This is a genomic window from Bradyrhizobium sp. SZCCHNGR1005, assembly GCF_032489995.1.
In the GTDB taxonomy this organism is placed as follows: domain Bacteria; phylum Pseudomonadota; class Alphaproteobacteria; order Rhizobiales; family Xanthobacteraceae; genus Bradyrhizobium.
Genome location: NZ_JAUEZC010000008.1, coordinates 225,184 through 282,052 on the forward strand (window position 1 = coordinate 225,184; position 56,869 = coordinate 282,052).

Sequence of the window (56,869 nt, forward strand, 5' to 3'; positions counted from 1 at the left end):
CCCGGCAGGCATGAAGACGTCCCGGCGTCAAGGGTTGCGAAAATGCGGCAACTCTGCATAGTTAAGCGCATGCGCAAGAGTCTTCCCCTGCTTCTGTTCGTCCTGGCCGCCGGCGCCGCCGCATGGTGGCTCTCGGGCGTTGCCCATGATGATCTCGGCCTGTCGGGGCAAGCCGTGCGGATCGACGCGCTGCTGTCGGCCGCGGGCCTCGGCGGCGTTCTCGTGCTGGCCCAGTATTCGGACCGATTCGGCAAGAAGCCGTAGGCGATTGCCCGCGGGGTCCGTTGCGGATGGATCGGACGGGCGGCACTTTTCCGGCTGCCCGGATCCGTCCATGTAGCGCGACCGCCGGCCAGTGACACATGGAGACGACGGCGAGCCGGATGCGTCGAAGCCGGACATGATCCGCGTGGGCGCGTCCTGATTCACATTTCAAACAGCTGATGCGACGCACGGCCACGGTCGCGCGACACGCGTCGTGTCCGAGTTTCGCCGGTAGCGTCACCCTCGTGACAGACGAGGGCGCAGGGAAGGCCGGGTGCGGGCCGCACCCATGGCCCCCGTGCGAACAAGAATGCACGGGGCAGGAACCACAGGTTTGGCCGAGGCATCCCGGCCTTCCCTGCACGATGGTTTTAACGCCTATATGCAGTCTCCCTGGTGCACCGGGCTTTTTGGCCACCATGTCGCGCATGACGCTGATGCGTCAGCTCGAGGACACCAGCGTCGGGGTGTCAGGACCCTGCAACTTCACGTCCGCGACTTGCCGTTCGTCCGCGTGCGACACGCACGCTGCGGCTCATCGCGGCCACCGCTGCCCGCCTCGCGTCTCGTGACGATCGCGCGTACGCCCCTCGCATCAAGGCGGGATGTCCGCAAGATGACGCTGATTTGGGGTCTTTGCCCAGCGGATTATTTTCGGCTGATCATCTGGACAGGCCAAATCAGCTTGAGATCGTTCGCGAATTTTCTGTTTCCGCGCGAGCGATAGGGGGGACCCAAAAGCGGCGTGGCGGTCGGAGCTGATCGCGCAGACAAATCATGGCAATGGATCGAGACAATCGCGCTGTCGCACAAATTACCGTGTCGCATTCGACGGGTGCAGTCCAGCACCGCAATCACCGCGCTGCCCACAGGAAGCCTGTCTCTTTCTCCGCAACCGTCCGGAGATGGAAAATCGCCTGCGATTAAGCCGCTATACTGAAGATCGAGGGCGCGCTACGGAATCTATTTTCGGGCAAGTGGCATGGACTACAAGGTTTTGGTTGGGATTGCCGTGGTGATCGGCGTGATCATCGTCGAATGGCTACGGGCGAAGGCCTACCAGTACGGGCGCCTCGCCGGCGCCAGCCAAGCCGTTCACGACCTTTCGCGGGCGTGCAGCTACCACTATGAGGAGAAGGATCAGCCGCTGCCGAAGAATGTCGACGAGGCGCTCGACTACATGGCCGATACGCTGAAGCGTGGAACGGCACCACCGGCAAGATCGATCTCCACCTGATGGGCGCGGCGATGCTCGGAAGTGCCATGGGCGAGGCGGCGTACCAGAAAGGCTTCGATGCTGGACGCCGGTGGTCGGACCCGTCCGACGGCGAGCGCCGCATCGACCTGCCGCTGGAGCAATGGCGCTGGATCAGATACCTCGCGCACATCGGTTTCCTGAACCAGATGCCGAACTACGCCCCTGCGCGCCATGACCAGCTCGCTCCCGCCTTCGCCATTGCGTACGATCGGCGCCAGGTAGTCGGGAAAGATGCCCGGCAGAACGGGTAGGTTGCCTGTGCGGTCATGCTCCGGCGCGACGCCGAACAATCGGCGGATCGCGTCCACGTTCCTTGTCATGGAGTAGAGATTGCACATGCTCAAATCTGCAAGAGCCTTCATCCTCCAAGGCCGGCACTGCAACCAATAGCCTGATCCGGCTGACCGCGCCGACGGCGGTCACAAACCCGACGAGTTGGACAGCGGCATAACAGATATTCCCGTTGGGCAGCCGCGGAGGAGTCTCGCGTATTTCTACGGGGGGCCACCTGCTAAACTATTTTAAACCTCCCGCACGGCACACTTCGTTGGAATCTACCAAGGAAACCAACGGCACCCGCTGGCTGGATGCCCTCTTGCAGGAAACTGACATGGTCCTCACCATACCACGCCGCTTTGCGGTCCTGGTCGCGCTATCCATTGGCGTCTGCATCGCTGCCGTGGTCAGCCAACTTCTCGCTACCCGAACGGCCCTGGTCGAAGAGCGCAAGGCCGCAGTCGTCGGACAGGTGCAATCCGCTGTGTCGATCGTGAAGGGCTTTGCCGATGCGGTGGCCAAGGGTGCCCTGACCGAGGACGAGGCGCAGAGTCGCGCCAAGACGGTGCTACGCGGCATCCGCTTCGGTAAGAACGACTATATCTTCGTCTACCAGCCGGACGGTGTGAACCTCGTGCTCGGCCCGAAACCGGATTGGGAGGGCAAGAGCGTCATCAACGAGAAGGACGCCAACGGCCTGCCTCTGATACGCGAGCTGATCGCGGCTGCGGCCCAGCCTGGTGGCGGCTTCGTCAGCTATATGTTCGCGCGCGCCGGCAGCACCGTCCCAGTGGCGAAGCTCGGCTACACCATGAAGGCCGATCCGTGGAACTGGGTGGTCGGCACCGGCGTCTATGTCGACGATCTCGACGAGGCGTTCTACGCCTCGGCGAAGGTTTCGTTGATGTGGGCCGTAGGGCTGATCGGTCTGCTCTGTGTCGCGACTCTGATCATCGCCCGCGGCCTGGTCCGACCACTGCAGGCGATCACCAGCACGATGACCGAGCTTGCGAACGGGAATCTTGCCGTGCAGATCCCGAACTCGGAGCGGCGCGACGAGGTCGGCGAAATGGCCCGTGCCGTCGAGGTCTTCAAGGTCAATGCGGCCGCCCGTCAGCGGCTCGAAGCTGAGCATCAGGAGCAAGAGGCGCGTCAGGCCCAGCAGCGCAAGGTCGACACGAGGCGGCTTGCGAATGACTTCGAAACCGCGGTCGGCCAGATCATCGAGGCCGTCTCGTCGGCAGCGACCGACCTTGAGTCATCCGCCCAGTCGCTCAGCGCAACTGCCGAGCGCTCGAAGGGTCTTGCCACCGCCGTGGCCGGCGCCTCCGGCGACGCCTCCAACAACGTCCAGTCGGTCGCCGCCGCCACCGAGGAAATGTTCTCCTCCGTGAACGAGATCAGCCGACAAGTGCAGCAATCCTCAGCGATCGCCAGCGAAGCGGTGGAGCAGGCCCGCAAGACCAATGAACGCGTCGGCGAATTGTCGCAAGCGGCGGCTCGTATCGGCGATGTGGTCGAGCTCATCAACACCATCGCGGGCCAAACCAACCTGCTGGCCTTGAACGCCACCATCGAGGCGGCGCGGGCCGGTGAAGCCGGCCGCGGCTTCGCCGTGGTCGCCTCCGAGGTCAAGGCGCTCGCCGAGCAGACTGCCAAGGCGACTGGCGAGATCAGCCAGCAGATCGGCGCCATCCAGACCGCGACCCAGCATTCGGTCACTGCCATCAAGGAGATCGGCGACACGATCGGCCGGATGTCGGAAATCGCCGCGACCATCGCAGCCGCAGTAGAGGAACAGGGGACCGCCACCCAGGAGATCTCGCGCAACATCCAGCAGGCTGCCAACGGCACGAAGCAGGTTTCAGCCAATGTTGCCGACGTGCAGCACGAAGCGACCCAGACGGGGGCGGCATCGTCGCAGGTGCTCAGCGCGGTGCAGTCACTGTCGCAGGACAGCAGCCGACTGAAGGCCGAGGTCCACAAGTTCCTCGACACCGTGCGAGCCGCGTAAAGAGCAGGCCGTCGGCGAGTGCCGAAGGCTGCGTCCTTGGCGCGGCGTTCCCTTTATTGCCGGTCGTGCGCGCATCTGTCAGGCGGAGACGGCACGCCTATCGGCCTTGGGGCCCCGTCGGCGCGTGAGAGCAGGCATGCCCTAAGGGTTCCAGTCCCGCGCACGTAAGGGAAGCCGCTAGGTCTTTGGGGGAGGGCGCGTCGACGAACCATAAGCGTGAGCGCGCCGCTGCTCCGGCGATGAGGCGAGACGACAGTCTCAAAGGCACCTCATCGGGAAGCCTGGATTCAGGCGTGGATGTCCCTTGCCGGCCTCGGTCAGCTTCACATAGGTGCCGCCCTCGTGCAGCCACAGCCAGCCGCGGGCGATCGCCAGGTCGAGGCCTGGCACATATTACGGTGGCGCTTATGTCAAGCTGGCTGGGGAACCTGGATTCGAACCAAGACAAACAGAGTCAGAGTCTGTTGTGCTACCGTTACACCATTCCCCAACGGAATTGCCGAGCAGTCTCAAGAGCTTGTGGAGCTGTCCGGCAGTGGTGCGCAAAGCGCCGCGTGAACCAAATCAGCGGCGGGCACGGCGCTCTTCTACCCGCATGTGACAGGGCTTGGCAAGCGCGTAAGGGGATGGAATTGGGGGGAAATTCGCGCGGCGGGGCTTGGTGGGTCTCGGCTGACCGGAGCGGGGCTCGACGCCGGTCCGGGCGCTGATGCCCCAACGGCGCTGCCCCCAACGTGTGTACGTATCTGGCAGCAGGCCAGGTGCCGCCCCCTCCTGCTTGCGGGGTGAGATGAACGAAGCTCGCTCTGAGAGTCGCAAGGTACCGGAAGATGACGCGGGTGGGGAGCTTGACTCCACGCGAGCCATCCTGCCCACCGTGCCCCCACCCCAACCCTCCCCCGCGTGCGGGGGAGGGAGAACACCGCCTGTGCGGTGGACTCGCGCGCCGCTACTCCGCCGCTTCCTTCACCGGCCCGTGCTCGTCGGCCTCGCCTTCGACGTCCAGCTTGGAGCGGCCCCAGCGCGAGAAGGCGTTGTTGAGCTTGTCGAGATAGAGATAGACCACGGGCGTCGTAAACAGCGTCAGCAGCTGGCTGACGATCAGGCCGCCGACCATGGAATAGCCGAGCGGCTGGCGGATCTCGGCGCCGGTGCCGGTGCCGAGCATCAAGGGCACGCCGCCGAGCAATGCGGCCATCGTGGTCATCATGATCGGACGGAAGCGGAGCAGCGCGGCCTGGCGGATCGACTGCTCGGGCGTCAGGTGATGGTCGCGCTCCGCGGCGATGGCGAAGTCCACCATCATGATGCCGTTCTTCTTCACGATGCCGATCAGCAGAATGACACCAATCAAGGCAATCAGGCTGAAATCGTAGCCGAACGCCATCAGGATCGCGAGCGCGCCGACGCCGGCCGAGGGCAGGGTCGAGAGAATCGTGATCGGGTGGATGTAGCTCTCGTAGAGGATGCCGAGGATCAGATAGACCACGACCAATGCCGCGAGGATCAGCAGCGGCACGGTGGAGAGCGACTGCTGGAACGCTTGCGCCGTGCCCTGGAAGCTCGAGTTCAAGGTCGCGGGTGCACCGAGCTCGACCATCGCCCGCTGCACGGCCTGGGTGGCCTGGCCGAGCGCCACGCCCTGCGCGAGGTTGAAGCTGATCGTGATCGCCGGGAACTGGCCCTGGTGGCTGATCGACAGCGGCCGCACCGGCACGGTGGTCCATTTGGCGAAGGTCGACAGCGGCACCTGGTCGCCTGTCGTCGGCGACTTCAGGTAGATCTTGTCCAGCGTGTCGACGTTGGCCTGCAGCTCCGGCAGGATCTCCAGGATCACGTGATAGGAGTTGAGCTGGGTGAAATACTGCGCCACCTGGCGCTGGCCGAAGGCGTCATACAGCGTGTCGTCGATCAGCTGCGGGGTGATGCCGTAGCGCGAGGCGGTGTCGCGGTTGATGGTGAGCTGGACGGTGGTGCCGTCGGTCTGCTGGTCGGTGGCGACGTCGCGCAGCTCCTGCAGCGTCTTCATCTTGTCCAGGATCTTCGGCGCCCACTCGTTGAGCTCGCCGAGATTGGCATCCTGCAAGGTGAACTCGAACTGGGTGCGGGTCGGGCGGCCGCCGAGGCGGATGTCCTGCGCCGCCTGCATATAGAGGCGGGCGCCTTCGACCTTCTCCAGCTTCGGCCGCAGGCGGCCGATGATCTGCTGCGCCGAGGCGTCACGCTCCTCGAGCGGCTTCAGTGTGATGAACATGTTGCCGTTGTTGCCGGCGCGGCCCGAGCCGCCGATCGCCATCGCGACGCTGGCGACCCCCGGATCTTGCATCACGATCTTCGCCAGCGCCTCCTGGCGCGACTGCATCGCCCGGAAGGAGATGTCCTGCGAGGCTTCCGACGTCGCGGTGATCAGGCCGACATCCTGCTGCGGGAAGAAGCCCTTCGGGATCAGGATGAACAGATAGACCGACAGGCCGAGCGTGGCGAAGAACACCAGCAGCGTCACGAAGCGCCAGCGCAAGGCGACGTCGAGGCCTTTCTCATAGGCGTTAAGCAGAGCCTCGAAGCCGCGTTCGCTCCATTGATAGAAGCGGCCATGGGTCTGATGTCCGCCGCGCAGGAAGCGCGAGGCCATCATCGGGGTCAGCGTCAGCGACACCACCATGGACACGAAGATGGTCATGGTCAGCGTCACCGCGAACTCGCGGAACAGGCGGCCGATGATGCCGCCCATGAGCAGCAGCGGGATCAGCACGGCGACCAGCGAGATTGAGATCGAGACGATGGTGAAGCCGATCTCGCGCGCGCCCTTGAAGGCGGCGGCCATCGGCGATTCGCCTTCCTCGACATAGCGCGAGATGTTCTCGAGCATCACGATGGCGTCGTCGACCACGAAACCCACGGCGATGGTGAGCGCCATCAAGGAGAGATTGTCCAGCGTATAGCCGAACACCCACATCAGCGCGCAGGCGCCGAGCAGCGCCAGCGGCACCGTGACGGTCGGGATGACGGTCGCCCAGAAGCTGCGCAGGAAGATGAAGATGACCATCACCACCAGGAAGATGGTCAGGAGCAGGGTGAACTGGACGTCCTCGACCGCGGCGCGGATGGTGGTGGTGCGATCGGAGATCACCTCGATCTTGATCGCCGGCGGGATCGCGGCGACCAGCCGCGGCAGCATCGCCTTGATCTTGTCGACGGTCTCGATGACGTTGGCGCCGGGCTGCTTGAAGATCACCAGGAACACGCCGCGCTTGCCGTTCGCCCAGGCCGCCTGCTTGGCGTCCTCAGGTCCGGTCACCGCCCGGCCGATGTCGCGGATCCGCAATGGAGCGCCATTGCGATAGGCGACGATGACGTCGTTCCAATCCTTGGACTCGGTGAGCTGGTCGTTGGCGTAGATCGTGTAGGCGCGCCGCTCGCCGTCGACGTTACCCTTCGGGCTGTCGACCGTGGTGATCGCGATCTGGCTGCGCACGTCCTCCAGCGACAGGCCCTTGGTGACGAGCTTGGCCGGATCGACCTGGACGCGGATCGACGGCTTCTGCTGGCCGCCGATGATGACCTGGGCGACGCCGGTGATCTGGCTGATCTGCTGCGCAAGCTGGGCGTCGACGGCGTCCGAGACGGTGGTGAGCGGCAAGGTGTCCGAGGTGGCCGACAACAGCAGGATCGGCGAATCCGCGGGGTTGACCTTGCGGTAGGTCGGCGGCGAGGGCAGCGTCTTCGGCAATTGGCCGCTGGCCGCGTTGATCGCGCCCTGCACGTCGTTGGCGGCGCCGTCGATGTTGCGGCTGAGATCGAACTGGATGGTGACGGAAGCGGTCCCCAGATAGCTCGTCGATGTCATCTGGGCGATGCCGGGGATCTGCGCGAACTGGCGTTCCAGCGGCTGGGCGACCGAGGTCGCCATCGTCTCCGGGCTCGCGCCGGGCAATGTCGCGGTGATCTGGATGGTCGGGAAGTCGACCTGCGGCAGCGGCGCCACCGGCAGCAGCGGATAGGCCACGAGGCCCACGAACAGGATACCTGCCATCAGCAGCGAGGTGCCGATGGGGTAGCGGATGAAAGGTGCCGAAATGCCGCCGCCGTTCATTCCTGCCGGACCTTCGCTTGCGCCGGGTCCGAACTCGCCACCGCGGTGGTGACCAGCGAGCCTGGCTGAACCTTGAACTGACCGCCCGTGATCACCTGCTGGCCAGGCGTCAGGCCGGCCTCGATCACCGTGCGGCCGTCGATCGACACGCCGACCTTCACCTTATGCAGCTCGGCCTTGTTGTCCTGGCTCACCGTGTAGGCATAGAGCCCGTTGGTGGAGTGCTGGACGGCGTCATCGGGAACCACGGTTGCGTCCTTCAACGTCTTCACCAGGAGCCGCGTCGAGACCGACTGGCCGGGCCACAGCGCGTGATCCTTGTTGTCGAACACCGCCTTCAGCCGAATCGTCCCGCTGGTCGCGTCGACCTGATTGTTGATCACCGCGAGCTTGCCCTGGGCCAGCGTCTTCTTTCCATCGGTGGTCATCGCCAGCACCGTCAGCGGCGCCACCTTCTGGCCTTCGTTGATATAGGGGAGCTGCTCCTCGGGAGCAGTGAAGATCACCGCGATCGGCTCGATCTGAGCGATCGTGACGATGCCGGTCTGCGTCGCCGCATTGACGATGTTGCCGATGTCGACCTGGCGCAGGCCGGCGATGCCGGTAATCGGTGCCTTGACCTGGGTGTAGTCGAGCTGGGTCTGCGCGTTGGCGATCGCGGCATCATCGGCTGCAATCTGCGCGGTCAGTTGCGCCACCGTGGAACGCTGGGTGTCGGTCTGCTGGCGGGTGGCGAACTCGCCGAGCTTGGTGAAGCGCTGCAGATCGAGATTGGCGTTGGCGAGGTTGGCCTCATCCTGCGCCTTTTTCGCCTTGGCCTGATCCAGGCTCGCCTGGAACGGCCGCGGATCGATCTCGACCAGGAGATCGCCCTGTTTGACGAGCTGGCCCTCGGTGAAGGCGATCTTGTCGATCTGGCCGTCGATCCGGGTCCGGACTTGTACGGTGTTGAAGCCCTGAACGTTGCCGAGGCCAGTCAGGTAGACCGGGAAGTCGGTCTTATCGACCGGAGCTGTCGAGACACGAACGGCAGGCGGCCCCGCTGCCTTCTGCGCCTCGGCGCGTTTGGCGGCTTCCGCGCCCTGATAACGCTGCCAGCCGTAATAGCCGCCCCCGCCAAGGACTGCCAGCAGCAGGACCCAACCGATAGCCTGTGACGTCTTCATGTCGGCTCTTTCGTCGGCTCTTCGATTTCGGCTTTTCGAAGCTGAAGCGAAGAGAATAACCGGTCTTTAAAACCGTTCCCAGCGCGCACAGATATAGTGTGCGTGCACTTTATGTGTAAACACACCGCTGCTTGAAGAAAACTAAACAATTTGACAGCTTCGAGGACCCGAGGACATGTCGTTGGACCTGAGGCGGCAGCTGGTCGCCCAGCTTGTCGAAAGCTCGCGCATTCTGCGCAACTATATTGATCATCGTGCCAAAGCGCGCGGCACCACGCGTGCGCAATGGATCGTGCTGTTTCGGTTGCGCGCGCAGGAAGGACTATCGCAAGTCGATCTCGCCGAAGTGCTGGAGCTGCAGCCGATCTCGCTGGTGCGGCTGTTGGACCGGCTGGTCGAGCAGGGGTTGCTCGAGCGCCGGCACGATCCCAAAGATCGCCGCGCCAACCGGCTGTATCTGACGGTTGCCGGACACAAGCTCGTCGATGATCTCGACGATCTCAGGGATGCGATCGCCGCCGACGTTCTGCACTGCATCCCTGACGACGTGGTCGCGACCAGCCTGACCACGCTGCGCGAGATCAAGGACCGCATCAAGGCGCTGTCGGATTCCGGCGATCATGCCGCTGCGAAGTAGGGCGATCTTGTCGTTACTACTTGAGCGTGTCGATGCTCGCGAACTTATGACTCCAGTGCCGCCGTTGATCTGAGCTCTCAATAGATTTGCCGCGCGTGAGTCGGGCGCTTCGGATCGGTCGCACCAGTTTAGAACGACTTCAAACCTGCCGCGCTCCGGTTGTCATCACGCAGCGGCCCGGTCCATATCAGGCCGAGCAGCGGGAGCGCGGAATGGACGAACTGAACGGGAAGATGATCGCCTGCCAGATCCTGGTGACGGGCCTGATCGCCAGGGTCGCCAATGAGCAGCGCGACCCCTTGCGCTTCCTCACCGATTTCCGCGACGAGATCAGAGCCGTCGTGAAGGGCGTGCGTATCGCCGGCATCGACAATTCGGATCGCGTGCGCCAGATCGCGCAGCAGACGGTCGATGAGTTGTTCTCGCTGATGAAGCCACCGAGCAGCGACTAGCATCCGAAACTCGCAGCGAAGCGATAGCCCGCGGACGCGCCGTTGTGAGGTCGACCCTACGAACTCTCACAATCGCAGCTTAGAGTCGTTTTAAGTTTGTTTGCTGGATTTAGAATCGTTTTGATCTGGAACTATTCAAGCTGAACTTGGACCTCCTCAAATTGACCCGCTGAAACACGCTCGATACCACCATCGTGATGTTCGCTTGCGAATGATCCGCACAAGCGACGTAGGAATACGGGGGCGTGTAAGAGGATATGGGACAGGTCATTACACCGCGATCGCTGCGTGCGATCGCAGCGATCAATTTCAATGCAAAGCTCGATGGCGCTACCGGCACCAAGGTGTCGGCGGTTGCGGGACTGATTGCCGTGGCCACGGTGTCGGGGGCCGAGGCGCAGCCGTCCTCCGACCTTCCGACCGTCAACGTCGATGCTCCGGTTGCGCGTCCGAGGCCTGCTGCCTCCAAGCCGACACCTGACCAGGTGCGCGCCCGCAATGCCCTGCGGCGCGCGGCGGAGCGGCAGCAGGCGGCGCAATCGCAGGCCGTTCCGTTCCCCAATGCGGGCGGGCTCGCCCCCCCGGATGCCAATCCCTATGCGGACGCGGCGGCGCCCTACAAGGTCGATCGCGTGCAGTCCTCAGGCAAATTCCCAGAGCCGATCCTCAATACGCCGAAGACGATCACGGTGCTCAGCAAGGAAGTGCTCGAGGACAAGAACGCCACCAACCTGAAGCAGGCCGTGCTCAGCACGGCGGGCGTTACGCTCGGTTCGGGCGAGGGGGGCAATGCCTTCGGCGATCGCTTCTTCATCCGCGGCTTCGATGCGCGCAACGACATCTTCATCGATGGCGTGCGCGACGCCGGCGTCAGCGTGCGCGAGAATTTCTTCACCGAGCAGGTCGAGATCCTGCGCGGCCCGGGCTCGTCGTTCGCGGGCCGCGGCACCACCGGCGGCGCGATCAATATCGTGACCAAGCAGGCGACGACCGCCGGCAATTTCTACAACATGGATACGACGTTCGGCACCGACCACACCAAGCGTGTGGTGCTCGACGTCAACCAGGTCATCAATCCGACGCTTGCCGTGCGGGCAGGCGGCTTGTTCCAGGACGCCAACGTTGCCGGCCGCGACGCCATCAAGGACAATCGCAACGGCGCTTTCGTCGCCACGACGTGGACGCCGATCGATCCGGTGAAAATCACCGCCAATTACGTCCATACCGAACTGACCGGGATTCCCGATTTTGGCGTGCCGTACTACCGACCGAGCACGGCGAGCACCGCCGGCGGCCCGTTCCCTGATTTCGGAGTCAACCGGAACAACTTCTATGGCCTGCTCAATCGGGACTTTTATCGAACGGGGCAGGACTTCGCGACCATCAACACCGAGGTCAAGATCACGCCCGACCTCACATTCAGCGACAAGCTAAGGCTGTCGCGATCGACCCAGAACTACATCGGCACGCTGCCGGAACAGCCGGTGGTCACCAATCCGAATCCGCTGCTTTGGACCTTGAGCGCCAATCCGCAGAGCCGTTTCCAGCAAACCGATGTGGTCGCCAACCAGAGCGAGTTCACCTACAAGTTCGACGACGGGCTTGGTTTCAGGCACACGGCGCTCGGCGGCGTGGAGATCTCGCGGGAAGTCTCCAGCATCGATCGCTATACGGGATTGAGTTCGGAAACCGTCGGCGTGCCCTTCAGCGGTAGCGGCTCGATCTCGGGCGTGAACGTGTTTGCGCCCCAATATATGGAGACGCCGTTCACGACATCGCCATCCCTGTCCGGCCGGCCGACGAAGATCGCGGTCGATACGACCAGCGGTTATGTCATGGATAGCGCCAACTACCGTGATCTTGTGATCCTCAACGGCGGCGTCCGCTACGACGACTACAACATCAAGAGCAGCGGCTTCGGCACCGTGAACGGCGTTTCCAATGTATGGGGCGCCCAGGCCGCCGATTTCGGCCTGCCGAACTTCAATCTCGGTCTGACGCTGAAGCCGGCGCCGAACGGCAGCGTGTATGTCGCCTATGCGACCTCGTCGAATCCGGTCGGTGCCGAATTCGATGGCACCAGTACTGCCTATGGCGGATTGTCGCCGGTGCTCAACGGCGGCTCGAACCAGATCTTCGGGCCTGAGAAGAACAAGGCCATCGAGGTCGGGACGAAGTGGGAGTTGTTCGATCGTCATCTGCTGGTAACGGCCGCGCTGTTCCAGACGGAAAAGGAGAACGCGCGAGAATCGCAGAACATCACGGCGGCGACGGCAACCGCAACCTGTCCTTATCCAGCCGGTACGACGGGCACGGTATCCTGCATCACGGCCGGCGCTGCTTACCGCATCCGCGGCATCGATCTCGGTATCGGCGGCAAGATCACGGACAAATGGAGCGTGTTCGGCGGGCTCGTGCTGATGCAGTCGGAGGTGACGAAGTCGCTTGCGCCGCCGGCAAATACGACGCTGTACAAGTCGAATGTCGGCTTGCAGCTTGCCAACGTCGCACATCAGTCCTTCAGCATGTTGACGAAGTATCAGCTGAACGACACGTGGGAGATCGGCGGCCAGGCTGTGTACCGTTCCAAGATCTATGGCGGTACGCTGCTTGCGGCCAACCAGGGCACGTCAATTCCGAGCTACTGGCGGTTCGATGCGTTCGCAGAAGCCAAGATCGACAAGCATTGGACTGCCAAGCTGTTCGTCAACAACATCTTCGACAAGCGCTACTACGACGCGCTCTATCAGAGTGCAGCACCGTTCGTGCTGGAGGCGCCGGGCCGCGCGGCCTATCTGGTGCTCTCGGCGCGGTACTAAGGCGCTGCTGAAGGAAACATCATGCTGGTCTGCATTCCGGAAGTCCTCAGCAAGTCTGATGTCGCCGAATTCCGCCGCATCATGGATGCGGCGGAATGGGAGGACGGTCGCTCAACGGCCGGAGCGCAGTCCGCGATGGTCAAGCGCAACGAGCAATTGCCTGCCGACGGCGAGGTGGCGCGGGCGCTGGGGCAGCGGATCGTCTCCGCGCTGACGAAAAATCCGCGCTTTCTCTCGGCAGCAATTCCACTGCAGATCTTTCCACCGTTGTTCAACCGCTATGCAGCCTCCGGCGGCCACCATTTCGGCATTCATGTCGACAACGCCGTGCGCGGCGATCCGCTGACGGGGCTGCGCATCCGCACCGACCTGTCGATAACCTTGTTCCTGGCGGAGCCCGAGGAATACGACGGTGGCGAACTTGTGATCGAGGACACCTACGGATCGCACGAGGTCAAATTGCCCGCAGGCGATGCCGTATTGTATCCGTCATCGAGCCTTCATATGGTGACGCCGGTGACCCGCGGCGCCCGGGTCGCCTCTTTTTTCTGGATGCAGAGCATGATACGGGATGCGCACGTCCGCAGTATGATCTTTGATCTCGATAATGTGATCCAGGGTCTCGCGGGGCGGCTGGGGCGCGACGATCCCGAAACCGTCAGATTGACCGGCATCTATCACAACCTGATCCGCTACTGGGCCGAAGTATGAAGACATCGTTCCGCTTTTGCGCCGCGCTCGTTCTGACAGTCATGCTTGTGGCGCCTTTGGCCTACGCGCAGCAGGTGACGACGCAGGCTCAGCAGACGCCGGCAGGGCAAGCTCCGGCGGCCCAGGCGTTCTCAGCGGCTTTGTCGGGGCAGACGCCCGCGGCTCCAGCGCCCGTTAGTCCGGCGCCTGCTGAGAACAAGTCGCAAGTCAGTCAGGCCGTGACCGGGACAAATCCTTTGGCGATCACGCCGAACGATGCCGCCCCGGCAGCTCAGCCGAATGTGGATGGTGCTGCCCGGCCGGCCAAATCGATCGCCGTTGGTCTCGATGAATTGTCGCCCTGGAGCATGTTCCTGAAGGCCGACATCGTGGTCAAGGCGGTGATGATCGCGCTCGCACTCGCCTCGGTCGCGAGCTGGACCATCCTGATCGCCAAGAGCATCGAGTTCGCGGTGCTGAAGCGCAAGCTCGGCGGCGCGTTGCGCAAGGTCGCCAGTGCGAAGTCGCTGGCTGAAGCGCAAATCGCGATGGGCAGCTCGACGAGCGTGCTGTCGTCGCTCTTGCATGCGGCAATTGCGGAGTTGCGGGTATCGAGCGATCTGCCGAGCGATGCCGGCATCAAGGAGCGGGCCGCTTCGAGCTTTGCCGAAATCGCCCGCGCGGAAGGACGCCGGGTTCGCGTCGGTATGGGTCTGCTCGCCACGGTCGGCGCCATCTCGCCCTTCGTCGGCCTGTTCGGCACCGTCTGGGGCATCATGAACAGCTTCATCGGCATTTCGAAGTCGCAGACCACCAATCTCGCCGTGGTGGCGCCCGGTATCGCCGAGGCGCTGTTGGCAACGGCGATCGGCCTTGCCGCGGCGATTCCTGCCGTCATCATCTACAATCACTTCTCGCGCGTGACCAAAGCCTATCTGGAGCAGGTCGGCCGCGCGTCCGGCGCGGTCGGGCGGTTGTTGTCGCGCGATCTCGACCGCAGTCATGTTGCGATCCATTCGCGGGCGGCGGAGTAGGCGATGGCCGTTTCGCTCTCGGATGGCGATCTCGACGACGAATTCGACGAGACCCACGACATCAATGTGACGCCGTTCATCGACGTCATGCTGGTGCTGCTGATCATCTTCATGGTGGCTGCGCCGCTCTCGACCGTCGATCTGCCGATCGACCTGCCGACCTCGACCGCCGCGCCGCAGAAGAAGCCCGACAAGCCGATCTACGTCTCGATCAAGCCGGACCTTTCGCTTGCCATCGGCGAGAACGGGGTGAAGCGAATCGATCTGGTGCGCTCGCTCGATACGACGCCCGAAGCGAGCAGGGACCGTCCGATCTTCCTGCGCGCCGACAAGGTCGTGCCTTATGGTGAGCTGATGCAGGTCCTGGAGCTGCTGCGCGCCGGCGGCTACACCAAGGTCAAGCTGGTCGCGCTGGAGCGCGCGCCCGCCGCGCCCGGCCAGGTGCCGGCGGCTCAGCCGGCGCAGCCCTGAGCGAGGCGAGGCCAGCGATGAGCCATCTCGACACCGGCAACAGGACGTCGCGGAGATTGTGGTTCTTGGCCGCGGTCGGCGCGCTGATGCTCCATGTCGGCGGCGCGGCGCTGGCGCTGACGCATCTGAAGGACGATGAGGATATCGGCGGCCTCGGTGCGAACGGAGCCGAGATCATCGACATCGACATGGCTTCGCCCAAGGTCGAGAACGACGAGGTTCCAGTCGGTCAGGATTCGGTGGCCCAGACCGCTTCGCCCCAGCTGCAGGAGCAGAAGGCCGAGGTCGAGCAGACCGACCTGCCGAAGGATATGCCGACCACCACGGACGAGGCGGACCAGCAGGTGACGACCTCCGATGTGAAGAAGCCGACGGAAGAACAGAAGGTCGCGGCGGTCCAGACCAACGCTTCAGATGCTCTGGAGGCCTCGGAGGACAGTGCCAGGAAATCGCTCGATGACAAGGCGCCCGAGGCTGAGAAGACCAAGGCGCCCAATGTCGGCATCGGCAAGGACAAGGAAAAGCTCACGGCGAATTGGGGCCGCAAGATCAGCGCCTATTTCGAACTGCACAAGAAATTTCCACCCGGGAAAAAGGCCAAGGTCCAGGTCAAGCTGGCCTTGGTGCTGAACCGGCTCGGCCATGTCGTATCGGTGGACGTGAAGGAATCCTCCGGCGACCAGGCTTATGATGATGCGGCAGTGGCCATGGTTCGCCGCTCGGATCCGGTGCCGAAGCCGCCGGCCGGTCTCACCGACGATGAGTTTCCGTTCACGTTGCCGGTGAACTTCAATCCGCCCAAATGAGGCGAGCCGGCTGGCGTCAGCCGAGCCTCAGCGAAAATAATACCTGATCCCGACGTAGACCACCACAAGGCAGGCAAAGATCAGCGCCACCGGCAGTTTCGGCCTAGTGGTGGCGCCGTTCTGCGCCGTCTTGGCTTTCGGCGGCAGCCGCCGGAACGCGGTCACGTTATCGGTCACCGGTTGCTGGGCTGGCGCTGCCGCCTTCACCTCGGGCGGTGCGCCACCTCCCCCCATTTCGGCATAATAGGCTTCGTACATTTCACGAATGGTCGCCTCGGTGGCGTCGTGCTCCGACATTTCGGTGAGCCGGGTCTTGTAGCTCGCCAGGAACTCCTGTGCCTGCGGGGGAAGGTCCGACGCGCCGTTCAGCTTGGCGATCATCTTCCAAGTCGCAAAATCCGCACGCGCCCGCGTGTCGGCCCGGCGAGCGATCATCATGTCAGCAGCTTTGGCCAATGGTTGCCTCGGGTCTCGTTCCCCATCCCGCCTGTGGCTAGTGCTTCAAATTCGCCGCACTAGGTGTTGCCGGTCAATAGCAGAAGGAGCTGGAAGATTGAATCGGTTGTGACGCGGAGCAGCCTTGACACAAAATCAAGATTTAGACCGAGCTGCGCGCCCGCCAAGGGCAGCAGGATCAAAATCGCCAGCAGAATCAGCATCCCGAAGGGTTCCAAACGCGCCAGCGCCGCGGCTAAAGGGCGCGGCAGCAAGCCGACGGCAACCCGGCCGCCATCGAGAGGCGGGATGGGCAGCATGTTGAACACCGCCAGCATGATGTTGATCGTCAGCGCGTTGTAGAGATTACGGGCCACCCAGCGTGCAGCCTCCGGCGGGACCAGGGGCATCAGGTGGAACGCGAGCGCGGCCACCAGCGCCAGCAGGATGTTGGTGGCGGGACCGGCCAGCGCCACCATCACCATGCCGGTGCGCAGCGGCTTCAGATTGCGAAAATTGACCGGCACCGGCTTGGCATAGCCGAACAGGAACGGCGAGCCCGAGAACAACAGCAGGGCGGGCAGCAGCAGCGTGCCGAACGGGTCGATATGCCTGAGCGGATTGGCGCTCACGCGCCCCAGTCGCAACGCGGTGTCGTCGCCGAACCGCCAGGCCACGAAGCCATGCGCGGCCTCATGGAAGGTGATCGCGACAACCAACGGCAGCACCCAGGTGGAGATGGCGTAAAGGGAGATGTTCAACAGCTTGGTTCCGGACGGCTCATTCCTCTAGATAGCCTCCGTCGCTCTCAGCCGCTACGGCATTTCGCTCCGGCCCTGCAATGACCGCAGAATGTCGTGGCGGGGTGCGCTCGGTCAGTGCATCTTGCAGATGGTCCGCGAGGCGCTCGGCGGCTTTCGACAGCCGTGGGGCGCGATGCAGCCGGATTTCGGCAGCGGGAAGCGGCGGCATGCCGTCTCGTCCCGACAACGGACGAAGCCGCGACGGGAAGGTGCCGGCCTTCACCACGGTGACGGCGAAACCTTGCGCGGCAATCGACTCGACCGCGGCGCTGCGGCTGACGAAGGCGAGACGCCAGCGGCGTCTGGCGTCATCGAGCGCGGTCATCGCCCAGTCGCGGAACAGGCAGCCTCGTGGATAGAGCGCGACGGGCAGCGGGTCACGGGTCTCGATGGGGGCAGGGCCCACGGCCCAGACCGCCTGCTCGCGCCGCAGGAATTCGCCGTCGCCGCAGCCCTCCGGATGCATCGCGACGACGAGGTCGTAAGCCTCGCCGAGCCGGGCCGGCATTGTCGCCGTGAGGCCGGTCTCCATCTCGACATGGATTCCCGGATGGCTGGCCATGAAGCGCGCGAGCAGCGGAGGCATGACGCTGGTGCCGTAATCGTCCATGACGCCGAGCCGGATGACGCTCGTGATCTTGCTCTCGCCGAGTTGCGCGACCGCCTCGTCGTTGAGCGCGAGAATCTGCCGGGCGTAGCCGAGCAGATGCTCGCCCGCCGGGCTGAGATCGACGCGGGCCTTGCTGCGACGGAAGAGCGCCACGCCGAGCCGGTCCTCCAGCCGCCTGATCTGCATGCTCACGGCGGATTGGGTGCGGTTGAGCATATTGGCGGCGCGGGTGAACGAGCGATGGTCGACCACGGCGACGAAGGCTTTGAGCAGGTCCGGGTCGAGAGGCGGCTGGTTCATCACGCACCGTGATCAGGCGTATCAATAAAATTCCATTTGTTGATTGGTAGCTCGTTCTTACTCTGGTCGGCAAGGTGCTGCGAAAAACGATACGAATTTCGGAATCTGCGCAACAGGAGGACTCGACTTGGGTGGAGAAGGCTGGGGTGTTCTGGCAGCAGTGCTATCGAGTGGGCTCGGCGGCACCTCGATCGGCGCCACCCGCTACCTGGCACCGGTCATCGATCCGCTCGCCATCGGGTCTTTTCGCTTCGGTATCGGCGTTCTGCTGCTGCTGCCGCTGGGTTATCTGAGAGGCGACCGCTGGCCTTCGGCGGGCGATTGGCTGGGCGTTGTGCTCTTGGGACTGTTGTACTTCGGGCTGTTTCCAGTCCTATTCAATGCGTCCCTTATCTTCACGACCGCGGCGCGCGGCGCACTCGCGCTCTCGACCTTGCCGCTCCTGACTATGGTGATCGGCGCGCTGCTCGGCAGCGAGCGCCTCACTTGGCGCAAGTCCGCCGGCGTGGTGCTGGCGACGGTCGGCGTCGCGCTGGCGTTGCTGACGGGGTTGTCGTCCGCCCCCGCCGGCGCTTGGCGCGGCGATCTGCTGATGGTCGGCGCCGCGTTGTGCATGGCGCTTTACAGCATCTGGTCGAAGCCGTTCATCCGCCGCGCCAGCCCGATCGGCTTCACCGCGCTCTCGATGGGGATCGGCGCGGTCGCCCTCATCCTTCTTTCCCGCTGGCGCGGCAGCTTCGCGCCGGTCGCCACCTTCGGAGCGCCACAATGGATTGCCGCGGTCTATCTCGGCGCGCTCGGCGCAGCGCTGACGTTCTATCTCTGGGCGTTCGCGCTGGTGCGGACGACGCCAACCCGGGTCGCGATCTCCGTAACCGTCAATCCGGTGACCGCGTCGCTGGTCGGAGCGTTTCTTCTCGACGAGCCGCTGCGCTGGAACCTCGTCGCCGGCATTGTGGCCGTGTTCGCCGGCATTTGGATCGCGACGACCGAGAGTCCGGCGGCCAAATCGAAGCCTGCTGCGTGAGGCTGGCGGCGTCAGTACGTCGCGCGGCCGCCGGAAATGTCGAACACGGCGCCGGTGGAGAAGGCGCAGTCCTCCGAGGCGAGCCAGGCGACCATCGCCGCCAACTCCTCGACGAGCACGAAGCGGCCCTTGGGTATCTTCGAGAGCATGAAGTCGATGTGAGTCTGCGTCATCTGGTCGAAGATCGCGGTTTTCGCCGCTGCCGGCGTGACGGCATTGACCGTGATGTCGTGCTGCGCCAGCTCCTTGCCGAGCGATTTCGTCAGCGCGATCAGGCCGGCCTTCGAGGCGGAGTAATGCGCGGCGTTCGGGTTGCCTTCCTTGCCGGCAATCGAGGCGATGTTGACGATGCGGCCATATTTCTGCTCGAGCATCACGGGCACGATCGCTTTGCAGCAGATGAAGGGGCCGTCGAGATTGATGCGCAGTACCTTGCGCCATTCTTCGAGGTCGGTCTCCCACACCGTCCTGTTGACGCCGGCAATGCCGGCGTTGTTGACGAGGATGTCGATGCGGCCGAACGCCTTGATCGTTTCGTCGCGTGCCGTCTCTACCGCTGCGGTGTTGGTGACATCGACCTTGAGCGCGATCACCGCGGGACCGATCTCCCTGGCGGTCTTCTCGGCGAGCGCCAGATCGTGATCCCAGATCGCGACCCTGGCGCCGGAGGCCACGAAGCGCTCGGCGATGGCGCGGCCGAACCCTTGCGCGCCGCCGGTGACGACGGCGCAGCGGTTATTGAGGTCGATCTGGTTCATGGTGTCCTTCCCCCAAACTATTCGTGACCGTCATTCCGGGGCGCGCGAAGCGCGAACCCGGAATCCCGAGATTGGCTTGCGTGCTCCTCAGATCGAGATTCCAGGTTCAGCCCTCCGCGCAAAATGGCCTTGCCATTTTGTCGCGCGGGCTGCCCCGGAATGACGGAGATTGTTTTACAGTGTCCAGCCGCCGTCGATGCAGTGTGCCACGCCGGTCGTGAACGCGCTCTCGTCGCTGGCGAGATAGACCGCAAGATGCGCGATCTCCTCGGCGGTACCGAGCCGGCCCATCGGTTGGCGCGAGATGAACGTCTCCAGCCCGTTCGGACCTGCCGCGGCGGCGCGGCCGAGCATCGACGGCGTTTCCACCGTGCCGGGGCAGATGCAGTTGCAGCGGATGCGTTTGCCGACGAAATCGGCGGCGACCGAGCGGGTCAGCGCGCCGACTGCGGCCTTCGTCGCCGCATAGACGTAGCGATTGGGCGCGGCCTTGAACACGCCCGCGGCGGAGGCGATGTTGACGATGGCGCCACCGCCACCCTCCAGCATCTTCGGCAGGAAGGCGCGGATCGTGCGATGCATCGACTTGACGTTCAGGTCGAAGGAGAAATCGAAATCCTCGTCCGAGCAGTCGAGGATGGTGCCGTGATGCACGAAGCCGGCAGCATTGAGCAGGATCTCGACCTTGCCGACGCGGTCGGCCAGCGCGTTGACGGCCGCGGTGTCGCGGACGTTGAGAACGGCGGTCTCACTGATGCCTTCGCTCTTCAGCGTGGCGAGACCCTTCTCGTCGATGTCGGTGGCGAACACGGTGGCGCCTTCGCGGGCAAAGGCGATGGCGCAGGCCCGGCCGATCCCGGCGGCGGCTGCGGTGACAAAGGCGCGCTTGCCCTTGAGGCGGTCGGACATGGTATCTCCCTGGGTGTCTCGTCTGTTTGTTGGTCATTCCGGGACATCGCGAAGCGATGGGCCCGGAATCCATAACCACGATCGGGAGTATGGATTCCGGGCTCGCGCTATGCGCGCCCCGGAATGACAGCGTCAGTGGTTGTGGCGCGCGACGCCGACCTTGCCGGCGATGTCGTGATATCGCGTGGCGAATTCCATGCAGGCGCCGGTGGCGTGCTGGCCAACTGTCTTGCGATAGAGCTCCTGCCAGGGTGTCTGGTTGGCCGGATACGGGAAGCCACCCTTCGCCTTCAGGCCGGCGTGGCGTTCGGCGACCTCTTCGTCGGAAATGAGGATGTTGGCGCTGCCCTTGTTGAGATCGATCCGCACCCGGTCGCCGGTCCTGAGGATGGCGAGACCGCCGTCGGCGGCGGCTTCCGGCGAGGCGTTGAGGATCGACGGCGAGCCGGAGGTGCCGGACTGCCGTCCGTCGCCGATGCAGGGCAGCGAGTGGATGCCGCGTTTGATCAGCGCCGCGGGCGGTTGCATGTTCACCACCTCGGCGCCGCCGGGATAGCCGATCGGACCGGCGCCCCGGATGAACAGCACGCAGTGCTCGTCGATCTCGAGCGCGGGATCCTCGATCCGGTGGTGATAATCCTCCGGGCCGTCGAACACGATGGCGCGGCCCTCGAACGCGTTCGGGTCCTTCGGATTGCTCAAGTAGCGGTCGCGGAATTCCTTGGAGATCACGCTGGTCTTCATGATCGCGGAATCGAACAAATTGCCGCGTAGCACCAGGAAGCCGGCATCCTTCACCAGAGGCTTGTCGTAGCTCCAGATCACGTCGCCGTCGGGCTTGGGCGCCTGACGGCAATTGTCGCCCATCGGGCGGCCGTTCACCGTGATCGCGTCCTCGTGGATGCGCTTCTGCCGCATCAACTCGCCGATCACGGCCGGCACGCCACCGGCGCGATGGAATTCCTCGCCGAGATAGAAGCCGGCCGGCTGCATGTTGACCAGCAACGGCACGTCGTGGCCGACTTTCTGCCAATCGTCGATGTTGAGTTCGACGCCGATATGGCGGGCCAGCGCGTTGATGTGGATCGGCGCATTGGTCGAGCCGCCGATCGCGGAATTCACCACGATGCAGTTCTCGAACGCCTTCCGCGTGAGGATGTCGGACGGTTTCAGATCCTCCCACACCATGTCGACGATGCGGGTGCCGGTCTCGTAGGCGATCTGGCCGCGCTCGCGATAGGGGGCGGGGATTGCGGCGCAGCCCGGCAGCGACATGCCGAGGGCTTCGGCCAGCGCGTTCATGGTCGACGCCGTGCCCATGGTGTTGCAATGGCCGATCGAGGGCGCGGACGACGCCACGATCTCCATGAACTGCTCATAGTCGATCTCGCCGGCGGCAAGCCGCTCGCGCGATCTCCAGACCACGGTGCCCGAGCCGGTGCGCTCGCCCTCGTGCCAGCCGTTCAGCATCGGCCCGCCCGACAGCACGATCGCGGGAATGTTGACGGTCGCGGCCGCCATCAGGCAGGCCGGCGTGGTCTTGTCGCAGCCGGTCGTCAGCACCACGCCATCGAGCGGATAGCCGAACAGGATTTCCACAAGGCCGAGATAGGCCAGGTTGCGGTCAAGTGCCGCAGTCGGCCGCTTGCCGGTCTCCTGAATCGGATGGGTAGGAAACTCCATCGCGATGCCGCCGGCGGCGCGGATACCTTCGCGGACGCGGTGTGCCAATTCGAGGTGGTGGCGATTGCACGGTGACAGGTCGTTGCCGGTTTGTGCAATGCCGATGATCGGCTTGCCCGACTGCAGTTCGGCGCGGGTCAGGCCGTAATTCAGATAGCGCTCGAGATAGAGCGCAGTCATGCCGGGGTTCGTGGGATCGTTGAACCATGCCTGCGAGCGCAGCTTGCGGCTCTTGTCCGCGCCATTGCCGGCGTGGCCGTTGGTTTTTGTCATTCATTCCTCCCGCACTGCGAAGTGGCAAGGCCGGTTGGTAACCACCGGCGTCTCGATTTGGCTTCCCGAGGCGCGACCTTGCGCCGCAAGGATGCAGCATTGGTTCGTCCTTGAACATGGACGACGTGTTTCGTTCAAGTCTGTTCTAAGCCCGGGTATTTGATTGCGCTACCATTTTGTTCCGTCGCGCCGGCCTGCGCAGGACTGCAGATCGTTGGCCGCACGTGCAAGGTCGAACTCTGTCGCTGCATGACCTCGAAGCCGAGATCGACGACGCGCGGGTCCGGCGCGCGTCCTTCGATGGCATCAACGATCATGGTGGCCGCGCGGTTGCCCATCTCGTAGCGATTGGTGCGGACGCTGCTCAGCGTCGGGACGGCAGCCGCCATGAACTCCATGTCGTTGAAGCCGACGATCGCCATCTGATCGGGGATCGCGATGTGCCGGCGCTGGCATTCGAACATCACGCCCATGGCGAGGTCGTCATTGGCGCAGAACACGGCATCGATCTCCGGCGCCCTGGCGATCAGGTCTGAGAACAGGCTGCCGCCGAGCGTCACCGATGTCGGCGCGGTCGTGGTGACGATCAGGCGCGGATCGAGCAGGGCGGCATCTTTCATCGCCTTCTGATACCCCTGCAGCCGCCGCTGCACCCTGGGGTCCATGCGTGCGCCGACGAAGCCGATGCGGCGACAGCCCTGGTCGAGAAGGTGCGAAATTGCCCCATAGCAGGCGTCGACGTGGGAAAAACCGATCATCATGTCGATCGGCTCGGAGCCGAGCTCCATGATCTGGACCACGGGACAGTCGGCCGCCTCGATGATCGACCGGCTGTCCGCAGTCTGGTCGATGCCGGTCACGATCAGCCCGGCGGGCTTCTGCATCAGGAACAGCCGCAGCAGGCGCTCTTCCTGCAGCACGCTGTAGCGGGTGTTGGCGAGCTGGATGCTGTAACGGCTGCCCTCGAACGCGTCATAGATGCCGCGCAGGACGTCCGAGAACACGTTGTTGGTGAGGGAGGGGATCAGCGCGCCGATCACCTCGGTGCGCTGCGAGGCCAGGGCCCGCGCGGCAAGGTTCGGCACGTAGCCGAGTTCCTTGGCGGCGCTTTCGATGCGGACGCGCCGGCGCGGCGATACCGTCTGCGGATTGCGGAAGAAACGTGACACGGTAATCGGGCTGACGCCCGCGAGCTCCGCGACTTCGGTCAGGCGCACTTTGCCGTGCTTGATCCGTTTCCGTCCCATGGATCGCTCATAAGCATCGGCGGTCCGGCTGACAAGCGGATATTGACAGCGCTATCACGCGGTTGCTAATCGAACCATTGCTAAAGCCGGATAAACTGCCGACAATACCCGCCGAATTCGGGTGCAGTCCGGACGCGGCGAGCACGACAAAACGAATAACAAGAACAAAAACAACAAGAACAACAAAAGCGACCGAGAACAAGAACGGCAGGAACGCCGGCGGCACGCAGCAAAAAGCTGCCGGTCATCGAGGAGGAAATTGATGTCGTCTGTGAATATTCGCGACGTGCGGAAATCGTTCGGCGGGTTCGAGGTCCTGCACGGCGTGACCATCCCGATCGAGGACGGCGAGTTCGTCGTGCTGGTCGGTCCTTCCGGCTGCGGCAAGTCGACGCTGCTGCGCATGCTCGCCGGCCTCGAGAACATCACCTCCGGCACCATTTCGATCGGCGAGCGCGTCGTCAACAACGTCCAGCCCAAAGAGCGGGACATCGCGATGGTGTTCCAGAACTACGCGCTCTATCCGCACATGACGGTCGCCGACAATATGGGCTTCTCGCTGAAGCTGCGCGGCGCCAAGCCCGAAGACATCAAGCGTGGCGTTGCGCGTGCGGCCGAGATTTTGGCTCTCACTCCGCTGCTCGACCGCTATCCGCGCCAGCTCTCCGGCGGCCAGCGCCAGCGCGTCGCCATGGGGCGCGCCATCGTCCGCGATCCGCAGGTGTTTCTGTTCGACGAGCCGCTCTCCAACCTCGATGCCAAGCTGCGCGTCGCCATGCGCACCGAGATCAAGGAGCTGCACCAGCGGCTGAAGACCACGACCGTCTACGTGACCCACGACCAGATCGAGGCCATGACCATGGCCGACAAAATCGTAGTGATGCATGACGGCATCGTCGAGCAGATGGGATCGCCGCTCGATCTCTACGACAAGCCGGATAACCAGTTCGTCGCCGGCTTCATCGGCTCGCCGGCGATGAACTTCCTCAACGGACATCTGAAGTCCAACGGATCGGCCTATGTCGAGACCGACAATGGCGCCAAGCTGCCGCTGATGACCGCGCCCACGGCCTCGGATGGGCGTCCGGTGGTCTATGGCGTCCGGCCGGAGCATCTCGAACTCGCCAGCGACGGGATCGAAGCCGAGGTGGTCGTTGTCGAGCCGACGGGGTCGGAGACCCAGATCGTCGCCCGTATCGGCACCCAGGACATCATCGCGGTATTTCGCGATCGCCACGAGGTCAATCCCGGCGAGAAGATCCATCTGCGTCCGCGCGCGTCGGCGGCGCATCTGTTCGACAAGGATAACGGCCGGAGGATTTAGCCGCCGGCCGTTCGACGCGAACGACAACAACAAACAATCAAAATATTGAAATGGGAGAAAACTTCAGATGGCAGATTTCCTGACCGACCGGCGCTCGCTGCTCAAGGGCGGAGCGACCATGCTGGCCGCCGCTGCGACCATGTCCAGCGAACAGCTGCTCGGCTATGCCAAGGCCTGGGCGCAGAGCTCGCCGTGGAAGCCGGAAGCGGGCGCCAAGATCAACCTGCTGCGCTGGAAGCGCTTCGTCGAGGCCGAGGACGTGGCCTTCATGAAGATCGTCGACGCCTTCCAGAAGGCCAACAACGTCACGATCAACGTCTCCAACGAATCCTATGACGACATCCAGCCCAAGGCCTCGGTCGCGGCCAATACGGGGCAGGGGCTCGACATGGTCTGGGGCCTCTACTCGTTGCCGTTCCTGTTCCCGAGCAAATGCACCGACATGAGCGACGTCGCCGACCATCTCGGCAAGGTCGCCGGCGGCTGGACCGACTCCGGCAAGGCCTATGGCATGCTCGACGGCAAATGGATCGGCATTCCGGTGGCCGCCACCGGCGGGCTCGTCAACTATCGCATCTCGGCGATGGAAAAGGCCGGTCACAAGGAATTCCCGAAGGACCTCGCGGGCTTTGCCGATCTCATCAAGGGCATGAACAAGAACGGCACGCCGGCCGGCATGGCGCTGGGCCACGCCTCGGGTGATGCCAACGGCTGGCTGCACTGGGCGCTGTGGGCCCATGGCGGCAATCTGATCGACAAGAACAACAAGGTCGTCATCAACTCGCCGGAGACGGCCAAGGCGCTGGAATACGTCAAGGGCCTGTACGACAATTTCGTCCCCGGCACCGCGTCCTGGAACGACTCGTCCAACAACAAGGCCTTTGTCGCCGGCCAGCTCTATCTGACGGTCAACGGCATCTCGATCTATGTCGCGGCGAAGAAGGACAATCCGCAGGTCGCCGAGGACATGAACCACGCGCATCTGCCGGCCGGTCTCGACGGCAAGACGCGCGAGCTGCATCTTGGCTTCCCGATCCTGGTCTACAACTTCACCAAATATCCGCAGACTTGCAAGGCGTTCACCGCGTTCCTGCTGGAGCCGGCGCAGTTCAACCCCTGGATCGAGGCGGCGCAGGGCTATCTGTCGCACTTCCTCAAGGCCTACGACGCCAACCCGATCTGGACTGCGGATCCGAAGAATACGCCATACCGCGACGTCGCGGCGACGGCGGTGACACCGGCCGGCGTTGGCAAGATGGGCGAGGGGCCGGCAGCGGCCATCGCCGACTTCGTCGTGGTCGACATGTTCGCGAACTACTGTACGGGACGCGAGGATGTGAAGACGGCGATGACCACGGCGGAGCGTTCGGCCAAACGTATCTTCCGCTGAGAACGTGACCTGGACGCTGGGTGGGCGTGACTCGCTTTGCCTGCCCTGCGTACGTGCTGTCATTCCGAGGGCGATGCGAGGCATCGGACCCGGGATCCCGAGGTGAGCGAGACGGCGTAGGGTGGGCAAAGGCGCGGAGCGCCATGCCCACCATCTACTCGACGGGACATATCGGTGGGCACGCTTCGCTTTGCCTACCCTACAGTTCAGATTGGAGCTGCACTGGGAATGAGTACCATTCAGACTTCACTGCCACGCGGAGCCCGCATCGGCGAGCCGTCTTGGTGGTCGCGGCTGCAGACCAACCGCAACTTCATCGCGCTGTGGTTCATGCTGCCGGCCGCCGCCTTCCTGATTCTGTTCCTGGCCTATCCGCTGGGGCTCGGCGTCTGGATGAGCTTCACCGACGAGAAGATCGGCCGCAGCGGCATCTTCATCGGGCTGGAGAACTATGAATGGCTGTGGGACGACGCGATCTTCTGGCTCGCGGTGTTCAACACGCTGCTTTACACCATCGTCGCGAGCGCGATCAAATTCGCGATCGGGCTGTATCTCGCGCTGCTTCTGAACCGGCGCATGCCGTTCAAGGCGATGATCCGCGCCATCGTGCTGATCCCCTTCATCGTGCCGACGGTGCTGTCGGCGATCGCGTTCTGGTGGATCTATGATGCGCAGTTCTCGATCATCTCCTGGTCGCTGATCAAGCTCGGCGTCATCAGCCACAACATCAACTTCCTCGGCGACGCCAACTGGGCGCGCGCCTCGGTCATCATCGCCAACATCTGGCGCGGCGTGCCGTTCGTGGCGATCACGCTGCTCGCGGGCCTGCAGACCGTGTCGCCCTCGCTCTACGAGGCGGCCACCCTCGATGGCGCCACCAATTGGCAGCGCTTCCGCTACATCACCTATCCGCTTCTTACCCCGATCATCGCGGTGGTGATGACGTTCTCGGTTCTGTTCACCTTCACCGACTTCCAGCTGATCTGGGCGCTCACTCGCGGCGGTCCGGTCAACGCGACGCATCTGATGGCGACGCTCAGCTATCAACGTGGCATCATCTCCGGGCGGTTAGGGGAGGGCGCCGCGATCGCAACCGCGATGATCCCGTTCTTGGTCGCCGCCATAGCGATCTCCTGGTTCGGCATGCAACGGCGCAAATGGCAGCAAGGAGCCGACCAATGACCGATACCACGCTGCAAACGAAGACCGCTGCTGCGGCTGCCGCTCTTGCAGCCTCCGACGACAGCGAGGGCATGAGCTATCTGGAGTCGTTGCCGCGACGGCTGGTGACGCTCTATCTGCCGCTGTTCATCATCCTGGTCGTGCTGCTGTTCCCGTTCTATTGGATGGGACTGACCTCGATCAAGCCGGACGAGCAGCTGATCGACATGAACACCTACAACCCGTTCTGGGTTGTGCATCCAACCTTCAAGCACATCTACAAGCTCCTGTTCGAGACGGAGTATCCGCGCTGGCTTTGGAACACGATGTATGTCGCTGTCGGCGCCACCACGCTGTCGATCATCGCCTCCGTGCTTGCAGCCTATGCGATCGTGCGTCTCCGTTTCAAAGGCGCCGATACGGTCGGCATCCTGATCTTCTTCGCCTACCTGGTGCCGCCGTCGATCCTGTTCATCCCGCTGGCCTCCGTGATCCAGGCCTATGGCCTGTTCGACTCGCCGCTGTCCCTGATCCTGGTCTATCCGACGCTGCTGATCCCGTTCTCTACCTGGCTGTTGATGGGCTACTTCAAGACCATCCCCTTCGAGCTCGAGGAATGCGCGCTGATCGACGGCGCCAGCCGCTGGCAGATCCTGGTCAAGATCGTGGTGCCGCTCGCAGTGCCCGGGCTGATCTCGGCCTTCATCTTCTCGTTCACGCTGTGCTGGAACGAGTTCATCTATGCGCTGACCTTCCTGCAATCGACGCCGAACAAGACGGTGCCGGTCGCGATCGTCAACGAGTTCGTCGACGGCGACGTCTACAAATGGGGCTCGCTGATGGCCGGTGCCCTGGTCGGCTCGCTGCCGCTCGTGATCCTTTACGCCTTCTTCGTCGAGCATTATGTGTCGGCGATGACCGGCGCGGTGAAGGAGTAGGGCCGCTCTCGCAGCTGCCCCAGGGTGGGCAAGGCGAAGCGTGCCCCCACCACCTTCACGTGATCCCGCGGTGGGCACGGCGCTTTGCGCTTTTGTCCATCCTACGCATTAAGGAGTGACCTCTTTGCATATCCTGGTTCTGGGCGCGGCCGGCATGGTCGGCCGCAAATTGGTCGAGCGCTTGGTGCGCGACGGCCGCCTCGGCAGCGCTGAGATCAGCCGGCTGACCTTGCAGGATGTCGTGGCGCCAACCAAACCCGAAAAAGCGACGTGTCCGGTCGACATCGTCGCCGGCGACTTCGCCGTGCCCGGCTTTGCCGAGAAGCTCGTCGCTGCGCGTCCCGACGTGATCTTCCATCTCGCCGCGATCGTCTCCGGCGAAGCCGAGCTCGATTTCGATAAGGGCTATCGCATCAATCTCGACGGCACCCGGATGCTGTTCGACGCTATCAGATTGATCGGCGACGGCTACAAGCCGCGCCTGGTCTTCACCTCCTCGATCGCGGTGTTCGGGGCGCCGTTCCCGGAGGCGATCGGCGACGAATTCTTCCATACGCCGCTGTTGAGCTATGGCACCCAGAAGGCGATCGGCGAGCTGCTGCTGGCCGATTACACCCGCCGCGGCTTCTTCGATGGCGTCGGCATCCGTCTGCCGACCATCTGCATCCGGCCGGGGCTCCCCAACAAGGCGGCGTCCGGTTTCTTCTCCAACATCCTGCGCGAGCCGCTGGCGGGCAAGGAAGCCGTGCTGCCGGTGTCCGAGGATGTCCGCCATTGGCATGCGACGCCACGTTCGGCGGTCGGCTTCCTGCTGCATGCCGCGACCATGGACACCGCCAGGATCGGCCCGCGCCGCAACCTCACCATGCCCGGGCTCTCCGCCACAGTCGGCGAGCAGATTGCCGCGCTCAAGCGTGTCGCCGGAGAAAAGGTGGCGGCGCGGATCAAGCGCGTACCGGATCCCTTCATCATCGGCATCGTCGACGGCTGGCCGCGCAATTTCGAGGCCAGGCGCGCCCGCGAGCTTGGATTCACCACGGAAGAGCATAGCTTCGATGACATCATCCGTATTCACATCGAGGACGAACTCGGTGGTAAGTTCGTGGCCTGATCGCCTCGAAGAGAATTTAGGAGCAAGATGATGACAGCCAGCATCGTGGGATGGGCGCATACGCCGTTCGGCAAATTCGACGCCGAGACGGTGGAGAGCCTGGTGGTGAAGGTCGCCAATGAGGCGATGGCAGATGCCGGCATCGCCGCCGGCGACGTCGACGAGATCGTGCTCGGCCATTTCAACGCCGGCTTCTCGCCGCAGGACTTTACCGCCTCGCTGGTGCTGCAGGCCGATCCGGCGCTGCGCTTCAAGCCTGCGACGCGGGTGGAAAACGCCTGTGCGACGGGCTCAGCCGCCGTGCAGCAGGGCCTCCGCGCGATCCAGGCGGGGGCCGCGAAGATCGTGCTGGTGGTGGGCGTCGAGCAGATGACCCGCACGCCCGGACCCGAGATCGGCAAGAACCTGTTGAAGGCCTCGTATCTGCCTGAGGATGGCGACACGGTCGGCGGCTTCGCCGGCGTGTTCGGCAAGATCGCGCAAGGCTATTTCCAGAAGTATGGCGATCAGTCCGATGCGCTGGCGATGATCGCCGCCAAGAACCACAAGAACGGCGTCGCCAATCCTTACGCGCAGATGCGCAAGGACTTCGGCTTCGAGTTCTGTCGCTCCGAGAGTGAGAAGAATCCTTATGTCGCCGGCCCCCTGAAGCGCACCGACTGCTCGCTGGTGTCGGACGGCGCGGCTGCTTTGGTGCTCGCGGACGCGGAGACGGCCAAGAGCATGCGCAAGGCCGTGAACTTCCGTGCCACCGCGCATGCGCAGGATTTCCTGCCGATGTCGAAGCGCGACATCCTCGCATTCGAGGGCTGCACCGTGGCCTGGCAGCGCGCGCTGGAGAAGGCGGGCGTGAAGCTGGAAGATCTCTCCTTCGTCGAGACCCATGACTGCTTCACCGTGGCCGAGCTGATCGAATACGAAGCGATGGGCCTGACGCCGAAGGGGCAGGGCGCGCGCGCGATCAAGGAGGGCTGGACGCAGAAGGACGGCAAGCTGCCGGTCAATCCGTCGGGCGGCCTGAAGGCCAAGGGCCATCCGATCGGCGCCACCGGCGTCTCCATGCACGTGATGACCGCGATGCAGCTCTTGGGTCAGGCGCCGGAAGGCATGCAGCTGCCGAATGCGCAGCTCGGCGGCATCTTCAACATGGGCGGCGCCGCAGTGGCCAACTACGTCTCGATCCTGGAGCCGGCGAAGGCGTAAGCGGTCATCGCATCCGATAGAGGTCCCGGTGAAAGCCGGGACCATACTCCGTTGTGCCGCTCGCATGTCGGCCGGAGAGGGCGGTTTTAGGTCAGCGGCCAGCGGCCAAGTGGTCCGCGCGGCGTACGCATGACCGCGCGGGTTGCGCGACTTGTTCTGTCCCGTCAACGTCGCGAAAGCGCGGCGTCACCGGGCGCGCGCCGCCGCAGCGGGCCGGCATTGATCAGGTCAGGAGCCTCGTGTGATCGAGCTGATCCCAATCTCGCATGTCCGCGCCGGCGATCCGTATGAAACCGATGTGCGGGAGCTTGTGAACGAGGCATTTCCGGAGGGGGCTCCCGACGAGCTCGGCCAATATTACGCGCGGCATGGCCACCCTCATGCGACTCTGCTCGTCCGATCCGATGAGCGGATCGTTGGTCATCTCGCGATCTACGAACGCCAGATCAGGTGTGGCGCCGAAGAGGTGACGGTCGGGCTCATAGGCGAGGTTGCAGTCGCAGCCTCACACCGTGGACGAGGGCACGCTCGCGCACTCGTCGACAACGCGCACGGCTATTTGCGCCAGCGGCAGATCCCGTTCTCGATCCTGTTCGCCTTTGAGCCGCGCGTCTATGCCTCCAGCGGCTACAGGTTGATTGAGAACGAGACTCGGTTTCTCGGCAAGGACGGTACCTGGCAATCCGGCGTCTATCCGGGCAGCATGGTTGCCGAACTGATGGGACGGCGCTGGCCGGATCTGCAGGTCGATCTTTGCGGGCGACCGGTTTAGGCGGCCTAGCCGATGAGCGAGACGTGATGTGATCCTGTTCACTGCGGCTCGCGAGGTTCGGCCGAGGCCATTGCTGTCATCGACGGTGTTTCCCGTGGAGCCGTCAATACGGAGCGCCGCATTTATTGGCCATGCCAAACCAACGCAAAGGTCGTATAGAGGAATGCAGTGACCCGTCGGCGGTACGACTCACGGGGGACAAGTTGGGCGCTGATGAAGCCAGTCTGGTGAACCGTCTCGAGCAGCGCCTTGGCCGCTTGCATGCGCGCCAGCGGCTCGGCATCGAGGCGGACCACGAGGCCCAGATCTTCGGCCAGGGACTGAACTTCTTCCACCTGGAAAACTGGTATTCGGTCCATGCGGTGATCCGCGGCGTCTTCAAGCTCAGCGGGCTTTATTGGCGCGGATTGCGCAATGCGGCCGACGTGCGGGTCAGGATCACGGATCTCGGCTTCGCCGCGCTGCCGCCGGCGTTCGAGGGCTTCACACTGCTCCACATCAGCGATCTGCATGTCGACATGAACGAGCGCGCCATGCAGCGGATGATCGAGTTGTTGCCGACGCTCACCTATGACGTCTGCGTTCTGACCGGCGATTTTCGCGGCGCCACCTTCGGCCGGTTCGATCGCGTGCTCGAGGGCATGCAACGGATCTGCGCGGCGCTGAAGCCGCCGGTTTACGGTGTGCTCGGCAATCACGACACGATCCGGCTGGTCCCCGGTCTGGAGGACCTCGGGGTTCGGATGCTGCTGAACGAGTGCGAGACGATCGCGCGCGGCGATGAGCGCATCTACCTCTGCGGCATCGACGATGCCCATTTCTATCGCGTCGACAATATCGAGAAGGCCGCCTCCGACATCCCGCCGGCGAGCTTCACGATCCTGCTGTCGCATACGCCGGAAATCTATCGTCAGGCGGCGCACGCCGGTTTCGACCTGCTGCTCGGCGGGCATACCCATGGCGGGCAGATCTGCTTGCCGGGCTCCGTTCCGATCACGCTGGATTCCGCGCTGCCGCGCCGGCTCGGATCGGGTGTGTGGAGATATCATGACATGACCGGTTACACTTCGGTCGGCGTCGGATCGTCGGTGGTTCCGATCCGGCTCAACTGTCCGCCCGAGATCACCTTGCATCGGCTGCATCGCAGCGTCCCGCGCGATCAATAGGGCCGGTCGCGTATCTTCAGCCAGAACAGCAGGCGCGAGAGCACGATCTCGCCAACGAGGAAGATGCCGGCCACAGCGGCGACGTCGGCAGCCGTCAGATCGAGCTCGTACCAGCACAGCAGCGTCGGCAACAGCGATTCTGGGATCTGGTCGAGGCCGGTGGCCCGGCTGCTCGACCTCAGTCCAAGCCGGCGCTTGACGAAGCTCGAGAACAGATCGCCGGCCATGGCGGCGGCGCCCACCAGAAATCCCGTGCTCACGTCGAGGCCGAGCAGCAGCGCAGCGACGCCAGTCGTCACGATGGACAGCACCAGTCCGCGCACCGTCTTCGATTCACCGAGCAGCGGCCGCCCGTCGAGGAAGCGGCAGCCGCCATCGAGCGGCCAGGACCAGCGCTCGCCCATGATGAGCTTGGCGATGACCGGTACGCCGTTCGCGACAGTGAGCAGCGTGAGCAGTTTGACGACGATCGTAATCTGCATTGGATGACTGGCCGGTTCTGCCGATGCTTTAGCATTGGCGCCTCGGCATTCAAATGACAGCGGTTGATCACGGCCGCGGACGGCGACGCCGCCCATGCCTTTCTCAGGTTCAGGCCAGGTGACGACCAGTCTCGGCGCATAGCCCCATACGCCGGCCGAGCTTGATCTCGTCGCCGCGCTGCCGTTAGCTCGCAGCAACGAACAGAGGGAGCCGACGCCGCCATGGGACCGCTTGCGGGCATCAAGGTCATCGACATGACCACCGTGTTGATGGGGCCTTATGCCACCCAGATGCTCGGCGATTACGGTGCCGATGTCATCAAGGTGGAATCGCCCGAGGGCGACGTCACCCGATTGATCGGACCGACCAGGCATCCCGGCATGGGTCCGGTCTATCTCAACACCAACCGCAGCAAGCGTTCGATCTGCCTCGACCTGAAGAAGCCCGCGGGGCATGAGGCGGTGCTGCGCCTCATCGAGAATGCCGACGTGCTGGTCTACAACGTCCGGCCGCAGGCGATGGCGCGCCTGGAACTCGGTTATGATGTCGTCTCGAAGATCAATCCGCGGCTGATCTATGCCGGCGTGTTCGGCTTCGGTCAGGACGGGCCCTATGCGGCCAAGCCTGCTTATGACGATCTGATCCAGGGCGGCGCGGGGCTGGCGCATCTGATGGCGGTCGCAGGCGACGGCACGCCGCGCTATGTGCCGAACGCGCTGGTCGATCGCATCGTCGGCCTCACTGCGGTCGGGGCGATCTGCGCGAGCCTCGTGCATCGCGATCGCACCGGCCGCGGCCAGCGGCTCGATATCCCGATGTTCGAGACCATGGCGAGCTTCGTCATGGGCGACCATATGGGCGGGCTGACCTACGAGCCGCCGCTCGACAAGGGCGGCTATGCGCGGCATCTGTCGCGCGACCGCCGGCCTTACAAAACTGCCGACGGCTATATCTGCGTGATCGTCTACAATGACAAGCAGTGGAATGCCTTCTTCGACGGCGCGGGCCGCGAGGATCTGCGCCACGATCCTCGCTTTGCGACCTTCGCCGGGCGCGCCGCCAACATCGATGTCGTCTATGCCGAACTCGCGCGCATCTTCCTGACCCGCACGACGGCCGAATGGACCGAGCTGCTCACGAAGGCGGACGTGCCGGTCATGCCGATGCACGATCTGACCAGCATTCTTGACGACCCGCATCTCGTTGCGACCGACTTCTTTCACGTCGTCGATCATCCGACCGAAGGTCCGATCCGCAGCATGCGAGTGTCGGCGAACTGGTCGGAGACCAGGGCGGAGCCAGCGCGGTTAGCGCCCCGGCTCAACGAACATGGCGAGGCGATCCTGCGCGAGGCTGGATTTTCGTCCGACGCGATTGCCGCCATGGTCCGCGACGGCGTGACGACGCCGTCACCCGCAAAGAAGGACTGACGTCATGGATTTCGCACTCTCCGCCAACCAGGACGCGATCCGCGAGGCCGTTGCCAAGATCTGTGCGCGCTTCGACGATGCCTATTGGCTGAAGCGGGACAAGGAAGGCGGCTTTCCAGCCGACTTCCATAAGGCGTTGGCAGACGCCGGCTGGCTCGGTCTCTGCATCCCTGAAGAGTATGGTGGCGCCGGCCTTGGTATCCTCGATGCGGCGATCATGATGCGCACCATCTCGGAGTCCGGCGCCGGCATGTCCGGCGCGTCCGCCATCCACATGAACGTGTTCGGGCTCAATCCGGTCGTGGTGTTCGGCACCAGGGAGCAGTGCGCACGCATGCTGCCGGGCATCGTCGATGGCCGGCAGCGCGCCTGCTTTGCGGTGACCGAGCCGAACACGGGCCTCAACACCACGCAGCTCAAGACGCGCGCCGTGCGCAAGGGCGTCCGCTATGTCGTCAATGGGCAGAAGGTGTGGATCTCCACGGCACAGGTCGCGGAAAAGATCCTGCTGCTCGCGCGCACCACGCCGCTGGATCAGGTGAAACGCCCGACCCACGGCCTCAGCCTGTTCTACACGGATTTCGATCGCAGCCGCATCGCCGTGCACGAGATCGAGAAGATGGGGCGCAAGGCCGTCGATTCCAACGAGCTGTTCTTTGAGGATTTCGAGATTCCGGTCGAGGATCGCTTGGGCGAAGAGGGGCGCGGCTTCGACTACATCCTGCACGGGATGAATCCGGAGCGCATCCTGATCGCGGCCGAGGCCGTGGGCCTTGGTCATCTCGCGCTGTCGCGCGCCTCCGCCTATGCCAAGGCGCGCAATGTCTTCAATCGCCCGATCGGCATGAATCAGGGAATCCAGCATCCGCTTGCCAAGAACTGGATGGAGCTGGAAGCGGCGTGGCTGATGACCTTGCAGGCGGGGTGGCAGTACGACCAGGGCATGGCCTGCGGACCGGCGGCCAATGCTGCAAAATATCTGGCGGCAGAGGCCGGCTTTCACGCCTGCGAGCAGGCGGTGATGACCCATGGCGGCTTCGGCTACGCCAAGGAATATCACGTCGAGCGCTATCTTCGTGAATCGCTGATTCCACGCATCGCGCCGATCAGTCCGCAACTGATCCTGAGCTTCGTCGCGGAGAAGGTGCTCGGTCTACCGAAGTCGTATTGATGGTGCTCGCGGGGCCGATCATTGAGGCAAGGTCGCGGTCAAAATCTCTCACCGACGAGAGCTTGTTTTGCGGCGAAATGACGGACCCTCATGGTGAGGAGCGCCTCGTGCGGCGCGTCTCGAACCATGAGGCCCGGTCCAATTCGGGCCATATGCCAATAGGCCCGGGGTAGCCGGGGCGGGACGATACCCCATACGCTATTCTTCGTCCCGCCCCGTATCGCAGCGTGCGCGCGCGATACCCCTTTACACTCGGTACTTCTACTCGTTACTCGGTACTTTTACTCGTTACGCAGTACGCTTACTCGTTACTTACTAATACGCACTCTTTACGCAGGACCCGAACCTACTCCCCGAATGAGCCTCGTCTGGCTCACGCCCCGTCCGACCAGCGATGGAGAACTGCTACGCAGAACCAAGAAACAGCACGTTACCGCCCGTAGAAGAGGACGCTGGCGATGACGAGCAGGGCTGTCACCGCCAGCATGTGCGCGAATGCTTCCGACGTCGCCCTCTCAGTGGCTTCCTTCATGCCGTTTCCTCCCTGGATCTGGACACGACTCACCGTTGCGCAAAAACACACGCGAAACGCTGGCTGGAATTTTTACTCGGAACACCCCGCGTCGATGACCGCTTCGCGAGTCCCCACTCGGCGTCGATCGACGGTACGGAAGATCGGTTGCTAATGCGGCGCCAATTTGGCTCGCTTATGTTGGTCCTGCGTCGGACTGTCGGTAACGTTTAGGCGAGCGAGCGCAAATGTCTGTGATACCAGCGAACTACTTGAATGCGCATTGATCTGTGAATTGCAACTATAAGTAACGGACATCGAGGGACGCTCGAATCCTGGTGCGTTGTTTCGTGCGTCGTCTCATGGGCGCAAAGCTCCAGGGGACATGCAATAATGACCACTTAATGGATCGTTCGGCCGAGACGCATATTGAGAGTTGTTATGAGCAATGGTTGGGACGAATCCGCTCAGGCGTGGATCGATTCCGTTGGAGAACGGGGCGATTGGGCTAGGGAGCACGTGCTTGATCCCATGATGCGGGCACGAATCGAGGCTGGGCAATTCCGTAACGCGCTCGACGTCGGCTGCGGCGAGGGACGCTTCTGCCGCCTGTTGAAATCGATGGGCATAGCGCCGACCGGGATCGATCCGACCGCGCATCTGCTGAAGGTCGCGCGGGAGCGCGATCCCTCCGGGGATTATCGGGCGGGCCGGGCGGAAGAGATGGAATTCGCTTCGGCGAGCTTCGATCTCGTCATCAGCTACATCACGCTGATCGATATCCCCGACTTCCGTGCGGCGATCCGCGAAATGGCGCGGGTCGTGCGGCCCGGCGGCGCGGTGCTGATCGCCAACCTGACCGGCTTCACCTCGGCCGGAGCGGCGCAAGGCTGGATCAAGGACGAGGCCGGCCGCCATTTGCATTTCCCCGTGGACCGCTATCTCGAGGAATTTCCATTCTGGCTCGAATGGTCCGGCATCCGGATCCAGAATTGGCACCGGCCGCTCGCCGCTTACATGAGCGCCTTCATCGACAGCGGGCTCGATCTGGCCTTCTTTGACGAGCCTGCGCCCGTGTCGGGCGAGCCCATCCACCAGGAGCGCTTTCGGCGCGTGCCGTGGTTCGTCGTGATGGAATGGCGGAAGCCGCTGGCTTAGCTCGGCGTCAGCAGGTTCAGCCGCGTGTTGGCCGCGACCAGGCGGCTGGCGAGCAGCTGTGCAAGGTTGCGCATGATTGCAAGTCCGGCTTTGGGATGCGCCTCGCGAAAACGATTGAAATCGGCAAGTCCGATCTCGAACGCCGTGGCGGACAGGTCGGCGAAGACGTCGGCCGAGCGCTGCGGCTCCAACACCGCGAGCTCACCGAAGGCCTGGCCTGCGGTCAAGGTTGCGAGCCTGATGCCGTCGGGCAGGGTGACGTGAACGGCGCCGGAGCGCAGGAAGAACAGACTCGTTGCGGGCTCGCCGGCCGTGATGATGCGCTCGCCCTGCTTATAGGGCCTGACGATCGCGAGCCCGGCAAGCTCGTGAAGCTCTGCCTCCGTGAGCCCGGCGAGCAGCGGCTGCTCGGACAGTTCGGTAATTTCCAGGAAATCGATGGCGCCGCCATAGCGATACACGATCTGGTCCTCGGCCCATTCGATCGCGGTATCCAAAAGGAAGAAATCGCGCACATTGTTGATGTCGCCAGTGCGCTCGACGATGTCCTGCCATTCCGCCGAGCTGCGGCGGATGCCGGAGAGAACGACGGTGACATGGAAATCGGCGAGCTCATGGAACAGCTCGGCGAGCAGGCGCAGGCCTGCGGGCGTCATCGCGGTCACGCGGCGCAGGTCGAAGATGACGAATTGCGGCCGGCGATTGGTGGCGAGCCGGCGCGAGACATAATCGACATTGGAGAACGACAGCGTCCCCACCAGTTCGAGCACGCGCACGGCATCGGGATGCTGCGCGAGGATATTGCGCTCCTGCACGCGGCGGCTGCGCCGCGACGGGTTGGCGGCGATGTCGTAGTCGGCGATGATCGAGGTTCGCGCATCGTCGCTGCGGCTCAGCATGTGCAGTCCGTAATGCGACGACAGCGCCTCGCAGACCTTGATGCCGCGCACGCTGTTGCCGTGCCGATCCAGCCGCGGCGAGTAGCTGCCGAGCCCGAGCCGTGCCGGCAGGCTCGCAAGAATGCCGCCACCGACGCCGCTCTTGGCGGGAATGCCGACGCGATAGATCCATTCGCCGGCAAAGTCATACATGCCGGACGAGGTCATCACCGAGAGTGTGCGCGATACCGCATATGCGCTCACCACCTGTTCGCCGGTGACCGGGTTGACGCCGCGATTGGCGAGCGTCGCCGCCATGATCGCGCAGTCGCGCGCGGTGACCAGCACCGCGCATTGCCGGAAGTAGACCGCGAGCACGTCGGCGACGTCTTCACGGAGGACATTGGAGGTGCGCAGCAGGTAGGCGATGGCGCGGTTGCGGTCGCCCGTCGCACTTTCGGAGGCAAATACGGCGTCGTCGACATCGAGCGACCGGCCGGCGAAGCGGCCGAGCGCCTCGCGGATCGCCTCGAATGCCCCGTCACCCCTGGCTTCGCGGATCAGCCCGCTGCAGGCGATCGCGCCGGCATTGACCATCGGGTTGAAGGGATGATTGTCGGCGTTGAGGCGAATCGAATTGAAGGGATCGCCGGACGGCTCGACGCCGATCACGCGTTCGATCTTGTCGGCACCGAGCGTATCGAGTGCGAGCGCAAACACGAACGGCTTCGACATCGACTGGATCGTGAAGGGGACGCGGCTGTCGCCGACCTCATAGACATGGCCGTCGAGCGTGGCGAGGCTGATGCCGAAATGCGAGGGATCGGCCTTGCCGAGCTCGGGGATATAGTCGGCGACCGCACCGTCATGATCGGGCCAGAAATCCGCATGGCACGCCGAGAGAAACCGCTGCAACGGCGGGATCGAAGCGGTGGCCCAGTGCTGGGGATTGCGAGGCGGTCTGGGGCGTGGGGGCATCATCGTCGAGCTCGCCGGGAATCATCTTGGCGGTTTATGTCGCAGCTCCGCACCACGAGCCAGCCCACTCTTTCCGCAGGCGAGGTCAAATCTTGCGCCTCGGCCCCGATCAGGCGGATGTCATGTCGTGATGATCGCGATGACTTGCCCCTCGGCCACCACATCATCGACCTTGACCAGCAGCGAATGCACCGTGCCCGCGGTCGGCGAGGGCACCGGGATCTCCATCTTCATCGCTTCGACCAAGACGATCTCGTCGCCGCTACTAATTCTACTACCAATTTCTGCGGCCAGCGCGCACACGCGCCCCGCGACATCAGTGATGATCTTGATCTCGGGCATCCCGCTCTCCTCCCCATGAACGTCTTGTGCCAACACGCTGGAACGCGCGTGTTTTGCGTGCGGCTTCTTGTTGTAGCTGCAAAGTGCCTGAGGTAGCTTGTTCTGCAAGCGGAATATTATTTCGCAATACGGAATTGAACGGGAAGCGCATGGGACGACGGTCGGAGCGACTGAGCAGGGTGGGGATGCTCCCCGGTGATATCGCCGGCGAGGGAGAGGTCATTCAGGTGGTATCGCGGGCCTTCGATGTGCTCCGCTGTTTCGAAGGGCACGAGTCGCGGCTCGGGAACCTGGAAATTTCCAACCGCTGTGGCCTGCCGCGTTCGACCGTCTCGCGCCTGACCCACACGCTGACGCGAATGGGGCAGCTGGTCTATCTGCCGCGCGATCAGAAATACCGCATCGGTCCGAGTGCGGTCGCGATGAGCACGTCTCTGACACGTGGCTTGCAGCTGCGGCATTTGATCCGGCAACGGCTCCAGGATGTCGCCGAGCAATTGCCCGGCACGATCGGCTTCGTGATCCCCGACCGCTTCCATCTGGTCTATCTGGAGTTCGGCCGCGCCGAGAATTCGGTCGGCCTGCAGGAGACGACCGGCAGCCGGATCTCGATGGCGAGCACGGCCGCCGGCCACGCCTATATGGCGGTTCTCGAGCCCGAAATGGGCAATGCGCTGCTGGCCGAAATGGAGCGGGAGATGCCGGAGGCGGCGAGGCTGTTGCGGCCGCGGCTGGAGCATAACCGGCAGTTTCTGAAGGAGCACGGCTATGTCGTGGCCTGCGGCCTGTGGAGCCCGCATATCAACGGGCTGGCGCTGCCGCTGTGGTCGCCGCAATACCAGACCTACGTCGTGCTGACGATCGGGCTGTTGGCCGCGATGTACGACGAGAAGCGGCTCCACGATGAGGTCGCGCCGCCGATGCTCGAACTCGGCCGGACCATCGGCGCTTTGCTGCAGGGCGCGGAAAGGGACGTGTTCAACAATCACATGGAGAGAAAGCCGCTTCCGGTGACCGCAAAGCGCAGCCACAAGAACAATAAGATCACCAGGACGGAGGATGCGGATGAATTGGCGGCCCGAGCTCGAGGAACTGGCCCGGCGCGAAGCCTTCGCGCGGGAGATGGGCGGGGCTGACAAGGTCAAGCGGCAGCGCGACCAGGGCCGGCTCACGGTTCGCGAGCGGATCGACGGGCTGATCGACTCCGGAAGTTTTCACGAGATCGGCGCGATCGCCGGTCTCGGCGAATATGATGAGCAGGGCGAGCTGAAACATGTGACGCCCGCGAACTGCGTGTTCGGTCGCGCCCGTATCGACGGCCGCACTGTGGTCGTGGTCGGCGACGATTTTACCGTCCGCGGCGGCTCCGCGGATGCGTCGATTGCCGCCAAGCCCCTGATGGCGGAAGAGATGGCGCATGATTTCCGCCTGCCGATCATCCGCATCATCGAGGGCTCGGGCGGCGGCGGTTCGGTGAGGACGATCGAAACCAAGGGCGCGGCGAATCTGCCGGGCGGCATTGGCGGCAATCGCTGGTATCGGCTCACGACGGAGAACCTGTCGCGTGTGCCGGTGGTGGCGCTCGGGCTCGGCTCGGTGGCGGGATTGGGCGCGGCGCGGTTGGCCGCGAGCCACTATTCGATCATGACCAGGTCGTCGGCCATGTTCGTCGCCGGACCGCCGGTAGTGAAGCGCCTGGGGCAGGATCTCGGCAAGCAGGAGCTCGGCGGCGCCGACATCCAGACCCGGGCCGGCGCCGTCGATCACGCCGTCGACACCGAGCAGGAGGTGTTCGCCTGCGCGCGGCGCTTCCTGTCCTATCTGCCGCAGTCTGTCTATGAGCTGCCGCCGACCATACCGTGCCATGACGATCCGCAGCGCGCCGATGAGGCGCTGCTCAACGCGGTGCCGCGCAACCGTCGTCAAGTCTACAAGATGCGGCCGATCATCGAGGCGGTGGTCGATAACGGCTCGTTTTTCGAGGTGGCGCAGAATTTCGGCAAGCCGATCATCATCGGCCTCGCGCGCCTTGAGGGGCGCGCGGTGATGGTGCTCGCGAGCGACCCGTTCCACTATGGCGGCTCGTGGACGGCGGATGCCTGCCAGAAGGTGATCCGCTGGGTCGACTTCGCCGAGACCTTCCATCTGCCGATCGTTTATCTGATGGACTGCCCGGGCTTCATGATCGGGCTGGAGGCGGAGAAAGCGGCGACCATCCGCCACGGCGTGCGCGCGATGGCGGCGGTGAACCAGTCGACGGTCCCCTGGTGCACCGTGATCATGCGCAACGCCTTCGGTGTGGCGGGCGTCGTGCACCAGCCGGCCGATCGCTTCTCGATCCGTTATGCGTGGCCGTCGGCCTATTGGGGCTCGCTGCCGCTGGAGGGCGGTATCGAGGCGGCCTATCGCGCCGAGATCGACGCTGCGCCCGATCCTGCCGCGAAGCTGAAGGAGATCGAGGAACGGCTGAACAAGCTGCGCTCGCCGTTCCGTTCGGCCGAGAAGTTCTGGGTCGAGGAGATCATCGATCCGCGCAAGACCCGCGCGCTGCTCTGCGAGTTCGCGCGCCTGGCCGAGCCGCTGCGAACGCCAGGTCCACCGGCCGCGATGTCGACGCGGCCGTAGCGGCGAATAGGAGGACATAGCGAATGGCGGACCGGATCCGCCACTCGCGATTGGCTTCGCTCAGGCGACTGCCGGCTTGACCTGTCGCGCGATCGCAAGCGCCAGCAGCGCAGCGACGATACAGAGAGCGCCGGCGATGAAGAAGGCGGGCAGGTAGCTCGCCAGCAGTGTGCGCGACAGGCCCGCACCAAACGCGGCCGCGCCGGCGCCGAGCTGATGGCCGGCAAAGACCCAGCCGAACACCAGGTTCGCCCGTTCGGCTCCGAACCGTTGTGCCGTCAGGCGGACCGTCGGCGGCACGGTCGCGATCCAGTCGAGCCCGTAGAACATGGCGAACAGCGACAGCCCGTAGAACGAGAAGTCGCTGAAGGGCAGGAACACCAGCGACAGCCCGCGCAGCCCGTAATACCAGAACAGCAGCCAGCGATTGTCGTAGCGGTCCGACAGCCAGCCCGACATGATCGTGCCGAAGAAGTCGAAGATGCCCATGGCGGCCAGGAGGCTGGCGGCCTGGACCTGCGGAATGCCGAAGTCGAGACACATCGGGATCAGATGCACCTGCACCAGCCCATTGGTCGAGGCACCGCAGACGAAAAACGTCGCAAACAGGATCCAGAATACCGTCGAGCGCGAGACGTCGCGCAGCGTGCCGAGCGCGGCCCCGAGGATCGGCGCCGTGACCGGCGCTGGGGCGACGACGGGGTCGGTGCCCTTGTCTCCGAACGGCCGCAGGCCGACATCGCTCGGCCGGTCTCGCATCAGGAGCGTTACGGCTGTCGCCGACACCGCGAGCATCATGCAGACGAGCCCCAGCGCGATCCGCCAGCCGAGATGATCGGTGAGGCTTGCGAGCAGCGGCAGAAACGCAAGCTGGCCGGTCGCGACACTTGCGGTGAGGATGCCGACAACAAGACCACGGCGTGCGACGAACCAGCGAGCGGCGATGGTGGCCCCGAGCACCAGCGCCGTCATGCCGGTGCCGATCCCGATCACGACGCCCCACAATACCACGAGGTGCCAGACTTTCGTCATCGCGAGCGAAGCGAGCAGGGCCGAGACCACGATCAATTGCGCCAGCACGGTGATTCTGCGCAGCCCATAACGATTGAGCAGCGCGGCCGCGAACGGCGCCATCAACCCGAACAGGATGAAGCGGATCGACAGTGCCGAGGAGATCTCCGCCGTGCTCCAGCCGAACTCGTGCTGCAGCGGCACGATGAAGACGCCCGGCGCGCCCACTGTGCCGGCCGAGACCAATGAGGTGAAGAAGGTGACGGCGACCATCACCCAGCCGTAATGGATGTTGCGGCGGGACAGCGCGGCCGCGAGCCAGTTCGAAATCATATCGCCTCGGAAGGTCGGTGTGACAGGTTGCGCGCTATCTTGGCGGGATGTCTGTCCGACATAAATGGCGAACTTCCCTCGTTTTTGGACATCGCCGCTAACGCGCGATGCGCTCGACTGCGATCGCGGTGGCTTCGCCGCCGCCGATGCAGAGCGCAGCAACCCCGCGCTTCAGGTTGCGGGCCTCCAGCGCATGCAGCAGGGTGACGATCAGCCGCGCGCCCGTGGCCCCGATGGGGTGGCCGAGCGCGCAGGCGCCGCCATTGACGTTCAGCCGTTCGCGCGGAATGCCGAGATCACGCTGCGCCGCCATCGCGACCACGGCAAAGGCCTCGTTGATTTCGAACAGGTCGATATCGGCGACACTCCAGCCGACCTTGTCGAGCAGCTTGCGGATGGCCGGGATCGGCGCGGTGGTGAACCATTGCGGCTCCTGGCTGTGGGTCGCGTGCCCTTTGATCTCGGCAAGTACCGGCAGGCCGTCGCGGTCGGCCCGCGAGCGCTTCGCCAGCACCAGCGCGGCCGCGCCGTCGGCATTGGCAGAGGAGGCGGCTGGCGTGATGGTGCCGCTGGAGCGGAATGCCGGCTTGAGCGCCGGAATCTTGGCCGGATCGACCTTGAGCGGGTGTTCGTCGTCGGCGATGTCGCGCGGGCCTGACTTCTCGACCACCCTGATCGGCGCGATCTCAGCTTTGAACGCGCCGCCCTCCACCGCGCGGCGGGCGCGAGTCAGCGTCTCGATCGCGTAAGCGTCCTGGTCGGCGCGAGTGAACTGATAGGCCTCCGCGGTGGCCTCGCCGAAATCGCCCATCGAACGGCCGGTCTCGTAGGCGTCTTCCAGCCCGTCCAGCATCATATGGTCGAGGATGCGATCATGGCCCGCGCGGTAGCCGCCGCGGGCCTTCGCCAGCAAATAGGGCGCGTTGGTCATGCTCTCCATGCCGCCGGAGACGACGATTTCGGCCGATCCCGCATGGATGATGTCGTGCGCGAGCATGGTCGCCTTCATGCCGGAGCCGCAGACCTTGTTGACGGTCGTCGCTCCGGTGGCATCCGGGAGACCTGCGCCGCGCGCGGCCTGCCGGGCCGGCGCCTGGCCTTGGCCGGCCGGCAGCACATTGCCCATGAAAACCTCGTCGACCTTTTCCGGTGCGAGCGTCGCGCGCTCCAAGGCCGCCTTGATCACATGCGCGCCGAGTTTGTTGGCGCTGAACGGCGACAATTCGCCCATGAAGCGGCCGAGCGGCGTGCGTGCGGCTGAGACGATGACGATGGGATCGGACGAGGCGGCCATGGCGAAGCTCCTGGATCGATTAAATTATGATCATAATATAATGCGCCGCCAAAAAGGCAATGCGACGGAGAGGCTCAACTTGACGTGAGGCGCGGCCGGTCTGCCCAGCGCGTCCATAAGGGGAAGGTGATTTCGAGCAGATCCGGGCCAGCGGGGCCGGCCTATCGCTTCCTCTCGATGAACGCGCGCATCAGCCGCTTTGGCTCGTCGGTCAGGAACGATCGCCCGAAAGCGCCGATCGAAACCTCGATCGACTCTTTCAGGGGCAGTTCCTCCCATTGTCGCAGCAAGGCCTTCTGTGCGCGCAGCGCCTCTGTTCCGCAGGCGAGCAGGGACTGCACCGTACGCTCGACCTCGGCGTCGAGACCTTCTTCCGGCGCGACGGCGTCGACCAGGCCCCAGGCGAGTGCGGTCGGCGCATCGATCAGTTCGGCGGTCAACAACAGCCGGCGCGCGCGGCCCCAGCCGATCAGCCGCGGCAGCAGCGCCGCATGAATCACCGAGGGAATGCCGACGCGCACCTCTGGCATGCCGAACTTCGCTGTATCCGCGGCGATGCGAAGATCGCAGGCGGCCGCGACCTCCAGCCCACCGCCGAGGCACCAGCCGGGTATCCGCGCGATGACGGGAGCAGGAAATGCGCGGACGGCCTCGCACAGACCGGCAAGGCGCGCGATGAATGTTTCCGCGGATGTCTGATCGAGGCCAGCCATTTCCCGGATGTCGGCACCGCCGATCAGGCTTCTTTCGCTTGCGCCGCAAAGAACGAGCACGCGGATGCCTGAATCGGCCGCGAGCGTCTCGATTCCCGCGCGTACGCCTTCGATCACGGCAGAGTTCAGGATGTTCAGGGCGCCGGCGTTGCAGATCGTGAGCCGAACGACGCCGCGGTCATCGCGGTTCACGCCACAGTGGGAATTGAACATGTCCATCGTCGTTCCCGTAATCCTATGGTCATCAACGCGACAGAAATTCCGCACCTGATCGCACAAATGTCAATGATCTTGATCCAGATCAACGTCGGCCAAAGAAATAGCTGCAGCGCTTCAGCCTCGCGGCTGTTATTATATGATCTGGAACATTCCTTAGGACGACCATGCGGTATTCTCCGGAACACAAGGCTGAGACTCACGCCCGTATCGTACGCAAGGCGTCGATGCGGCTGCGCGAGAAGGGAGCACACGGCGTCGGCGTCGCCGACCTGATGAAGGAGGCCGGGCTGACCCATGGCGGGTTCTATGCGCATTTCACCTCGCGCGAGGCGCTGGTCGTCGAAGCCTTTACCTATGCCATGGACCGCTCGATGGAGGGATGGCACAAGATGCTGGCTGATCTCGCGCCGGAGAAGCGGGTCGCGGCGATCGTGGATGGCTATCTGAATGCGCAGCACCGCGATGACGCGAGCCACGGTTGTGCAGTGCCGGCACTCGGTGCGGAGATCGCCCGTGAGGGCCCCAAGGCACGCAAGGCATTTGCGGCCAAGCTCGAGCAGATGGTCGAGCTGTTTGCCGACCAGGTGCCGGGCGTCTCGCGCAAGGCCGCGCGCAAGCGGGCCTCTGCGATGCTGGCGACGTTGATCGGGGCCTTGGTGATGGCGCGCATCGCCGGCAATAGCGAATTCTCCGACGAAGTCCTGGCTGCCGGGCGCGAGGCGGCGCTGGCCAACGCGACAGCTGGCGGCGATACCGCCAAGGCGGCGCCTGCCAAGAAGCGCACGACTGGAAAGGCGACGACCGCGCGGAAGCGCTGAAGTCGGCCGACATGGCAGCTCAGCGGGCGAACTTTCTCGGCCCCCAGCCAAGGGGCGGCATTTTCGCAGCTCCGTCCAGCGCTTAGGCCCTTCCCAAACGCCTCAAAGACTGCAAGATGCCGGCCAACTGGCACTGCTCATTTTCGGAGGAAACGCATGCGTTCGATCGGTCATTTCATTGGCGGCCGCGAGGTCAAGGGCACGTCTGGTCGGACGGCCGATGTCTTCGAGCCCATGACCGGCGACGTGCAGGCCAAGGTGGCGCTGGCCTCTCGCGCCGAGTTGCGTGCGGCAGTGGAAAACGCCAAGGCCGCGCAGCCGGCCTGGGCCGCCACCAACCCGCAGCGCCGCGCCCGCGTGATGATGAAGTTCCTGGAGCTTGCCCAGCGCGACTACGACAAGCTCGCCGAACTCTTGGCGCGCGAGCACGGCAAGACGATTCCGGACGCCAAGGGCGACATCCAGCGCGGCCTCGAGGTGGTGGAATTCGCTTGCGGCATTCCGCACCTGATGAAGGGTGAATATACCGAGGGTGCCGGTCCTGGCATCGACATCTATTCGATGCGCCAGCCGCTCGGCGTCGTTGCCGGGATCACGCCGTTCAATTTCCCGGCGATGATTCCGCTGTGGAAGTTCGCGCCCGCGATCGCCTGCGGCAATGCCTTCATCCTGAAGCCGTCGGAGCGCGATCCGGGCGTGCCGATGAAGCTCGCGGAATTGATGATCGAGGCCGGCCTGCCGCCGGGAATCCTCAACGTCGTCAACGGCGACAAGGAGGCGGTCGACGCCATCCTGGAAGACCCGGATATCATGGCGATCGGCTTCGTTGGCTCCTCGCCGATCGCGCAATACATCTATGAGCGCGCCGCGGCGCACGGCAAGCGCTGCCAGTGCTTCGGCGGCGCCAAGAACCACGCCATCGTGATGCCCGACGCCGACATGGACCAGGCGGTGGATGCGCTGATCGGCGCCGGCTACGGCTCGGCCGGCGAGCGCTGCATGGCCGTTTCGGTGGCGGTGCCCGTCGGCAAGACCACCGCCGACCGGCTGATGGAAAAGCTGATCCCGCGGGTCGAAGCATTGAAGATCGGTACCTCGGTTGATCCGTCCGCGGATTTCGGACCGCTGGTGACGCGGGAGGCCGTCGAGCGCGTCAAGAACTATGTCGAGATCGGCATCAAGGAAGGCGCGACCTTGGCGGTCGACGGCCGCGGCTTCAAGATGCAGGGCTATGAGAACGGCTTCTACATGGGTGGCTGTCTGTTCGACAACGTCACCAAGGACATGCGCATCTACAAGGAAGAGATCTTCGGCCCCGTGCTGTCGGTGGTGCGTGCCAAGGATTATGCCGAGGCGCTGGCGCTGCCCTCCGAGCACGATTACGGCAACGGCGTTGCGATCTTCACGCGCGACGGCGACGCCGCGCGCGATTTCGCCGCCAAGGTGAATGTCGGTATGGTCGGCATCAACGTGCCGATCCCGGTGCCGATCGCCTACTACACCTTCGGTGGCTGGAAGCGGTCCGGCTTCGGTGACCTCAACCAGCATGGGCCGGATTCGATCCGCTTCTACACCAAGACCAAGACCGTGACCTCGCGCTGGCCGTCCGGCGTCAAGGAGGGCGCGGAGTTCTCGATCCCGACGATGCGTTGACGACGATGGGAGCCCGTGAGGGCTCCCATTTTCGTCAAGATGCTCTGTCCGTCATTGCGAGCGAAGCGAAGCAATCCAGAGGTTTCCGCAGAGACAGCCTGGATTGTTTCGTCGCTTCGCTCCTCGCAATGACGGTGTGCGCGTCATAGACTGAGGCAAGCAACAAAGCAGGGAAACGCGGAGAACGAATGCATTTCGCTCTCGACGAGGATCAAATCGCACTGCGCGATATGGCGCGCTCCTTTGCCGCAGAGAAGATCGCGCCGCATGCCTTGCGCTGGGATGAAGAGAAGCATTTCCCGGTCGATGTGATGCGAGAGGCCGCCAGCCTCGGCATGGGCGGCATCTACATCCGCGACGATGTGGGCGGCTCGGGCCTCGGCCGGCTGGACGCGGCACTGATCTTCGAGGCGCTCGCCACGGGCTGCCCGACCGTGTCGGCATTCATCTCGATCCACAACATGGCCTCGTGGATGATCGACACGTTCGGCACCGAGGCGCAGCGGCAGCGTTATCTGCCGAAGCTCTGCACCATGGAGCTGATCGCCAGCTACTGCCTGACCGAGCCGGGCGCCGGCTCGGACGCTGCGGCTTTGCGCACGCGCGCGGTCCGCGACGGCGAGGACTATGTGCTCAACGGCCAGAAGCAGTTCATCTCCGGGGCAGGGGCAACCGACATCCTGGTCGCGATGGTGCGGACCGGCGGCGATGGGCCGGGCGGCATTTCGACGCTGGTCATCGATGCGAAGACGCCAGGCGTTTCGTTCGGCGCCAACGAGCGCAAGATGGGCTGGAATGCGCAGCCGACCCGCGCGGTGATGTTCGAGAATGCGCGCGTGCCGGTGGCGAACCGGCTGGGTGAAGAGGGCATCGGCTTCAAGATCGCGATGGCCGGCCTCGACGGCGGCCGCCTGAATATTGCGGCCTGTTCGCTCGGCGGGGCGCAGAGCGCGCTCGACAAGACGCTGGCTTATACGAGAGAACGCAAGGCGTTCGGCAAGCGGCTCGACGAATTCCAGGCCTTGCAGTTCCGCATCGCCGACATGGCCATCGAGCTCGAGGCCGCGCGGACCTTCGTCTGGCGCGCGGCGGCAGCGCTCGACCGAAAGGATCATGACGCCACCATGCTGTGCGCAATGGCCAAGCGCTTCGGCACCGACGTCGGCTTCGAGGTCGCCAACCAGGCGCTGCAACTACATGGCGGCTACGGCTATTTGAGCGAATTCGGCATCGAGAAGATCGTTCGCGACCTGCGGGTGCATCAGATATTGGAAGGGACCAACGAGATCATGCGCCTGATCGTGTCGCGCAAGCTGATCGAGGGTGCGCGGTGAGCGAGGCGGCGGAAGGCGATCTGATTGTGCGCCGCGAGGGCTCGGCCGGTATCATCCGGCTCAACCGGCCCAAGGCGATCAACGCGATGACATTGGAGATGTCGCTCGGCATCGATGCCGCGCTCGACCGCTTCGAGGCAGATCCGGACGTCGCGGTGGTGATCCTCGAAGGCGCCGGTGAGCGCGGGCTCTGCGCCGGTGGCGACATCCGCGGGCTCTATGAAAGCTCCAGGGCCGGCGGCGATCTCGGCAAGCGGTTCTGGCGCCAGGAATACGTCATGAACGCGCGCATTGCCGCGTTTCCGAAGCCCTATGTCGCCTACATGGATGGGCTGGTGATGGGCGGCGGCGTTGGACTGTCGGCCCATGGCCGGCACCGCATCGTGACCGAGAAGACCAAGCTCGCGATGCCGGAGGTGGGCCTGGGCTTCTTCCCCGACGTCGGCGGCACCTGGCTGTTGTCGCGCGCGCCCGGCGAGCTCGGCACCTATTTCGCCCTGACCGGTCAGACCATGAACGGACCGGATGCCATTCATGCCCGCTTTGCCGACGCGGTGGTGCCGTCGGAAAAATGGCCGGCGCTGCGCGAGGTGCTGACCAAGATAAAGCCCGGTACCCAGTCCAGCGACATCGAACGGCTGATCGACGGGGTCGCCACAGGCGAGGCATCGGGGCCGGTCGCGGCGCTGCAGGACCGGATCGACCGCTGGTTTGCGTACGACAGCATGCATGACATCGTCGTCGCGCTGGAGCAGGACGGGTCGGAGCTCGCGCTGGCGACATTGAAGACGCTGCGCGAGAAGTCCCCGCGTGGCATGGTGGTGACCTTGAAGCTCCTGCGGCTGGCGCGCAAAGCAGGCTCGCTGCAGGACTGTCTGGTGCGGGAATATCGCGCCGCGCTCGAAGTCTTCCGCAGCGATGACTTCCGCGAGGGCGTCCGCGCGGCGATCATCGACAAGGACCGTAATCCGCGCTGGTCGCCGCCCGACATCAGTCAGGTGACGCCGGAGATGCTGGCGCCGTATCTGGCCGAGATCGGCGCCGACGAGCTGATATTCCCGCAAGGCAAATAAGACTGATATCCGAGGGGAGGAAACAACAATGACGACGATCGCATTCATCGGCCTCGGCAATATGGGCGGTCCGATGGCAGCCAATCTGGTCAAGGCCGGCCACAAGGTGCTCGCGTTTGATCTGGCTGAAGCCTCGCGGGCGCAGGCAAAGCGCGACGGCGCCGAGATTGCCGAGAGCGCGACAGCTGCGGTGAAGGGCGCCGAGGTCGTGGTGACGATGCTGCCGGCGGGCAAGCACGTTCTGGCCGTGTGGAACGATGTGGTGCCGGCGATGTCGAACGGCGCGCTGATCATCGATTCCTCCACCATCGACGTCGAAAGCGCGCGCGCTGCGCATGCGCTCGCGGCCAAGCACGGCATCGCCTCGGTCGATGCGCCGGTGTCCGGGGGCACCGGTGGCGCCAAGGCCGGGACGCTGACTTTCATGTGCGGCGGCGAGGAGGGTGCCTTCGCCAAGGCCAAGCCGATCCTCGAAAAGATGGGCAAGAAGATCGTCCATTGCGGCGGCGCTGGCGCGGGGCAGGCGGCCAAGATCTGCAACAACATGATCCTCGGCATTTCCATGATCGCCGTGAGCGAGGCCTTTGCGCTCGGCGAAAAGCTCGGGCTGTCGCATCAGGCACTGTTCGACGTCGCCTCGACCTCTTCGGGGCAGTGCTGGTCGCTGACCAGCTATTGCCCGGTGCCGGGGCCGGTGCCGGCCTCGCCCGCGAATAACGACTACAAGCCGGGTTTCGCCACCGCGTTGATGCTGAAGGATCTGACGCTGTCGCAGGATGCGGCGAAGGCGGCCGGCGCGGCGACGCCGCTCGGGCAGCACGCCCAGGAGATCTACAAGGCCTTCGATGCCGCCGGGAATGGTGGCGTCGACTTTTCGGGCGTCATCCAGCACGTTCGCAAATTGGCCGAACCATGACGACCTTCAAGGAAGCGCGCGCATTTCTGCTGCAGCATCGCACCGACTACGAGGGGGCGGTGAAGGGATTCCGCTGGCCGGATCCGGTGCCGTTCAACTGGGCGCTGGATTGGTTCGATGCGGAGCTTGCGCATGATCCCGAAAGCCGCGATCGCACGGCGCTGTGGATCGTGGACGCCGCGCACGACCGCCAGACGAAGCTCTCCTTTGCCGCTCTGTCGCGCCGCTCCAATCAGGTCGCCAACTTCCTACGCGCGCAAGGCTTGAAGCGCGGCGATCACCTGCTGCTCCTGCTCGGCAATGTCGTGCCGCTGTGGGAGACCATGCTGGCCGCGATGAAGCTTGGTGTCGTCGTGATCCCCGCCACCACGCTGTTGACCACCGATGAACTGCGCGACCGGCTCGAGCGCGGCCGCGCCAAGGCGGCGGTCGCGGCACAGGACCAGGTTGCGAAATTTGCGGCGCTTGGCGCCGACGATCTCGTCCGCATCGTGGTCGGCGACGGCGTCGCGCCCGAGGGCTGGCTGCCATTCACGCAGGCGGCCGATGCTGCAGAGGATTTCGCGCCCGATGCTCCGACGCAGCCCGACGACCCGATGCTGCTCTATTTCACCTCCGGCACGACCGCGAAACCGAAGCTGGTGCGCCACAGCCATCGCAGCTATCCGGTCGGGCATCTCTCGACGATGTATTGGCTCGGCCTGCAGCCGGGCGACATCCACTTGAACATCTCCTCGCCGGGCTGGGCCAAGCATGCCTGGAGCTGCTTCTTCGCGCCCTGGAATGCCGGCGCCACCATCTTCGTGGTCAACCAGCCGCGCTTCGACGCCAAGGCCTTGCTCGCTACCGTCGGCCGCTGTGGCGTGACGACCTTGTGCGCGCCGCCGACGGTGTGGCGTCTGTTCATCCAGGAGCATCTGTCCGACTTCAAGGTCTCGTTGCGCGAGGCCTGCGGCGCCGGCGAGCCGCTCAATCCGGAAGTCATCGACCAGGTGCGCGCGGCCTGGGGCCTCACCATCCGCGATGGCTACGGCCAGACCGAGACCGCTGCTATCGTGGGCAATTCGCCGGGACAGCCGGTGAAGATCGGCTCGATGGGCCGGCCACTGCCGGGCTATCGTGTCGAGGTCACCGACATCGACGGCAATCTTGCGAAGGAGGGCGAGATCACGCTGGCCCTTGGTGCCGATCGGCCCGCCGGATTGATGCAGGGCTATCAAACCGAGGACGGCAAGCTCTCCGGCACCGATGGAGTTCGGTATCGGACCCGTGACGTCGTGTTTCAGGACGACGACGGCTATCTGACCTTCGTCGGCCGCTCCGACGACGTGTTCAAATCGTCGGACTACCGCATCTCTCCCTTTGAACTCGAGAGCGTGCTGCTGGAGCACGACGCCGTGGCCGAAGCGGCCGTCGTGCCGAGCCCGGATCCGATCCGGCTGGCGATTCCGAAAGCCTATGTACTCCTGGTCGCCGGCGCCGAGCGCTCGCGTGCCACGGCACTGTCGATCTTCGAGCATCTGCAGGCGCGGCTGGCGCCGTTCAAGCGCATTCGCCGGCTCGAGCTCGTCACCGAGTTGCCGAAGACGATCTCCGGCAAGATTCGCCGCGTGCAACTGCGCCGGCTTGAGCATGATGACGACCGCACCGACCATCTGCGCGGCGTCGAATTTCGCGAAGAGGATTTCCCGGAACTGCAGCGTGCGCGGCCGGCCGGGCATGAGGGGTAGGAAGAAGAATGAATCAAATCTGGAAGAAGCCGCCGATTTCTCTCGAATCGTATCAAGCCCTGGTCGGGCGGGAGATCGGCGTGTCGTCCTGGCACCTGATCGATCAGAAGCGCATCGACGCTTATGCCGACGTGTGCGAGGACCATCAGTTTATCCATGTCGATCCCGAGAAGGCCAAGGCGACGCCGTTCGGCACCACCATCGCACACGGCTTTCTCACCATGTCGCTGCTCAGCGTGATGTCCTACGAGGTGATGCCGGCGGTCGAGGGCACGGCGATGGGCGTCAATTACGGCTTCGACAAGCTGCGCTTCATCTCGCCGGTCAAGTCGGGCAAGCGCGTGCGGGGTCGCTTCACGCTGGCGAAGGCCGAGCTGCGTCGGCCGAAGGAGTTGCAGTCCCTGACCAATGTGTCGGTCGAGATCGAGGGCGAGGACAAACCGGCGTTGGTCGCCGACTGGATCGGCCTGATCTATCTGACCTAAACCCCTCTGCGATTGCCGGGCTAAAGCGCGAAGCGCGTCTGCTAAACGCTTGACCTGGCAATTCATCACTGATGAAAGACTGATCAGTTTTCTGATGGACGCCCGGGGCATTTCGCACGAAGACGCGCTTCGCGCTTTTACCCAGGCGTGACCTGACAACAAGATGTAGGAAGCGAACATGGCAATCAGATTCGACGGACGCGTCGCCATCGTCACCGGCGCCGGCAATGGTCTCGGCCGCGCCCATGCGCTGGGGCTCGCCAGCCGCGGCGCCAAGGTCGTGGTCAACGATTTCGGCGGCGCGCGCGACGGGACCGGTGGCTCGCTGAGCCCGGCGGAGACCGTGGTCGAGGAGATCCGCAAAGCCGGCGGCACCGCGATGGCCGACGGTGCCGACGTCTCCAATTTCGAGCAGGTCACCGCGATGGTCGAGCGCGCCACCAAGGAGTGGGGCAGCGTCGACCTGTTGTGCGCCAATGCCGGCATCCTGCGCGACAAGTCGTTCGGCAAGATGGAGGTTGCCGATTTTGCCAAGGTGCTCGATGTGCATCTGGTCGGCTCGTTCTACTGCTGTAAGGCGGTCTGGGCCGGCATGCGCGACCGCAACTACGGCCGCATCGTGCTGACGACATCGTCGTCCGGTCTGTTCGGCAATTTCGGCCAGGCCAATTACGGGGCCGCCAAGGCCGGCATGGTCGGGCTGATGAACGTGCTGGCGGAAGAGGGCCGCAAGAACAACATTCGCGTCAACACGATCTCGCCGACCGCGGCGACGCGCATGACCGAAGAGCTGCTGCCGCCGCAGGCGCTGGCGCTGATGAAGCCGGAGTCGATCACGCCGGCGGTAGAATATCTCCTCAGCGAGGACGCACCGACCAGGACCATCATGGGGGCGGGCGCCGGCTCTTTCGCGGTCATCAGGATCCTCGAAACTGAGGGCATCAACTTGCCGCAGTCGGAATGGACGCCGGACGCGATCGCGGCGCATTTTGCCGAAATCAGCGACATGTCGAAGGCGAGGGCGCTGCAGGGCGCATTCGAGCAGACGCAGAAATATGTGGCGCAGGCCGCGGCAAGGGCTGGGATCAAGCTCTAAGTTGAGCTGTCATTCCGGGGCGCGTCGAAGACGCGAGCCTGGAATCCATAACGACGATCGGGCGTATGGATTCCGGGCTCAGCCCTGCGGCTGCCCCGGAATGACGATCTCTTTTGCGGATACGGCTTCGTCGGATCGCTGCTCGCGCGATGTCCTCGCTGACAAAACACATCGCCATCATCGGGGCCGGCCCGGCCGGGCTGATGGCCGCCGAGGTGCTGGCCGAGAGCGGTGCCGCCGTCACCGTCTACGACGCCATGCCGTCAGTCGCGCGCAAATTCCTGATGGCCGGCCGCGGCGGGCTCAATCTCACGCATAGCGAAGAGCTGACGACATTCTTGTCGCGTTACCGCGAGGCGGCGCCGTTTCTCGAAGCGGCGATCCGCGCCTTTCCGCCGGAGCGGCTGCGTCACTGGTGCGAGACGCTGGGCGAGCCGACCTTCGTCGGCTCCTCGGGTCGGGTGTTTCCGCAGAGTTTCAAAGCCTCGCCGCTGCTGCGCGCCTGGCTGCGCCGGCTCGCCGCGCAGGGCGTGCGCTTTGAATTGCGGAACCGTTGGACCGGCTGGGACGGCGAGGGACGGCTCACGTTCCAAACGCCGGCCGGGACGCGCGCGATTGCGGCCGAGGCCACGGTGCTCGCGCTCGGCGGTGCGAGCTGGCCACGGCTCGGCTCGGATGGCGGCTGGGTGTCGATCCTCGCGGCAAAGGGCGTCGCCATCACGCCGTTGCGCCCGGCCAATTGCGGCTTCACCGTCGGCTGGTCGGATATCTTCCGCGACCGCTTCGAGGGCCGGCCGCTGAAGGGCATCGCCTTGAGCCTCGGCTCGCGCACGGTGCGCGGCGAGGCGGTCGTCACCCGCGACGGAATCGAGGGCGGCGCGGTCTATGCGCTCTCGGCCGAACTGCGCGAAGCCATCGCCTCTGAAGGCGAAGCAAGATTGCTGATCGCGCTGCGGCCCGATCTTCCTGCTGAGGACTTGGTGGAACGCCTGAAGGCACCACGCGGCAAGCAGTCGTTCTCCAACTTCCTGCGCAAGGTGCTGCAGCTCTTGCCGGTCGCCATCGGCCTGGTGCAAGAGGTGGCGAAGACCTCTGGACTCGCTCTGTCGTCCGCGTCGCCGGAGCAACTCGCGGCCTTGATCAATGGCCTGCCGCTCAAGCTCACCGGCACGGCCGGGCTAGCCCGTGCAATCTCGACGGCTGGCGGCATCGCGCGCGACGAGTTCGACGCCGACTACATGATCAAGCGATTGCCCGGCGTGTTCGCTTGCGGCGAGATGCTGGATTGGGAGGCGCCGACCGGCGGCTATTTGTTGCAGGCCTCGTTTGCGACCGGGGTGGCCGCGGGGAAGGGCGTGATGAGGTGGCTGGGCCTGTAGCCACAAACTCAGTGTCATTCCGGGGCGACGCGCAAGCGTCGAGCCCGGAAACTATAACCCCGGACCTTGGTTATGGATTCCTGTATCTGACCGGGTGTCACTGTCATAGTGGCGGCGGGTAGAGACAGCTCGTTGGATTCCCGGTTGCC

General features: G+C 64.2%; 49 protein-coding genes, 1 tRNA gene and 1 pseudogene. 33 read left to right on the top strand and 18 right to left on the bottom strand.

Annotated features, from left to right (window positions below; translation table 11 throughout):
* Window positions 1-69 precede the first annotated feature (69 nt).
* The gene (locus QXZ85_RS28170) at window positions 70-264 is read left to right on the top strand and encodes a hypothetical protein (RefSeq protein ID WP_315705254.1); all 195 of its coding nucleotides are present in this window, start codon (window positions 70-72) and stop codon (window positions 262-264) included.
* 982 nt (window positions 265-1,246) lie between these two features.
* Window positions 1,247-1,501 carry a hypothetical protein gene (locus tag QXZ85_RS28175; protein ID WP_315745399.1) on the top strand — a complete coding sequence of 85 codons (255 nt, stop codon included), beginning with the start codon at window positions 1,247-1,249 and terminating at the stop codon, window positions 1,499-1,501.
* 176 nt (window positions 1,502-1,677) lie between these two features.
* On the opposite strand, the pseudogene QXZ85_RS28180 reads toward QXZ85_RS28175, so the two are convergent.
* Window positions 1,678-1,860, bottom strand: a pseudogene (locus QXZ85_RS28180) (SOS response-associated peptidase); the annotation flags it as partial.
* A gap of 272 nt (window positions 1,861-2,132) precedes the next feature.
* Between QXZ85_RS28180 and QXZ85_RS28185 the strand changes: the two are divergent.
* Complete coding sequence (locus QXZ85_RS28185; protein ID WP_315728632.1) at window positions 2,133-3,812, top strand: methyl-accepting chemotaxis protein; 1,680 nt, start codon at window positions 2,133-2,135, stop codon at window positions 3,810-3,812.
* Window positions 3,813-4,070: 258 nt separating this feature from the next.
* On the opposite strand, the gene QXZ85_RS28190 is transcribed toward QXZ85_RS28185, so the two are convergent.
* The 4 genes from QXZ85_RS28190 to QXZ85_RS28205 form a co-directional block, all read right to left on the bottom strand.
* Entirely contained in the window at window positions 4,071-4,202 is a 132-nt protein-coding gene (locus tag QXZ85_RS28190; protein ID WP_315729715.1) for a hypothetical protein, read from the bottom strand.
* Between the two features lie 26 nt (window positions 4,203-4,228).
* Window positions 4,229-4,302 (bottom strand) — tRNA-Gln (locus QXZ85_RS28195).
* A 459-nt stretch (window positions 4,303-4,761) separates the two neighbouring features.
* A complete protein-coding gene (locus tag QXZ85_RS28200) occupies window positions 4,762-7,905 on the bottom strand; it encodes a multidrug efflux RND transporter permease subunit (protein ID WP_316175238.1) in 3,144 nt (1,047 codons plus the stop codon).
* Window positions 7,902-9,071 (bottom strand): efflux RND transporter periplasmic adaptor subunit, encoded by a 1,170-nt coding sequence (locus QXZ85_RS28205; RefSeq protein WP_315728638.1) that lies wholly within the window; start codon window positions 9,069-9,071, stop codon window positions 7,902-7,904. The genes QXZ85_RS28200 and QXZ85_RS28205 overlap by 4 nt, the downstream gene beginning before the upstream one ends.
* A gap of 175 nt (window positions 9,072-9,246) precedes the next feature.
* Here QXZ85_RS28205 and QXZ85_RS28210 point away from each other — a divergent pair, with 175 nt between their 5' ends.
* From QXZ85_RS28210 to QXZ85_RS28240, 7 genes are all read left to right on the top strand, one after another.
* Entirely contained in the window at window positions 9,247-9,708 is a 462-nt protein-coding gene (locus tag QXZ85_RS28210) for a MarR family winged helix-turn-helix transcriptional regulator (protein WP_316175236.1), read from the top strand.
* Window positions 9,709-9,920: 212 nt separating this feature from the next.
* Window positions 9,921-10,160: a hypothetical protein gene (locus tag QXZ85_RS28215; protein ID WP_315705260.1), complete on the top strand. Its 240-nt coding sequence runs from the start codon at window positions 9,921-9,923 to the stop codon at window positions 10,158-10,160.
* 257 nt (window positions 10,161-10,417) lie between these two features.
* Entirely contained in the window at window positions 10,418-12,979 is a 2,562-nt protein-coding gene (locus QXZ85_RS28220; RefSeq protein ID WP_316175234.1) for a TonB-dependent receptor, read from the top strand.
* A gap of 21 nt (window positions 12,980-13,000) precedes the next feature.
* The gene (locus tag QXZ85_RS28225) at window positions 13,001-13,690 is read left to right on the top strand and encodes a Fe2+-dependent dioxygenase (RefSeq protein WP_315728642.1); all 690 of its coding nucleotides are present in this window, start codon (window positions 13,001-13,003) and stop codon (window positions 13,688-13,690) included.
* Window positions 13,687-14,703, top strand: a complete 1,017-nt coding sequence (gene exbB, locus QXZ85_RS28230) for a tonB-system energizer ExbB (RefSeq protein WP_315705263.1) — start codon at window positions 13,687-13,689, stop codon at window positions 14,701-14,703. Before QXZ85_RS28225 ends, exbB begins: the two co-directional genes overlap by 4 nt.
* A 3-nt stretch (window positions 14,704-14,706) precedes the next feature.
* The gene (gene exbD / locus QXZ85_RS28235) at window positions 14,707-15,174 is read left to right on the top strand and encodes a TonB system transport protein ExbD (protein WP_315705264.1); all 468 of its coding nucleotides are present in this window, start codon (window positions 14,707-14,709) and stop codon (window positions 15,172-15,174) included.
* Between the two features lie 17 nt (window positions 15,175-15,191).
* Window positions 15,192-15,980, top strand: coding sequence for a TonB family protein (locus QXZ85_RS28240; protein WP_316175232.1), 789 nt, complete (start codon window positions 15,192-15,194; stop codon window positions 15,978-15,980).
* 27 nt (window positions 15,981-16,007) lie between these two features.
* On the opposite strand, the gene QXZ85_RS28245 is transcribed toward QXZ85_RS28240, so the two are convergent.
* From QXZ85_RS28245 to QXZ85_RS28255, 3 genes are all read right to left on the bottom strand, one after another.
* Window positions 16,008-16,418: a hypothetical protein gene (locus QXZ85_RS28245; protein ID WP_316175301.1), complete on the bottom strand. Its 411-nt coding sequence runs from the start codon at window positions 16,416-16,418 to the stop codon at window positions 16,008-16,010.
* A 77-nt stretch (window positions 16,419-16,495) separates the two neighbouring features.
* The gene (locus QXZ85_RS28250) at window positions 16,496-17,176 is read right to left on the bottom strand and encodes a site-2 protease family protein (RefSeq protein ID WP_315806177.1); all 681 of its coding nucleotides are present in this window, start codon (window positions 17,174-17,176) and stop codon (window positions 16,496-16,498) included.
* A gap of 19 nt (window positions 17,177-17,195) precedes the next feature.
* A complete protein-coding gene (locus QXZ85_RS28255) occupies window positions 17,196-18,128 on the bottom strand; it encodes a LysR family transcriptional regulator (RefSeq protein WP_316175230.1) in 933 nt (310 codons plus the stop codon).
* 127 nt (window positions 18,129-18,255) lie between these two features.
* Here QXZ85_RS28255 and QXZ85_RS28260 point away from each other — a divergent pair, with 127 nt between their 5' ends.
* A complete protein-coding gene (locus tag QXZ85_RS28260; RefSeq protein ID WP_315705268.1) occupies window positions 18,256-19,155 on the top strand; it encodes a DMT family transporter in 900 nt (299 codons plus the stop codon).
* Window positions 19,156-19,166: 11 nt separating this feature from the next.
* Here the strand turns inward: QXZ85_RS28260 and QXZ85_RS28265 are convergent, their stop codons facing one another.
* The 4 genes from QXZ85_RS28265 to QXZ85_RS28280 all read right to left on the bottom strand — a co-directional run bounded on the left by QXZ85_RS28265 (window position 19,167) and on the right by QXZ85_RS28280 (window position 24,025).
* Window positions 19,167-19,913 (bottom strand): SDR family NAD(P)-dependent oxidoreductase, encoded by a 747-nt coding sequence (locus tag QXZ85_RS28265; protein WP_315705269.1) that lies wholly within the window; start codon window positions 19,911-19,913, stop codon window positions 19,167-19,169.
* A 174-nt stretch (window positions 19,914-20,087) separates the two neighbouring features.
* On the bottom strand, window positions 20,088-20,822 hold the full coding sequence (locus QXZ85_RS28270) for an SDR family oxidoreductase (RefSeq protein WP_315766565.1): 735 nt from the start codon (window positions 20,820-20,822) through the stop codon (window positions 20,088-20,090).
* A 132-nt stretch (window positions 20,823-20,954) separates the two neighbouring features.
* A complete protein-coding gene (locus tag QXZ85_RS28275; RefSeq protein ID WP_315766341.1) occupies window positions 20,955-22,778 on the bottom strand; it encodes an IlvD/Edd family dehydratase in 1,824 nt (607 codons plus the stop codon).
* 134 nt (window positions 22,779-22,912) lie between these two features.
* Entirely contained in the window at window positions 22,913-24,025 is a 1,113-nt protein-coding gene (locus QXZ85_RS28280) for a LacI family DNA-binding transcriptional regulator (protein ID WP_315745392.1), read from the bottom strand.
* 262 nt (window positions 24,026-24,287) lie between these two features.
* On the opposite strand from QXZ85_RS28280, the gene QXZ85_RS28285 reads away from it, so the two are divergent.
* The 8 genes from QXZ85_RS28285 to QXZ85_RS28320 all read left to right on the top strand — a co-directional run bounded on the left by QXZ85_RS28285 (window position 24,288) and on the right by QXZ85_RS28320 (window position 33,090).
* Window positions 24,288-25,349 carry a sn-glycerol-3-phosphate ABC transporter ATP-binding protein UgpC gene (locus QXZ85_RS28285; RefSeq protein WP_315745391.1) on the top strand — a complete coding sequence of 354 codons (1,062 nt, stop codon included), beginning with the start codon at window positions 24,288-24,290 and terminating at the stop codon, window positions 25,347-25,349.
* A 67-nt stretch (window positions 25,350-25,416) separates the two neighbouring features.
* Complete coding sequence (locus QXZ85_RS28290) at window positions 25,417-26,739, top strand: ABC transporter substrate-binding protein (RefSeq protein ID WP_315705274.1); 1,323 nt, start codon at window positions 25,417-25,419, stop codon at window positions 26,737-26,739.
* A gap of 228 nt (window positions 26,740-26,967) precedes the next feature.
* Complete coding sequence (locus tag QXZ85_RS28295) at window positions 26,968-27,921, top strand: sugar ABC transporter permease (protein ID WP_316168242.1); 954 nt, start codon at window positions 26,968-26,970, stop codon at window positions 27,919-27,921.
* Window positions 27,918-28,838, top strand: coding sequence for a carbohydrate ABC transporter permease (locus QXZ85_RS28300; RefSeq protein WP_315705276.1), 921 nt, complete (start codon window positions 27,918-27,920; stop codon window positions 28,836-28,838). The genes QXZ85_RS28295 and QXZ85_RS28300 overlap by 4 nt, the downstream gene beginning before the upstream one ends.
* A gap of 124 nt (window positions 28,839-28,962) precedes the next feature.
* The gene (gene denD / locus QXZ85_RS28305) at window positions 28,963-29,949 is read left to right on the top strand and encodes a D-erythronate dehydrogenase (RefSeq protein ID WP_315766358.1); all 987 of its coding nucleotides are present in this window, start codon (window positions 28,963-28,965) and stop codon (window positions 29,947-29,949) included.
* A 30-nt stretch (window positions 29,950-29,979) separates the two neighbouring features.
* Entirely contained in the window at window positions 29,980-31,152 is a 1,173-nt protein-coding gene (locus QXZ85_RS28310; protein ID WP_315745389.1) for an acetyl-CoA acetyltransferase, read from the top strand.
* 241 nt (window positions 31,153-31,393) lie between these two features.
* Complete coding sequence (locus tag QXZ85_RS28315; RefSeq protein WP_315745388.1) at window positions 31,394-31,924, top strand: GNAT family N-acetyltransferase; 531 nt, start codon at window positions 31,394-31,396, stop codon at window positions 31,922-31,924.
* Window positions 31,925-32,151: 227 nt separating this feature from the next.
* Window positions 32,152-33,090: a metallophosphoesterase gene (locus QXZ85_RS28320; protein ID WP_315766349.1), complete on the top strand. Its 939-nt coding sequence runs from the start codon at window positions 32,152-32,154 to the stop codon at window positions 33,088-33,090.
* On the opposite strand, the gene QXZ85_RS28325 is transcribed toward QXZ85_RS28320, so the two are convergent.
* Window positions 33,084-33,668 (bottom strand): CDP-archaeol synthase, encoded by a 585-nt coding sequence (locus QXZ85_RS28325; protein ID WP_315705281.1) that lies wholly within the window; start codon window positions 33,666-33,668, stop codon window positions 33,084-33,086. The two genes, QXZ85_RS28320 and QXZ85_RS28325, sit on opposite strands and share 7 nt — an antisense overlap.
* 126 nt (window positions 33,669-33,794) lie before the next feature.
* Here QXZ85_RS28325 and QXZ85_RS28330 point away from each other — a divergent pair, with 126 nt between their 5' ends.
* From QXZ85_RS28330 to QXZ85_RS28340, 3 genes are all read left to right on the top strand, one after another.
* Entirely contained in the window at window positions 33,795-35,003 is a 1,209-nt protein-coding gene (locus QXZ85_RS28330) for a CoA transferase (protein WP_315705282.1), read from the top strand.
* Between the two features lie 4 nt (window positions 35,004-35,007).
* Entirely contained in the window at window positions 35,008-36,174 is a 1,167-nt protein-coding gene (locus tag QXZ85_RS28335; RefSeq protein WP_316175225.1) for an acyl-CoA dehydrogenase family protein, read from the top strand.
* Between the two features lie 1,042 nt (window positions 36,175-37,216).
* Window positions 37,217-37,843: a class I SAM-dependent methyltransferase gene (locus QXZ85_RS28340; protein WP_315729707.1), complete on the top strand. Its 627-nt coding sequence runs from the start codon at window positions 37,217-37,219 to the stop codon at window positions 37,841-37,843.
* Here QXZ85_RS28340 and glsA read toward each other — a convergent pair.
* Together glsA and QXZ85_RS28350 are read right to left on the bottom strand one after the other, a co-directional pair.
* Entirely contained in the window at window positions 37,840-39,702 is a 1,863-nt protein-coding gene (glsA, locus tag QXZ85_RS28345; RefSeq protein WP_315705285.1) for a glutaminase A, read from the bottom strand. The genes QXZ85_RS28340 and glsA overlap by 4 nt on opposite strands.
* Before the next feature lie 117 nt (window positions 39,703-39,819).
* Window positions 39,820-40,041 (bottom strand): acetyl-CoA carboxylase biotin carboxyl carrier protein subunit, encoded by a 222-nt coding sequence (locus QXZ85_RS28350; RefSeq protein ID WP_315705286.1) that lies wholly within the window; start codon window positions 40,039-40,041, stop codon window positions 39,820-39,822.
* Between the two features lie 149 nt (window positions 40,042-40,190).
* Here QXZ85_RS28350 and QXZ85_RS28355 point away from each other — a divergent pair, with 149 nt between their 5' ends.
* Entirely contained in the window at window positions 40,191-41,177 is a 987-nt protein-coding gene (locus QXZ85_RS28355; RefSeq protein ID WP_315729706.1) for an IclR family transcriptional regulator, read from the top strand.
* Window positions 41,107-42,666 (top strand): acyl-CoA carboxylase subunit beta, encoded by a 1,560-nt coding sequence (locus QXZ85_RS28360; RefSeq protein ID WP_315768095.1) that lies wholly within the window; start codon window positions 41,107-41,109, stop codon window positions 42,664-42,666. The genes QXZ85_RS28355 and QXZ85_RS28360 overlap by 71 nt, the downstream gene beginning before the upstream one ends.
* 60 nt (window positions 42,667-42,726) lie before the next feature.
* Here the strand turns inward: QXZ85_RS28360 and QXZ85_RS28365 are convergent, their stop codons facing one another.
* The 3 genes from QXZ85_RS28365 to QXZ85_RS28375 all read right to left on the bottom strand — a co-directional run bounded on the left by QXZ85_RS28365 (window position 42,727) and on the right by QXZ85_RS28375 (window position 46,236).
* Window positions 42,727-44,010: an MFS transporter gene (locus tag QXZ85_RS28365; protein ID WP_315745385.1), complete on the bottom strand. Its 1,284-nt coding sequence runs from the start codon at window positions 44,008-44,010 to the stop codon at window positions 42,727-42,729.
* Window positions 44,011-44,107: 97 nt separating this feature from the next.
* Entirely contained in the window at window positions 44,108-45,304 is a 1,197-nt protein-coding gene (locus QXZ85_RS28370; protein ID WP_315768094.1) for an acetyl-CoA C-acyltransferase, read from the bottom strand.
* Window positions 45,305-45,465: 161 nt separating this feature from the next.
* The gene (locus tag QXZ85_RS28375; protein WP_315705291.1) at window positions 45,466-46,236 is read right to left on the bottom strand and encodes an enoyl-CoA hydratase; all 771 of its coding nucleotides are present in this window, start codon (window positions 46,234-46,236) and stop codon (window positions 45,466-45,468) included.
* A gap of 164 nt (window positions 46,237-46,400) precedes the next feature.
* Between QXZ85_RS28375 and QXZ85_RS28380 the strand changes: the two genes are divergently transcribed.
* The 9 genes from QXZ85_RS28380 to QXZ85_RS28420 all read left to right on the top strand — a co-directional run bounded on the left by QXZ85_RS28380 (window position 46,401) and on the right by QXZ85_RS28420 (window position 56,720).
* Window positions 46,401-47,054 (top strand): TetR/AcrR family transcriptional regulator, encoded by a 654-nt coding sequence (locus tag QXZ85_RS28380; protein WP_315705292.1) that lies wholly within the window; start codon window positions 46,401-46,403, stop codon window positions 47,052-47,054.
* Window positions 47,055-47,210: 156 nt separating this feature from the next.
* On the top strand, window positions 47,211-48,707 hold the full coding sequence (locus QXZ85_RS28385; protein WP_315705293.1) for a CoA-acylating methylmalonate-semialdehyde dehydrogenase: 1,497 nt from the start codon (window positions 47,211-47,213) through the stop codon (window positions 48,705-48,707).
* 188 nt (window positions 48,708-48,895) lie between these two features.
* On the top strand, window positions 48,896-50,041 hold the full coding sequence (locus tag QXZ85_RS28390) for an isobutyryl-CoA dehydrogenase (RefSeq protein ID WP_316175223.1): 1,146 nt from the start codon (window positions 48,896-48,898) through the stop codon (window positions 50,039-50,041).
* Window positions 50,038-51,114 (top strand): enoyl-CoA hydratase/isomerase family protein, encoded by a 1,077-nt coding sequence (locus QXZ85_RS28395; protein WP_315705295.1) that lies wholly within the window; start codon window positions 50,038-50,040, stop codon window positions 51,112-51,114. Before QXZ85_RS28390 ends, QXZ85_RS28395 begins: the two co-directional genes overlap by 4 nt.
* A gap of 28 nt (window positions 51,115-51,142) precedes the next feature.
* The gene (mmsB, locus tag QXZ85_RS28400) at window positions 51,143-52,030 is read left to right on the top strand and encodes a 3-hydroxyisobutyrate dehydrogenase (protein WP_315705296.1); all 888 of its coding nucleotides are present in this window, start codon (window positions 51,143-51,145) and stop codon (window positions 52,028-52,030) included.
* Window positions 52,027-53,760, top strand: a complete 1,734-nt coding sequence (locus QXZ85_RS28405; protein ID WP_316175221.1) for an AMP-binding protein — start codon at window positions 52,027-52,029, stop codon at window positions 53,758-53,760. The genes mmsB and QXZ85_RS28405 overlap by 4 nt, the downstream gene beginning before the upstream one ends.
* Before the next feature lie 8 nt (window positions 53,761-53,768).
* Window positions 53,769-54,245: a MaoC family dehydratase gene (locus tag QXZ85_RS28410; RefSeq protein ID WP_315705298.1), complete on the top strand. Its 477-nt coding sequence runs from the start codon at window positions 53,769-53,771 to the stop codon at window positions 54,243-54,245.
* A gap of 178 nt (window positions 54,246-54,423) precedes the next feature.
* Window positions 54,424-55,341 carry an SDR family NAD(P)-dependent oxidoreductase gene (locus tag QXZ85_RS28415; RefSeq protein ID WP_316168249.1) on the top strand — a complete coding sequence of 306 codons (918 nt, stop codon included), beginning with the start codon at window positions 54,424-54,426 and terminating at the stop codon, window positions 55,339-55,341.
* A 149-nt stretch (window positions 55,342-55,490) separates the two neighbouring features.
* Window positions 55,491-56,720 carry a TIGR03862 family flavoprotein gene (locus QXZ85_RS28420; RefSeq protein ID WP_316175219.1) on the top strand — a complete coding sequence of 410 codons (1,230 nt, stop codon included), beginning with the start codon at window positions 55,491-55,493 and terminating at the stop codon, window positions 56,718-56,720.
* The last annotated feature ends 149 nt before the right edge of the window (window positions 56,721-56,869 follow it).

Excerpts from the sequence above, each read along its gene's own strand:
- QXZ85_RS28410 (WP_315705298.1), top strand. The coding sequence starts at position 53,769 with ATGAATCAAATCTGGAAGAAGCCGCCGATTTCTCTCGAATCGTATCAA.
- QXZ85_RS28225 (WP_315728642.1), top strand. The coding sequence starts at position 13,001 with ATGCTGGTCTGCATTCCGGAAGTCCTCAGCAAGTCTGATGTCGCCGAA.
- QXZ85_RS28295 (WP_316168242.1), top strand. The coding sequence starts at position 26,968 with ATGAGTACCATTCAGACTTCACTGCCACGCGGAGCCCGCATCGGCGAG.
- QXZ85_RS28340 (WP_315729707.1), top strand. The coding sequence starts at position 37,217 with ATGATGCGGGCACGAATCGAGGCTGGGCAATTCCGTAACGCGCTCGAC.
- QXZ85_RS28350 (WP_315705286.1), bottom strand. The coding sequence starts at position 40,041 with ATGCCCGAGATCAAGATCATCACTGATGTCGCGGGGCGCGTGTGCGCG.
- QXZ85_RS28240 (WP_316175232.1), top strand. The coding sequence starts at position 15,192 with ATGAGCCATCTCGACACCGGCAACAGGACGTCGCGGAGATTGTGGTTC.
- QXZ85_RS28300 (WP_315705276.1), top strand. The coding sequence starts at position 27,918 with ATGACCGATACCACGCTGCAAACGAAGACCGCTGCTGCGGCTGCCGCT.
- QXZ85_RS28200 (WP_316175238.1), bottom strand. The coding sequence starts at position 7,905 with ATGAACGGCGGCGGCATTTCGGCACCTTTCATCCGCTACCCCATCGGC.
- QXZ85_RS28285 (WP_315745391.1), top strand. The coding sequence starts at position 24,288 with ATGTCGTCTGTGAATATTCGCGACGTGCGGAAATCGTTCGGCGGGTTC.
- QXZ85_RS28335 (WP_316175225.1), top strand. The coding sequence starts at position 35,008 with ATGGATTTCGCACTCTCCGCCAACCAGGACGCGATCCGCGAGGCCGTT.
- QXZ85_RS28215 (WP_315705260.1), top strand. The coding sequence starts at position 9,921 with ATGGACGAACTGAACGGGAAGATGATCGCCTGCCAGATCCTGGTGACG.
- glsA (WP_315705285.1), bottom strand. The coding sequence starts at position 39,702 with ATGATGCCCCCACGCCCCAGACCGCCTCGCAATCCCCAGCACTGGGCC.
- mmsB (WP_315705296.1), top strand. The coding sequence starts at position 51,143 with ATGACGACGATCGCATTCATCGGCCTCGGCAATATGGGCGGTCCGATG.
- exbB (WP_315705263.1), top strand. The coding sequence starts at position 13,687 with ATGAAGACATCGTTCCGCTTTTGCGCCGCGCTCGTTCTGACAGTCATG.
- QXZ85_RS28175 (WP_315745399.1), top strand. The coding sequence starts at position 1,247 with ATGGACTACAAGGTTTTGGTTGGGATTGCCGTGGTGATCGGCGTGATC.
- QXZ85_RS28280 (WP_315745392.1), bottom strand. The coding sequence starts at position 24,025 with ATGGGACGGAAACGGATCAAGCACGGCAAAGTGCGCCTGACCGAAGTC.
- QXZ85_RS28185 (WP_315728632.1), top strand. The coding sequence starts at position 2,133 with ATGGTCCTCACCATACCACGCCGCTTTGCGGTCCTGGTCGCGCTATCC.
- QXZ85_RS28365 (WP_315745385.1), bottom strand. The coding sequence starts at position 44,010 with ATGATTTCGAACTGGCTCGCGGCCGCGCTGTCCCGCCGCAACATCCAT.
- QXZ85_RS28245 (WP_316175301.1), bottom strand. The coding sequence starts at position 16,418 with ATGATGATCGCTCGCCGGGCCGACACGCGGGCGCGTGCGGATTTTGCG.
- QXZ85_RS28405 (WP_316175221.1), top strand. The coding sequence starts at position 52,027 with ATGACGACCTTCAAGGAAGCGCGCGCATTTCTGCTGCAGCATCGCACC.
- QXZ85_RS28385 (WP_315705293.1), top strand. The coding sequence starts at position 47,211 with ATGCGTTCGATCGGTCATTTCATTGGCGGCCGCGAGGTCAAGGGCACG.
- QXZ85_RS28355 (WP_315729706.1), top strand. The coding sequence starts at position 40,191 with ATGGGACGACGGTCGGAGCGACTGAGCAGGGTGGGGATGCTCCCCGGT.
- QXZ85_RS28310 (WP_315745389.1), top strand. The coding sequence starts at position 29,980 with ATGACAGCCAGCATCGTGGGATGGGCGCATACGCCGTTCGGCAAATTC.
- QXZ85_RS28290 (WP_315705274.1), top strand. The coding sequence starts at position 25,417 with ATGGCAGATTTCCTGACCGACCGGCGCTCGCTGCTCAAGGGCGGAGCG.
- QXZ85_RS28415 (WP_316168249.1), top strand. The coding sequence starts at position 54,424 with ATGGCAATCAGATTCGACGGACGCGTCGCCATCGTCACCGGCGCCGGC.
- QXZ85_RS28380 (WP_315705292.1), top strand. The coding sequence starts at position 46,401 with ATGCGGTATTCTCCGGAACACAAGGCTGAGACTCACGCCCGTATCGTA.
- QXZ85_RS28370 (WP_315768094.1), bottom strand. The coding sequence starts at position 45,304 with ATGGCCGCCTCGTCCGATCCCATCGTCATCGTCTCAGCCGCACGCACG.
- QXZ85_RS28220 (WP_316175234.1), top strand. The coding sequence starts at position 10,418 with ATGGGACAGGTCATTACACCGCGATCGCTGCGTGCGATCGCAGCGATC.
- QXZ85_RS28255 (WP_316175230.1), bottom strand. The coding sequence starts at position 18,128 with ATGAACCAGCCGCCTCTCGACCCGGACCTGCTCAAAGCCTTCGTCGCC.
- QXZ85_RS28390 (WP_316175223.1), top strand. The coding sequence starts at position 48,896 with ATGCATTTCGCTCTCGACGAGGATCAAATCGCACTGCGCGATATGGCG.
- QXZ85_RS28375 (WP_315705291.1), bottom strand. The coding sequence starts at position 46,236 with ATGGACATGTTCAATTCCCACTGTGGCGTGAACCGCGATGACCGCGGC.
- QXZ85_RS28205 (WP_315728638.1), bottom strand. The coding sequence starts at position 9,071 with ATGAAGACGTCACAGGCTATCGGTTGGGTCCTGCTGCTGGCAGTCCTT.
- QXZ85_RS28325 (WP_315705281.1), bottom strand. The coding sequence starts at position 33,668 with ATGGGCGGCGTCGCCGTCCGCGGCCGTGATCAACCGCTGTCATTTGAA.
- QXZ85_RS28170 (WP_315705254.1), top strand. The coding sequence starts at position 70 with ATGCGCAAGAGTCTTCCCCTGCTTCTGTTCGTCCTGGCCGCCGGCGCC.
- exbD (WP_315705264.1), top strand. The coding sequence starts at position 14,707 with ATGGCCGTTTCGCTCTCGGATGGCGATCTCGACGACGAATTCGACGAG.
- QXZ85_RS28265 (WP_315705269.1), bottom strand. The coding sequence starts at position 19,913 with ATGAACCAGATCGACCTCAATAACCGCTGCGCCGTCGTCACCGGCGGC.
- QXZ85_RS28275 (WP_315766341.1), bottom strand. The coding sequence starts at position 22,778 with ATGACAAAAACCAACGGCCACGCCGGCAATGGCGCGGACAAGAGCCGC.
- QXZ85_RS28330 (WP_315705282.1), top strand. The coding sequence starts at position 33,795 with ATGGGACCGCTTGCGGGCATCAAGGTCATCGACATGACCACCGTGTTG.
- QXZ85_RS28270 (WP_315766565.1), bottom strand. The coding sequence starts at position 20,822 with ATGTCCGACCGCCTCAAGGGCAAGCGCGCCTTTGTCACCGCAGCCGCC.
- QXZ85_RS28420 (WP_316175219.1), top strand. The coding sequence starts at position 55,491 with ATGTCCTCGCTGACAAAACACATCGCCATCATCGGGGCCGGCCCGGCC.
- QXZ85_RS28210 (WP_316175236.1), top strand. The coding sequence starts at position 9,247 with ATGTCGTTGGACCTGAGGCGGCAGCTGGTCGCCCAGCTTGTCGAAAGC.
- QXZ85_RS28360 (WP_315768095.1), top strand. The coding sequence starts at position 41,107 with ATGAATTGGCGGCCCGAGCTCGAGGAACTGGCCCGGCGCGAAGCCTTC.